Origin of the sequence: Pusillimonas caeni, from assembly GCF_003545815.1 — a bacterium.
GTDB classification, from domain to species: domain Bacteria; phylum Pseudomonadota; class Gammaproteobacteria; order Burkholderiales; family Burkholderiaceae_B; genus Pusillimonas; species Pusillimonas caeni.
Genome location: NZ_PDUW01000006.1, coordinates 55,091 through 110,871 on the forward strand (window position 1 = coordinate 55,091; position 55,781 = coordinate 110,871).

Here is a 55,781-nt window from a genome sequence, read left to right on the forward strand (position 1 = left end):
GTTGATAACCGCCCTCGCCAAAGCCGAACTCCATGTTGGCCATCGCACGTTCCATGCGCGTGGCTTGACGGTCGGAAAACACCAGCTCGCCGTTGCCATCCATGAGGTTGATGAACTCGTGGATGTTGTCGCCCAGCATCGAGGCCAGGAAGCCGTCACCGAACTTCTGCATCAGCTTCTGCGCAGTGACTTCCCCGATGGTCGGGATGCGCTTCAGGGCTTTGAGGACGGCCGAGGACTGGTCGCTGCCGGACAGGCTGCGCGGGCGGATCAGCGTCCACAGGGGCGCAGCGCAATGGCTGCACTTCCTGCGGTACTCCTCGGCTTCGAGCGCGACCGGGTTGACCGGCTCGCCGTCGAGGTCGGTGATGACCGTGCCGCAGTCCGGGCAGGCCGCCACGTCGCCGTGGCGGGTGCGCCGCTGGGTGAAGACGGGCTTCCAGTGGAAACCCATCCGCATCCTGACGCGCCCCAGGACGAAGAACTCCTGGCCCGTGGGCTGCACGCCCAACTGCTCACGCAGCTTGAGGAGCTTGACGAGCGTATCCGGCCCATTGAGCACCCATACCTTGGCGCCGGCCACCGTCTCCTGGATCTCCCGCCGCCACTTGTAAACCAAGTGCGGTGGCGACAGGACCAGAGTGCGGCGGTAGCCTTCGGCGTTGAGCACGGCGGCCGCGGCGATGCCAACGGTCGTCTTACCACAGCCCATCTCGCCATTGACGATCGCGGCGCGTTCGCCACGGTCGATCAGCAGCTCGGCGGCGGCGTGGACGACTTCGGCCTGGGCCGGGAACAGCTTGCGTTTGAGGCTGGCGACGATGAGCTGCCGGTGCGCCTGCGGTTGGCCGGTATAGACAGGCGGGTTGGCGCTGTTGAGGGCGTCGAGCAGTTCGTCGCCGAACTCGCCGACGAAATCCTGAAGGCTCAGGGTCAGAGGGGATGATTCCGCGTCGAGCAGTTCGCCCTGTACGGGCGCGGCGTCAGCGGCAGTGGTTTCGAGATCGAAGGACATTGTGATGCTCCAATGAAAAATGGGGCATGCACCACCCCCAGCGGGGCAATGGCATGCCCCGTGGTGGGAAGGAAATCGGCGCGCGGCCGAAGGTGGTTGAAGATGCTGGCCTGAGTGGCCTGCGGGTGAACCGTGCTCAGTCTTCGGACGGCAGCACGATGGCAGTGACGCTGCGCCCCGCATCGGTGATGATGCGAATGGCGAGTCCCGGGTGGATCACATAGTGCGATTCCAGCGACGCGCCCGATTGAAGTGCAACGCCGTTGGCGTGCCATTGGCAGACGTTGACGTCACCCCAGTCGCCACGGGTGTGGCGCCTGAAGTACGGAATCGGGTCCAGGCGACCCGCGCGGACAAGGCGATCAATGCCTCGGCTGAAGATGAGCGCCCCGATGGGGAACGCCAGCCTCTGGCAGTAGGTTTCGATGCGATGCGATGCCATGGGCTCCTCCTTGAAAGGCTATTGAGCCACGACACCCCTGGCGGAGTGAAGTGGCTCCGTCAAGTGGATGGGATGACGAGGCGGCGCCTTCAGATCAGGTCGCGCTCTTCGGGAAGCTGGACCACCGTGGTCTGGTGGTCTTCGCTGGTCTTCACGAGCAACACCAGTTCCGGCGTGATCCGGTACTGGGAGATCATCAGGTTGTCCTGTTGGATTGCGACGTCGTTGGCTTGGCGGGTGGCCTCATCGATCTCGCCCCAGTCCCCGCGCACATGGCGCTGGACATAGGCCAAGGGGTCGATCAGGCCTCGCCGAGCCAGCCAATGCACCTTCTCGCTCAACTTCAACGTACTCGGTGCGAACAAGGGTTGCTTGCGCGGCGCAGGCCGCTTGAACGGATTGGGGAACATGGTGTTTCTCCTTCGATGTGGTACAGCAGGACGGCAGCGCGTCCGGTGGATCAGCGAATGGTCAGCACCTCGCCCCTTGTCGGGGAGCCAGGCGTCATGTCCCACGCGCGGATAACGGGCACAAACTTGTCGGTGAGGATGCGTGTCTCGGCGATGGAGCCGTCTTCGCGTTCGGTGAATTCCCGCTGGAGCGTCTTGTCCTTGTGGGTGTCACCTTTGACGACGAGCACGCGCCCCGTCTGGGAGCGCACGACGCCGGAGATCGCGCCCGCGGCCAGAGCCAGGGCGAGATGCCAGTGGGACAAGGCCCGCGCCGGTGGACGCAGCGACTGCTGCGCGGTCCCCAAGTGCGTGTCCAGCGACGGCCAAAGGCCTTGCAGCCGGCCAACCTCGTCGGCGAACTGTTCGGGCTCCATCGTCACGCGGAAGAAATGCTCCGGCTCGGCCGGACTGGCGGGGACGATGTACGGCAGGAACGGCCATTCGCTCGGCAGTTCCTCGGCTTCGACTTCGCCAAGCCCAACCTGCAGCAGCAGATTGCGCACGGCCTTGACGCCATCGGGTGCCAGCTCCCGCTGACGGACCCGGCGGCCGAAGATCACCACCTGCTTGAACTGCGTTTCCACCGCTCGGTAGATACGCAGATCGGTGTAGTGGCGCGTCAACCAGCCGACCAGCTCCGCGTCGAGCACGTAGCCGGGGACGATGAAGACCAGCACGCCGCTGTATTGCAACAGCGACAGCGAACGCTGATAGAACAGCTTTTCGAGGCGGGCACGGCCCTGGCCCTGATAGCCGATGTTGCCGTTGACGTCCTTGGACAGGTCGCCATACGGTGGATTCAGCCACAGTAGTCCGAAGGACTGCTTGGAGATCATCGTGTCCATCAGGTCCGCGTGCAGGCAGTGATCGACCAGGCCGCGGGCATGGCGCGCCCGCTCGGCGTCGAATTCGACGGCGAACGCCTTGGCCTGTTCGCGCCCGAGGGCATGAGAGGCTTCGGCGATTGCCACGCCTTCACCGGCGCAGGGATCGAGGATGCACATCGGCCCGTCGCTGGGCATCAGTGCGTTGAGGGCTCTTTCGAGCGTGGGTTCGTCGGTCGGGTAGTACCCATTTTTGGCGAAATTGCGGGCGAGCCGCGGGAACATGAGAGCCATGGAAGTCTCCTGGTTGGCGGGGATGAATGACGGAAGCACGCCAAGGCGTGCCTCCGAGGGTGGGTCAAGCCGCCACCGCTTCCGGCGTCCAAATCTTGGCCGGATAGGGATAGGCGGTGAGCGCGTCACTGCGGATCAGGGAGCCCAGCGCCAAGCTCAGCGCCGGCACGTCGATGGCGAGCCGATGGCCTTCCAGCGGCCCGAGGGCGGACGGAAGGCGGGCCAGCATCTCGCGGCTTTGCAGCAGTTCCAGCACGGTCTCGCGCCAGTGGTCGAGCAGCGGCAACGGGCAGGTGTCCCGCACCAGCATCCACAGGCGGTCAAGCCGGTGGGCGCTGTCACGTGGCAGCAGTGCCAATGCGCTGGCGTTGGCCTTGTCGGGCTTGACGCAGCGCCGGTCGAACAGCCACACGTTGGACAGCGAACCGAACAGCGTTCGCCGGTAGGCGCGCGTGATGCGCTTTTCCAGGCGATCGACGTTGCCGATGAATACCGGGACGCTGCCGCCCTGGTCGGTGATGACGTGGAACTGGTCCAGTCCCTGCTCGTCGCGCCCGAGGGTCAGGCGTGCAAGGAACTGCTGGACGGCGGTGTCGCGCGCCCAGATGGACAGGAAGATCAGGTTGCCCTGGTCATCGCCGACGCAAGCGTCGGCCATAACGTCCGGGCATTCGTCGATGTGGAACAGCGTGGTGGATGGAGTGTGTGCGTGCATGGTGGTGTCCTCGATGAAATGAGGGGCAGCACCGCCCGCAGGGGCAGCGAATGCCCCGTTAGGGATGAAGGAATGCGGATAAGGTGTTCGATCCGCTTGGGCGTTCAGAACGTCTGTTCGGTGAACGAGCCGTCGGCCTGATGCTTGACTACACGGTTGCCAACGTTGCCCTCGCAGTCCTGTTGGACTTCGGTGAACATGCTTTCGGGCACGTCGATGTGGAAATGGCGCAGGACCACTCGGTAGTAGTCCAGGTAGTGGTTGAACGGGTCGCTCTCGTGCAGGTTGCTGTACAAGAAGTCGTCGCTCTCGACCTTCGCGGTATCGTCGATCAGCTCGGCCGGCTTTTCGATGAATAGGAAGAAGTAATTTGCCGGCCGGTCCCAGCCCAGTACGACGGTGATGGGAAAGCCCTTGTGAACGGTGTCGAAGTAGTGCCGACTCATGGTGATGTCCTCGGTGAATCGGAAACAGCACCGCCCCTGAGGCAGGTGCTGCCCCAAGGGGTGGAGAAAAGCCGCGCAAGCGGCGATGACGTGTGCCGGACCTCAGTAGTCCGAATCGCAACCGGACGGGCAATAACCCAGTTCGATTCCGTGCGAGCAGTAGCCGTTTTCGGCGTTCCAGTCCTGGGTTTCCTGCCTTTCGGCCGGTGTGGCGTAGCCCCATTCCTGTGCGATCTGCAGCGCCTGTGCGCGTTGCTCTTCCGGCAATCGACTGGCTTGCGCGTCGATCTCCGAACTGAAAAGCGTGACCCAGTGGTCCCAGGACAGGCCACAACCACGCTGGGCGTGCTCGGCGGCTGTCTTGCAAACAGCTCGCCACGCGGGTTCACCCAGCGAAGAACGGGGTGTATCGCAATCGATGGTGGACATGATGGAGACCTCCAGAAGAAAGCCGGGGGCCTCCCCGCATAGGGAAAGAGCCCCGGCGGGTGGATGAAGAACACCGCGCATGCGGTGTCTGCGATCACGCAGGTTGCAGTTCGGCCTGGCGGCTCCACTCCTGCGTTTTGAAGTCCAGCGCGTAGCCCAGATCGCCCAGGCGGGCGATCTGCGCGCGCAGGGCGCGGCGGTCGATGGTCGAATCCAATTTCACGGAATCGCCCAGCGGCCAGAGCAAGCCGAACAAAGCAACGTCGCCCTCTTCGGTGCTGCCAGGGGCAGCCGCCGCAGCGGGCGTCGGTGCATCCACACCGAAGGGCGTGGTATCGACCAGCGGGTCCGCCGAGGCCTGCACGGGTGCGGGCTTGGCGGGTCTGGAGGCCTTGGCGGGCTTGGCCGGCGTTTCCGCAGGCTGCGTCCCCAGCTCTTCATCGAGTGGATCGACTTCCTGGGTGGCGAAGCTGCGGGCCTCATCACGACTCAGTTTGTCGATGCCGTTGAGCGTCATGCCGTCGAGGTTTGCGCGCACTTCAAACCGCGCGCCGCCCGCGACCGGATAGGACTTCGCGAAGATGTAGCGAATGACGAAATCCCCGTCGTACTTTCCTTCGGGGTACTGCTCCAACTCCGCGTCTTTAACCGCGAACTCGCCGATGGGGGTAGAAAGGCGCCCAACCGTGAACGGGCCGTTCTTGCCCCGGATGGTCCGCAACGTGAGCTGGCCCGGGACGACGATGGGTAGGGCTGATCTCGTAGGTGCCGATGTGGCTGCCATGATGGTTCTCCTTGGACGAATAGGAAAAAGGCAAGGCCCCGTGAGGGGCCGTGCCGGATCAGAACGAAGCAGCCAATGCCGGCTCCTGCTCCTCGACTGCACATTCGGGCTCGCGCTCGGCGGGCTCGGCAGATTGGTAGGAAACGGCGTCGGCGGCAGTGTCGATGGCGTTGGCGGCTTCGGACGCGGGTGCGTCCTCCGCTGGCGCTGCCTCGGCATGCGCCTGGCTCGTCGGATAGACCTGGGTGCCGTCGATCTTGATCAGACCGATGTGGACCAGCGTCGATTCCAGGCTTGCGGCCGGTTCCCCAGCGTGCTCGCCCTTGGTGCGGATGTACGGATCGATCTTCATGTCGTTCAGACGAAAGGCGATCAGCACCTTGCGATCCCCTTCGATGGCCTGCACGCATCGGCGAACCAGATGCTCGGCTTCAGGGGTGGCGACGATCGTGTCGAAGTACCGATATTCCGGTTCATCGACAGGTCCGGCCAGCGCGGCGATGGAGCACGACAGGAACGGGTCACCATCCTTGGGGGTGACGTCCTTCGGACGGTTGAGGTAGCCGATGCCACGGGTGATCAACTCGTGCTGCTCGATCGAAGCCAGTTCGGCCCGCTCGATCAGCTCGGCCTTGAGCAGTCGCGCCTTGAGGGATGCGGCGGCCTGGCCTTTCTGTTCGCCCTTGTCGCGGATGTAGGCATCGCCCCAGAGGTCGCCGAGGCGAAAGCGCACCAGCGGTCGCTGCTTGGAATCGTCAACGCCGATGTAGCGCTGAACGAGCTTCTTGGCCTCGGCACCCGAGACCTTGACGTCGAAGTAGCGGTAGCTCGGGTCCCTGGCGGGGCCGACCAGCGCGGCGATGGTGCAGGCCAGGAAGGGCTGCGCACGGCGGCCGCCCCTGACGGGCACCTCACGGACACGCTGGAGGTAGCCGATGCCCGAGGTGTGGAGGTCGAAATACGATTTCTCGTTGGAAGTGGTGTTCATGGTGAATCTCCATAGGGAAAAGCGGAGACACACCGAGCCCACGCATGCGGGGAAAGGTGCGTAACCCCGCGGTGGGTTGATAAGGCGAAAGCATCCGCCACCAGGGACTGGTGGCCGCTCGCGGATGGATGCGGTGCGAGCTGGCTCGGTCACGCAGTGGAAACTGCGCCGCAACCTCGAAGACCGATGGTTGCCTGGCATGTCGCTGACAGCGTCAGCAGGCATGGGGTCAGCATGGCCGGGCCTCGCGCGCGCGACAGCAATCAATTGGCATCCGCGCGTTTCCCTTTGTCCACGCAGCCCGGCTCAGCGCAAAAGAAAGCCCCCGGTGTGGGGGGCTGCGAGAGTCGAGTGGCGGTTGCCGCGCTATGCGGGAGGCACCACCTCCAGCGACAGATGTGTGGCGGTGGCCGACAGCATCAGGTCGTCTTCGGTGTGCAGGATGCGCGTGAATACGCCGTCCTTCGGGTCGAAGTACTCCCCGAAGTCGTCGCCGCCCAGTTCGGCGCGCGCCAGTTCCCACCAGTCGTCGAACGGGTCGGTATCCGGGTTGCAGCCGACGGCATAGGCCAGCAGCTTCACACGCCCATCCGGGCGGCGCTCTCCCTGCTCGGCGAGGAAGTACACGCCCTGGTCCTTGACCAGGATGACGCGGCATTGGCTGGCGATGGCCTCGGTCAGCACGGGGCGCAGGTCGGAGCCTTTGAATCGCAGTGACATGGTTGAAATCTCCTATGTGGAATAGAGAAAAGGCCCTCCATCCGCATGGATGGAGGGCCTGTGGGCACATGGCCCATGGGCGAAACTTCGTGGCGGGACCCACGGGTCAGCCGTAGAACCGGCAGGATTCAGTTTCCGGCGTCATGCCGGCACCGCCTGGCGCTGCCGGGTAGCCTTGGCGTCGATCACGCTCACATCGATCAGGCGCCAACGTCCGTCGTCGATGAGTCGCTCCAGCACTTCGCCGAGCATGTCGAAATACACCTCGTCATGCCGATCGACCAATTCGCCGTCGCGATGCAGCTCCACCACGTAGGTGTCGCCGCCTCGGTCGTACAGCACCGTCACCCGGCCCTCGAACTTCGCGGTCGAGACCGTGAAGCTGATCGCCGGAGGCGTCTCGATGATCTTGGACGGCGTCGGATCGACCCAGGTGAAATCCCGGGCACCCGCATCGACCAGCATGTGGGTGATGCGCCGGAAGCCATCGGGCGCCGGCATTTCCTCCAACTGCTGGATGAGCTGACCCAGCTCCATGCACTGCGGCTCGGGAATGGGCAGCTTGGCCGGCGCGGAGCCGAGGATGTGCGTCTTGACGGTGTAGGGAATGCCGTCGGACGTCATCTCGGTGCGCTCTTCCGGCGTGTCCGCCCGCAGCCCATCGAAACGGCGCCGTGCGTAGGGTTGGACATGCACCTTGGCGCCTTCGTCGGGGACGGTGGTCACCAGCTTGGAATCGAGCACAGCGAACTCGCTCGGCTTGAGCTTGACGACGATGGCATCGTCGGTGATGGCGACTACCTTCCCGTCGAAGGGCTGGGGGTCGACGGCGAAGCCCAATGTCGAAGATTGCGGCTGATCGTCGAACACGCGGTACTTGAACGACCGCACGTTGCGGGGCACGTGGCCTGCGACTAGCGAAGGCATCATGGATTTGATGAGGGAACGGTCCATGGGAATCTCCTTGAGGAAGAAACAAGGGATTCCCCGCCCGCAAGGGAGAGGTCCCTTGTGGGTGGTGTGGATGGACGCGGTACGTCCGTGGAAAACATCGACCAGCACGGCTTCCCGTGCTTGCAGCCTTGAAGGTCTTGGCTGCCTGGGCATGTGTCGGCAACGCCGACGAACATGGGGCAAGAATGGCCCGGGAGTAAGCGGCCCGCTTGCAGGAAACGGCACCCCATCGCACCCGCTTTCCAGCGCTGCGGGCGAGAAAAAGCCCCTCGAAAGGGGCTTGGGGGTCAGGCTTCGTACACGAAGTAGTGTTCTCGCTGACGCGGGAAGAACACGTGCTTCCACGTGTCGCCGCTTGTGTTGCCACCGTCGAATACGACCATTTCGTAGTCGTCAATGTCGGTGTCCACCAGATCGGCGCTGTCGATATGGCGCATGTGCAGCGTACCGCTCATGCGCTCGAACACCAGGATCTGGCCGATGGCGTCGTCCTGGCTCATGGCGTTGACGCAGGCTCCAAGCTGATTCTCGAAGTCGGGCGTGGGCAAGATGAGATCGGGGAACATGAGATTGCTCCTATGGAATTGAACCAGCCCGGCTCCTGGTGGGAGGCGGGCTGGCATATGGGGGATAAAGGGGAAGGCTTGCGCGTCGCGTGTCTGCTAGGTCTCGGCCAGTGGCAAGCCCAGTAGCGCGGGTGCGTCGGCATCGAGGATGAGGATGCGCACATCTGCCTGGCCGGCCAGTTCAAGGATGTTCGCCAGGTCGTCAGGCATGCCCTTGTCGCGGTGCTCCTGTCGAAGCTGCTCAGCACTGATGCCCTCGGCATATTCCAGGTTCTTGTCTGTCCAGGGCGTGGAGATCAGCTTGACGCCAATCGCCGGGCTGTACGGAACCCGAAAGGCGATGAACAGAAAAGCCTCCGGCGTGGCGAGGTCTGCCAGGTTGGCGAGGTACTGGCCGGTTTCCTGGCAGATGTGCGCGCTGCTGACTTCCCAGCACCGGCTGTAATAGCCGGTCTCGAAACTCAACCGCTGCACCACGTCTCGCGCGGCTTCGGCCGAATAGGTATCACCGACATGGACCGGGCGGCCGTCGAGGTCGTCGCCATGGATGGCATAGACCACGGCGCCCACCACGCCTTCGCCGTTGATGCCTTCAACAGCATCACATTCAGCAATCAGCTCGTCGCTGATGGCGTCAGTGCCGCTTTTGATCAACGCGAAGTCGCTGGTGACGATGCAAGGCGATGAGATCAGGTCGTTGTCGGAAAGATGCGCTTGGCTCGTGTGGATGGATCGCCAGACATGCGGGCTTCCGTCCCCGTAGCAGATGCACAGCGTTCGGACGACTCTCAGATTCCAGTAGCCGCGTACAAAGGGATTGGGATTCTGGGTCATGGAATTTCTCCAGATTGAATAATGGAGCCAATTCCCGCCACCGGGAATTGAACCCCGGTGGGTTGAAAGTGGAAAAAGCGTCAGGCGGCACTGATCGAGGGCTTTGGGCCAATCGGCGCAGGCTGACGGAAGAAAAATCGAGGGACATGGCCGCGTGGACGCATGTCCCTCATGGGCAGTGAACAAAAAGACGGTGGTATGCCGCAGACCGGCTCACCAACCGCTGTAGTTCACCAACAGATCGGCGATGACCTTGCGGCGTTGCAGATCGAGACCATCGAAGTCCGACAGTCCTTGGAAGTGGCAGCGCTTGAGCATGGCACCGCCCTCGCGCGCGTTGTAGAAGCTGAACATGGCGGACAGGAACATGCGTTCCCCGCTGCTCAGGACGCCGAGTGCGTCGTTGGCACGCAGCATGTCGGGACGCAGATCCCACTTGCTCTTTGCCTGGTTCAGGCCTTCGCGCGTGCCGTCGCCAAACCATTGCGGGCCTGCGATCTCGACGCCGCGCTTCCAGACCTCGAAGAAGGCTTGGGGCGCGGCGGCGAAATGCTGCTCTTCCCGCATGATCTGATCGACGACTTCCTGGGGCAAAAGCTGGTTCATGACGTGGTTCCTCCAGTTGGATCAGGGTGTGGCGAGCTGGGACCAGCCGCCTCTTTCGAGGGCACGTTGAGCCGCGGCATAGCTGCGGAAGTACTGGCAGGATTCCCGCGAAACGGGACCTTCTGTATCGCGCGTGCCGATGTAGTGGCCGGCGGCGCTATGCAGGATTTCGAGCGGCAGGAACTTGCCGCAATGGATCAAGGCCAACTGGCCGAAAGAGGCTTGCTGGGACATGGACGGGCTCCTTGGAAAAAGCGGGGCCTCGTCCCTCACGGGATGGCAGCTCCCGCACGCGGTTGAGAAAAAAGCATCGGCGTCACGGGTGACGCGCGTCCGCAGACTCGATGCGATGGCGGACTGGCGGGTAGCGCGGAAAGAATCCGCGGCAGCCTGGAAACTCTGGCTGCTGGCATGGTGCTGACGAATCAGCGACACATGCGGGCAGCTTCATGCGCGAGGCGAGCCGCGTCAGCCGGAAATCGGCATTTGCAACAGCCCCGATTGGCGAACGCGGAAAAAAGAAAGCCCCGCAATAAGTGCGGGGCTGTCAGGAGGATGAGGCGAAACTGGGTCAGCGAGGCCTGTCGCCCAGTACATGCTGCTTCCACAGGGCGAATGCCTCGTCCGGTCCCAGCTCTGCGAGGATGACGATGGGCTGGCCCCGACGGGCACGCAGCGATGCGAAATACGCTGGCCGGTCGGCGATGGCGTTGAGCTTGATGCCCTTTAGGAACAGCAACTGGCGGGGGCGAACTTTGGTGGTAACGCAGGCATGATTGCGCTTGTTTGGGGCAAAAGGGCCAGCGAAGCGGGCGGACACGGCCAGAAAACCGCGACGAACTACTTGTACTTGCCAGGCGAGGCGAACGGGTGACATCAGCATATCGCTATGCGGTAAAGAAGACCGTCCTAAAGCTTGCAGGATCCCGGCATAGCTTCATCATCACCTCTCCGTGACGGCTCATTGGAACGAAAAAGGCCAGCATCGCCGTGATGGACTTTCATAATTGCCAGGTCAACTGGCTTGCGTGCTGTTTATTCACAGCAAGGCATTGCGACGTCGTTGCAGCAATCGCCGCCATCGCAACAGGGCGTTGCAGCAAAAGCGGCGGTGGGCGCTAGCATGAGGGCCAAGCCGCGGCCGCTCATGCTGGGGGCCGTTCTCTTCAGATTGGTGTCCTGCACCGTGTGCATTGCGAATTTCCGGATCGTCCCAATGTCACTGGGACTCCTTTGTGGCGGCCGGGTTCTCCACGCTCATGAACGACTGGGCCACCAGCGCGATCGCCCCGCCCACGATGGCCATGTCAGCGATGTTGAAGGCGGGCCAGTGCCAGCCGTGCAGGTGAAAGTCGATGTAGTCGATAACGTGCCCGCGCGTGGCGCGGTCGAACGCGTTGCCCAATGCGCCGCCCAGAATGAGGCTGTACGAAAGGCCTTCCGTTTTGCGCAGCGGCCGGGAGAGCAGCCATGCGAGCCATGCCGATATTGCGAACGCGATCGCCAGAAAAAACCACCGCTGCCAGCCGCCCGCGCCAGCAAGGAAGCTGAACGCCGCGCCGGGATTGAGAGCGTGAACTAGGTTGAAGAATGACGCCACCTCGTGCGACCAACCCAAGGGAGTTGTCGCGTCAATGTAGCTCTTAGCTGCCTGATCGCCGGCGAATATAACGATCGCGAGTGAGTACCACTGCGTCTTGCGAAGAGATGGTTCATCCATTGTTCATGCCGCCTTGAACTTCAGGAGGCGCAGCCCATTGACGACAACCAAAAGACTTGCCCCCATGTCAGCGAACACAGCCATCCACATGGTGGCATGCCCTGTGAACGTCAACGCAAGGAACACCGCCTTGATGCCAAGGGCCAGAACGATGTTCTGCGTGAGGATCGCCGCAGTGCTACGCGACAGCCGGATGAAGGCGGGGATCTTGCGCAGGTCGTCGTCCATCAGGGCGACGTCGGCTGTTTCGATCGCGGTGTCGGTGCCGGCCGCGCCCATGGCGAAGCCGATGTCGGCACGGGCGAGCGCGGGCGAATCGTTGATGCCGTCGCCCACCATGCCCACCTGGCCCTCGCCGCCGACCAGGCTTTCGATGGTCTTGAGCTTGTCTTCGGGCAGTTGGTCACCACGGGCTTCAGAGATTCCGACCTGGGCAGCGATGGCCGCGGCCGTGTGCTGGTTGTCCCCCGTCAGCATCAGCGTGCGCACACCCAGCGCCTGCAGGTCGGCCACCGCCTCACGGCTGGTTTCCTTCACGGTGTCGGCCACTGCAAAAATGCCGAGCACGGTCGCATCGTCCATCAGCAGGATCGCTGTCTTGCCTTGGCGCTCCAGGGTCTCCAGCCGAGCCTGGAGCGTCGCTTCGCTCAGGCCCAGCTCCTGGGCGAGCCTGTGGTTGCCCATGTGCAACATGCGCCCGGCGACGCGGCCGCGCACGCCGCGGCCAGGCAGCGCCGCGAAGTCGTCGACCTCGTGCAGCGCGATGCCGTCACGGTTCGCCTTGCGGGCGATGGCCTGAGACACAGGATGGTCCGAGCGTGCCGCGAGGCTTGCGGCCCAGGCGGCAACTTCCTGCGCCTCGCCGATCAGCGGCACGAAGTCGGTCTGCTCGGGCTTGCCATGTGTGAGTGTGCCGGTCTTGTCCAGGGCCAACGCCTTGAGCTTGCGCCCGCCCTCCAGGTAGACGCCACCCTTGATCAGGATGCCGCGTCGGGCGGCAGCGGCCAAGCCGCTGACGATGGTGACCGGCGTGGAGATGACCAGAGCGCAGGGGCAGGCGATCACCAGCAGTACCAGGGCCTTGTAGACCCAGTCAAACCATGCGCCGCCGAAGGCGAGCGGCGGCACGACGGCAACCAGCACGGACACCGCGAACACCGCCGGCGTGTAGACGCGGGCGAACTGGTCGACGAAGCGCTGCGTGGGCGCACGGCTGCCCTGCGCGGACTCCACGGCATGGATGATGCGCGCGAGCGTCGAGTCGCTGGCGCCTGCGGTCACCTTGTATTCGAAAGAGCCGGTCTCATTGATGGTTCCGGCGAAGACCTGGTCACCTTCGGCCTTCTCGACGGGCAGGCTCTCGCCGGTGATGGGCGCCTGGTTGATGGCCGATCGACCCGAGGTGGTCAGGCCGTCCAGTGCGATGCGCTCGCCAGGACGCACGCGGACCACCGCGCCCTTTGCGACCTCCTTGGCCGGCAGCTCTGTCCATGAGCCATCGGCCTGCCGCACGGTCGCGGTCTCGGGCGCCAAGTCCATCAGCCCCCGAATGGCGTTGCGGGCGCGGTCCAGCGACTTCGCCTCGATCACTTCCGCCAACGCGAACAGGAACATGACCATGGCGGCCTCCGGCCAGTGGCCGATCGCCATGCCGCCGGTGACCGCGATGGCCATCAGGGCGTTCATGTTCAGGTTGAGGTTCTTCAGCGCGATCCAGCCCTTCTTGTAGGTGCTGAGGCCGCCGGTGAAGATCGAAACCAGTGCCAGCACGATCACGGCCCAATGATTGCCGTCGTTGACCCAGTACACGCCTTCGGCGGCCACCGCCGCAACGCCCGAAACCGCCATCGGCCACCAATTGGTCTTGTGCGCGGCCACCGGGGCATCGCGCGGCTCATCAGTCCTCTGGACCTCGGCTTCCATGCCCAGCGATTCGATGGCTTCGACTGCCGGCTTGATCGCGTCGGGTGTGTGCCGAACCGTGAGCGTGCGCTGCATCAGGTTGAAATCCATTCCCTGCACGCCCGGCATGCCTTGCAGCTTGCCGCGGATCAGACTTTCCTCGGTCGGACAGTCCATCTTCGCGATGCGAAGTACCGTGGTGGCTGTCTGCATGTCCTGCCGCGCAGCCTGCATTCCAATGGAAGCAAGCGCCTTCTCGATCGGCGCTGAGGTCGCCAGCGTGTGCTGGACTCCCAGCACACGCTGCATCAGATTGAAGTCGAGCGCGGTCACACCCGGCAGCTTGCCCAGCCGGTCGCGGATCAGCGCTTCTTCCGTCGGGCAATCCATGTTCTCGATCCGGTACGTCACCCGCTCGCCGATCGGCGGCGCGGAAACGGCAGCGGTTGGTTGCTGCTGCAGGGCCGAGGATGGGATCACAGCCGCGGCTTCGATCGGCCCCGTGTGGCCGAAGGTCTGCTCCTTGGCGCGCATGCCGATCGAGGCCAGGACCTGCTCCATCTGCGCGCGTGCCTGAGCGAGGTGTTTCACCGACAGGGTGCGCTCAGCGAGGTCGAAGTCGAGGTCCTGAATTCCCTCGACTGCCCCGAGGTGCGAGCGGATGAGTTTCTCCTCGCTCGGGCAGTCCATGTTCTCGATGCGGTAGGTGGTCGACACGGCGGCGTCTCGGACAGCCTGAGCCTTCATGCCCACCGAATTCAGCGCTTGCTCCAAGGCATCGGCCGAGACTTCGCGGTGCGAAATGGTCAACAAACGCTGCGGAAGATCGAACAGGAGCCGCTCGACACCGGGCATGCCCTCCAGCGTTCGCCGCACCAGTGCTTCCTCATTGCGGCAATCCATGTTGCTCACGTGGAAAACGGTGGTTTCAGTGCTGGCCTGCTCACTGGCGCACGCCGTCTGTTGGCCATTGCCGCCGGAGCAGGCGCATGGGCTGGAAGGTTCTTTGTTCATAGATCGCTCTTCATTGACAAGGTTTTCCCCGGATGCCATCATTAGAAAACCTCTAGTAGATATAGAGTCAAGTTTTTTATAGGAAGCAACCATGATGCGGATCGGTGAACTGGGCAAGAAGGCAGATTGCTTGGTGCAGACCGTGCGCTTTTACGAGTCAGAAGGCTTGCTGCCCGAGCCTGCACGTAGCGAGGGCAACTTCAGGCTCTATGACGAAGTCCATTTGCAGCGCTTGCTGTTCATCCGCCGCTGCCGGGCGAAGGACATGACGCTGGATGAGATCCGTCAACTGCTGAACTTACGGGATCGGCCAGAGTTGGGCTGCGGCGAGGTGAACGCGCTGGTCGACGCTCATATCGCGCAAGTGCGGACCAAGATGAAGGAATTGCGCGCCTTGGAGCGCGAGTTAATGGATCTGCGACGCTCCTGCGATAGCGCCCGAACCTCGCGCGAGTGCGGCATTCTCAACAGCTTGGCCGAGCCCGCCTGAAGCTCGAGCGTGTCATCGGTGCTGGAAGTGATCGGGTCCAGTTCTGAGAGCCACGTGCCGCGCTCCATCATGCGAAAGCGCGCGGTTCTGACGTTTTGAGACGGCGTGCGACCGAGGGCGTGGCCCACAGGAGCCAGCGCGAGCCGGACGACCTGCGCGCCGCAATCTCCGCCACCTTACGGGTTCTCCAGGCCAGACCGAGCATCGCGGCGTGGCTGCGCAGGTGCAGGTGCAGGCCAAGGTAGCAGTGCGCCACGACGCGGCCCGACTCATGGGCACGCCACGCAACTCGCGATCGCTTCGCAAGAAGCCGCAAGGCCCGACTCGCGCAAGAATGCGACGTGGGCAAGATCGTATAGCCAGCAGCGCAAGCGTTTGCCGCTGCTGGCCGGCTCCGGAAGGGATAGACAAGCTGCGGGCCGTAGTCCATTGGAAAGTCCATCTTTCTTGAGTGTCACTCTTTGGCGCCCAGCGTGTGCTTTTGCGACCGGAAAGCGCTGAACAAGTGGCCCCCGGGCATCCAGAAATCGCCGTAGTTGACTTGGGCGTCTTCGTGCTCACGCTTGTGATGCCAGCGATGGGCTTCAGCCACCCCGATCAACAATCCCAACGGCCCGACCCGGTATCCCAGATTGGAGTGCTGGAAGGCCAGATGCACGACCAAGAAGCCGAGCCATGCGCCGACGGCCAACCACAGCTTGGAACGCCGCTACTGGCTCAACGGGGAGTGGAAAGGCCGCCCGCCCTCTAGCAAGGCGGCACAAGCGAGCGCGACGATCACTGTGAGTAGCTCCGTCGGAAAAGACGGCCGGCCGGTCGCGAGCTCGCCGAAGAGCACAACCGCAGTGGCGCCACGGATCAGTGGATAGCAGCCATACCGGATGACAGTCGCAATGAAGGGGGCGCATTGGTGCTCATCTGTTCTGTCCTAAAGCTCTGACTGGATTGGAAAACCTTCTAGCTACGGTAGAGTCAAGGGCGTCCGGGAAGACCCTGTGGCAAGTTCGTTGCATCTGCGCCTTGACTCTCCAGCCGCTACAGGCTTCAGCATCCATCGATTTGGAAGGAACAATGCATGGCTGAAAACCACAGAAATCACGAAAACGACGAGTTGGGCCGCCTAGATGCGAGCGATGCGAAGGACCGAAAGATTCTTCTGACTGTGTTGCTGATCAACCTGACGCAGTCCGCCGCCGGCATTGCCCTTGGCATCTGGGCTGGCTCTACGGCGCTGATGGGCGCCGGGTTGGACAACCTCGCCGATGCGTCGGTCTATGCGGTTAGCCTGTATGCCGTCGGTCGTGCGGCAACGGTCAAGGTGGGCGCGGCCCGCTTGTCGGGTTTCTTGCTAATCGGCCTGGCCGCGCTGCTGCTGTTGGAAGTCCTACGCCGCTTCGCTGGAGGGGAAGAGCCTGTCGGCCCAGCCATGATGGCCATGGCCGCGCTGAACGCGGCTTTGAACCTAGTGTGCCTCAGACTACTGCGCCGCCATCGCGGGGAAGATGTGAACTTCAAGGCGTCAGCGATCTTTACCAGCAACGACTCCATCGTCAATGGTGCGATTGTGCTGTCCGGGGTGCTGGTGATGGGGTTCGGGTCGAACATCCCGGATCTGGTGCTGGGCGTCATCGTGGCCGCAATCGCAGCGAATGGGGGGCGGGAAATCCTGCGCGAAGCATCGGAAACAGCTCGCCGTAAGGCGGGCACATAAGGCATGTTTTCGCCCAGTTCATCCCGAGGTTTACCTCTGCAAAAGAGGTAGTCCAGCCTTTGGGCTACGGCCTCGGCTGCAGCCGAGCGTACCATTGGCGATGGCCGCGCGATAGGCGGGCATGCCGTTCTCGACCTCCGTCTGCCGTACAGCAGCGGTGCGCAAGGTTGAGGGTGCATGTCGTCTCTCCTGTTCGTGTGGCCCAGGCCAATGGCCGGGCCGGGACGTTGATGGGCAGGAGAATGGCGCCGAAGGCCCAACGGCCTTCGGCTCGGGAGAAAAGAGGAACCACCCGTGGGCTGATTGGCAGGCCCGGTCGTCGCTAGAACCGTCTGCTCATCAAGCAATCACACCCGGCCCATGTCGTGGCTGGGGCCGGCATCGTCTGGCGCACATCCGCGCACAAAGGGAGCCCGTTTTTGCACCGGCGGGCACCGGCACCGATTACCGCTGACCACGAAGGGTCTCCCGGTGGCTCGTGCAGCCTGGCAAGCCACCGGGAGACCCTTCGCAGAGGGCGGAAGAAACGCAGATCAACAGAACGCGCGTGGTGCGGCTCGCAGAGAAGCTACCTTCAGGTCCCGCGGCCGGGGACGGCTGGGCGGGACGCGCACACGGATCAAGAAGGCGTTGCGCGCTGGGCGTCCCGCAGGGCATGCGGCGGAGTGCGGGACAGGGGCCACGCCGCCGAAGGCGGGCACGGCTCACGGGGAACGGGGGCGGTCAGGAGCCTTTGCGGCCGCTACGGCGCGGGCGCGAGGCGCCGCGCTTGGAGCTGCCGGATTCGACTGGCAGCGTGCCTTTGCAGTCCGGGTAGCGGCTGCACGACCAGAACGGGCCGCTCTTGCCGCTGCGCTGGCGCGTGGGTGCGCCGCACTGCGGGCATGCCGGCCCTTGGGGAACCTTGATGGACAGGGAGGCGCTGCCGTACTGCGCAATCAACTGCGAAATCCACGCGGCCTGCTTGCCGATGAACACGTCCAGCGTGAGCTGACCGGCTTCGATCATGTCGAGTGCTTGTTCCCAGACGGCAGTGGTGCCGGCGTCGGCAATCGCCGTAGGCACGGCATCGATCAAAGTGAAAGCCGCATCCGAGGCGCGGATGGCACGCCCCTTCTTGACGAGGTAGCCGCGGGCGATCAGGCCGCCGATGATGTTGGCCCGCGTCGCTTCGGTGCCGATGCCGACCGTATCCTTGAGCTTCTGCTTCAGGCGGGGATCGGACACCAGCTTGGCGACGCCTTTCATGGACTTGACCAACTCGCCTTGCGTGTACGGTTTGGGCGGCAGCGTCTTGAGCGCTTTCAGATCGACGTCGGCCACCTGACATGCCAGGCCACCGCGCAGCGCAGGTAGCACCTGGGCGCGGGCCGCAGTATCGCCATCGCCATCGCCGTCTTCGGACTGCGGCTCGGCCAGCACCTGGCGCCAGCCCGGGGTGACAACCTGCTTGCCCGTGGCCGCCAGGTTCTGTCCCCCGCACGAGAGCTTGGCCACGGTGCGGTCGAACTCGTGGTGCAGGAGGAACTGCGCCAGATAATGCGCCCGGATGAGCCTGTACACGGCCAGTTCCTTCTCGCTCATGGCGGAGAGGTTCACCGGTTCGAGTGTCGGGATGATGCCGTGGTGGGCCGTGACCTTGCCATCGTTCCAGGCGCGCGAGCGCTGCGAACGGTCGAGCTGGCCCATGATTGAGCGCAGCGAGGGATCGGTCTTGAGCAGGCTGTCGAGAACGGTGGGCACTTCGGCAAACATGCTCTCGGGCAGGTAGCCAGAATCGGAGCGGGGGTATGTCGTGGCCTTGTGCGTCTCGTACAGGGCTTGGGCGATCTCCAAGGTTTCCTGCACGTCCAGCCCAAGCTGCTTGGAACACACTTCCTGCAAGGTGCCCAGGTCGAACGGCAGCGGCGGGCCTTCGCGGACACGCTCAGTCTCCACCGACACTACGTGGGCACTTCCCGCAGCGCGGATCTGCTGCATGGCCTGCTGTGCGACCGGCTGCTGCAGGCAGCGGCCGGCGTCGTCGGTGCAGGCATCGGGTGGAACCCATTGCGCGGCGAAAGTCGAACCGCCTGCGAACAGGGACACGGCGATTGCCCAGTACGGTACGGACACGAAGCGCGCGATCTCGCGGTCGCGGTCTACAACGAGCTTGAGCGTCGGGGTCTGTACGCGGCCGACCGACAGCACGCCGTCGTAACCCGCCTGTCGCCCTAGCACCGTGAACAGCCGACTCAGGTTCATGCCCACGAGCCAATCCGCACGGGAGCGCGCCAGCGCCGAGTGGTACATCGGAAGCGTCTCGGCCGATGACCGCAGCTTGCCGAGGGCGGCGCGGATCGACGCATCGTTAAGCGCTGACAACCACAGCCGCTCGATAGGCCCGCGATAGCCGCACAGGTCGATGATTTCGCGAGCGATCAACTCGCCCTCGCGGTCGGCATCGGTGGCGATGACAAGCTGGGTCGCCTTCGCCAGGAGCGCTTTGACGACCTTGAATTGCGTGGCGGTCTTCGGTTTGATCTCGACCCGCCAATGCTGGGGAATGATGGGCAACTGCTCGATGGACCAGCGCTTGAGCTGCTCGTCGTAGGCTTCCGGTGCTGCCGCCTCTACGAGATGGCCGATGCACCAGGTGACCGTGACGCCGGAACCGTTGAGGCAGCCATCACCGCGTAGCGTGGCGCCGAGAATCCGGCCGATGTCTTTGCCCTGGGAGGGCTTCTCGCAAAGAAACAGCCGCATGTCCGTCCATCCCGATTCCTGTTGTTCATGGAGTTGCTGGGATCGAGGATGCCGAGCACCACTGAGGGCAGCAGCAAACAAGCCGCATGCGGTGGCGACCGCTTTTACGCCGATGAAATGGCGGGCGCGGAGGAAGGCGCGTGGCCGGAAGTGTGCGGGCCGAGAGGCGCGATTTCCGGGAGCGCGTGGAACTCGGTGGACGTTGGTGGAGCTATCCCCTGGGGATAGCTCGCAGCGCATGGAGGGCGGCGAAGCACTGCGGCAGCCGCCCTCCATGTCGGGTCACTTCCGGCGCTTCGTCTCTTTCGGCGCGGTCGATTCCTGGTTGGCCTGCGGCTTCGGTTCTGCCTCCTGTGGCTTCGGGCTGAGGACTACAGACTCGATGCGGTACGGCAGGATGCCGACACTGCGCGCGTTGACCTGCCAGGTCTCGCGGGGCTGATCTTCGTTGTCCGTCCAGGGGTCGCGCTCCATGCGGCCGACGACCAGCACGCGCATGCCCTTCTGGTAGAGCTGCTGCCAGCGGTCGGCGTCGTGGTGCCAGAGTTCCACCGGCGCCCAGAAGCCGCCGCGGTCCTCGAACTCGCCGCCTTTGGTGGGGACGGGGTTGTCAAAGTACACGTTCAGCCGGAGCAACCGGCGAGGATCGTCGTTGCCGTTGGGGAATTCGCGGTACTCGGGAGGCGAGCCGATGTTGCCCTCGCCGATGAATTGTGTGCTCATGGTGCAATCTCCGTGGTGGTTGAAATACCCGTGCCTCGTTGGGCACGGGTGCGTGCTCGGATGCCTGATGCAATCACCGATCGCGCACTGCGGCAGGAACGGACGCGAGCCGACGCAGGTAGGCGTCGTCCGCCTTGGCGGCCTTGCTGGCGCATTCCTGCGCCTGCCTGCCCAGGGTGTGCAGCAGGCTGATCTGCATGTTCAGCGTGATGCGCTGCAGTTCGATCGCGTGCAGGTCCTGCAGCAGGTTGACCGGCGTGCTGGTCGTGGCGATTAGCTCCTGCCACAGGGCCACGCCCATGGCCGATCGGTCGTGCTTGCGCCAGCGTAGAAAGGTCGTGCCTGCGCCAGTGGTCTGCTGGGCCAGCTCGACGGGAAGCAGGTGGAAGGGATGCCCGCACGCCTGTGGCAGCACCTGTCGCTGCGCCAGAGCAATCAACTCGTCGCGCATGGCGAAGCACTGGCTGGCCCAGGCCTCGAAGTCCCCTTTACCTTTAAAAGGCTTTAAAAGGCCTTTTAGAGAGGCCGCGTGTTCCAGCCTCATGAAGGCTGGCTGTTCCAGACGACGGAAATAGCGCGGTTCGCGGTTCGGGTCGCTCATGCCGGTTCGTCCTCGCCGGCGGCTGTGGACTTGGCCTCGGCCGGATCGGCGGCAGTGCCTTCGTCGCTGGGAGGGGCGGCTGCGGCAGAACTCTCACCGCGCTGTTGCAGACCACGGCGCACGACGGGCGGCGCAAACTTCGAGCGGCGCGTGCCTTCGAGCACCTCCTGCGGCAGTTCACCGAACTTCTCCAGCGCCGCCCGCGCTGCGGCGTTCTTCGCCGCGAAGTCGTCGCGGGTGCAGCCCGAGTAGCGGTATTGCTGGGCCAGGCTGAACAGGCTGCGCAGCGCGTGGGCACCTTCGTTGAGCCAGCGCTCCAACGTCGAGCGATCGATCAGCGCGGTGTGATGGGCGAGGATGAGCTTGCGGGCGATGTCGTCGTAATCGGCCAGGAGATAGACGGCGGCAAAGCCCAACTGCGCATTGACGAACAGCGGAAGCTTGACGGGCTGCACGTTGAGGTTCTCGCCCAGGGTCAACGCGGCGGGCACGCCGGCCAGGGCCTGGTCCACCTGGTCGCGCAGCGTCTGCAGCGTGGTCCTGGTCTGGTCGAGCTTGTCTTCGATGCGAAGCATCCACCAGTCGCTGTATGGGTCGTCCTGCTCCGAGCCGCGCTTCATCTTGTTCATGACGGCGATGTAGCCGTTCAGGCCGACGATGCCCGGTCGCCCCTCGGCGGCGGCGCGGCCATGCCAGATGCGCGAGGCGTGGTGGGTGTGCAGCGTCAGCGACATCGCGCTGCGCAGGGAGCCGAGGTTGAGTTGCAATGGTTCGTTGCTGGTTGCCATGGTGATCGCTCGCTGGTGGACAGGGAGCCGCCAGCATCCGCATGCAGCGGAAGGCAGTCAGTCAACAAACCGAAATGAGCCGACCCCCGGTTCTGTGCGCGCTGGCGGCGCAGCGCGCAACGGTCCCCTGGGGACCGCTCCGCAGATGGGCACTCACATCGGCGTTCCCGTCCTCGGTTGTTGACGGTATGCGTGCTGCACCGCACGTCGCGCTGCCGTTCGACACGATCCTTCGCCGCGCAGCCGTCCCCAGGGGACCGTTCCGTTGAGCGCCATGGAGGTCTGCTTCATGGTCTTGCATGCGCTCTACTCAGGTTTTGCGCAGCATGTCGCGCCGTCGCCCGGCGCTTCACCGCACAGCCGTCCCCAGGGGACCGTTTCTGCCGACCGCCATGGAGATCTACTTCACGGCTTTGACAAGCCCTGTGCTCAGGATTTGCGCAGCAGATCGCGCAGGCGCTCGATGTGCTGCCGGGCCACCTCGGGCGGCACGACGTTGCGCGGCGGCTCGGTTGGTGGCGCTCGCGCCGCCGATGGTGTTGGCGGTGCCGGGCCGGTCTGCTTGGCCCAGGCATTGAACTCGCCGCGCATGGCGCGCTGGATGATGCCGAACAGATAACCGGCGGGGTTGCGGATGCCATGCTTGCCGCACCGTGCGGCCCATTCGTCCAGCACGGCCTGCCGCAGGGCAGCGTCCACCTGCTGCAACGCCATCTTGGCTCCGGCCTGCTGTTCCGCCTTCAGTTCCGCGAAGCGCTTGGGCCATTGCAGGTCGCCCAGCGCACGCGCCTGCGCGGTAGTACGTACTTCATCAATACGACTACTACGTACTGTACGGTCCTGCTTCGAATTCCGAAGAGCGCCGTCTGGCGCGGGTTTCGGCCCTGCTTCGGATTCCGAAGATGGGCGATCGCCATTCCGAAGAAGGCTCGCGGGCCCTTCTTCGGAATCGTGGACCGCATCCTCCTGTGGATAACTTTCGGAGGCGGTGATGCCCTGGTCGGCCAGGCGCTCGGCGAGCACTTGCAGCCGCGACGGCAAGGTGCGTCCGGACAGCATCGGGTCGTCCGCGATCTCCTGGAGGGTGTTGAGTCCCACCACCTGGACGGCCTTGGCCGAATGCCCCAGCGACTGGCTGACCAGGGCCAGGTAGTCGGCGTCGAGTTGCATCGCCTCGAACGGCGTCAGCGGTTCGTCGTGCAGGACGTAGAGGTTGCCGAGGATGCGACCGGTCTTGGGGTCGCGCCGTCGTCGCACGAGGCTCAGCCAGCGCGTCAGGCGCAGCAGCGTCAGCGCCCGCGCCACGGTCTCATGGGAGGCCTGGCCTGCGCAGGGCATCGACGCCAGCCAGGGGCGCAACTGCTCATAGGTGGGAAATGCCGTGACGCCATCGTCGTTGAGCATCAATCGGAACACCTGCCAGGCGTTGCGCTCCAGCGGTGTCAGGCGGCGGTCGAGGAACAGCCGCCGCGGCACGCTCTCGTGCCGATTGCCACTGAACAGGAAGGCGTCGCCGGACGTAGGAGGCGTGGGCGTTGGAGCAGGCAGGGACGCGGGAGCGCCAGAGCTGGACTTGGGCGCGAGGTCCTTCAGCGCAGCGTCGAACAGGTCGGCGAGTGCGATGGGGCCAGGGCGCTGGGCTCGTGGGGCGGTGTCGTCCACGGCCATGGCCTAGCCCAATCCCTGATCGACCCAGTTCCTGATCGCGGCCCAGACCACCGAGAGCGGCAGCGACATGCCCTCGGCCAGGTCCATGGCCGCATCGAGAATCGAGGTCTCGTCCTCCAGATCGACGTTCCTGCTGCTGGTCACGGCTTTCCATTGCCGCCACAGTTCGGTGTCCTGGGTCTCGTCCAGGACGGGGTGGCGCCCCTTGCGCTTGGGCAGGCCGAGGATCTCCCGCCGCAGGGCGACTTCCTGATGGGTCAGGCCATAGAAGCGGCTGACCATCTCCGTGCTGGCCCCCAGCCGCAGCATGCGATCGACCGTGGCGATTTCCTTCTCCACGTCCTGTGCCTGGTTGAGCAGGCGCTGCAGCACTTCGCGGTTGACCGTGACCGAGCACCACGAGACGCTGGCGTTGGCCAGCACGCTGATCAGCGCGGGGTGCTTGAGCGCATCCAGCTCGGCCTCGCCGAAGCCCATGGCCTTGCAGCGGCGCAGTTGGCCGTTGCGAAGGTCATACAGCGCCTGGGCAATCACGGCCTGGTTGAGCGGATGCGATGTGGACATGCGGCCTCCCTCGCTCACGTCCCGGGCGCCGTGGTGCCGGCTTCCAGGTCCAGCAGACGCCGGGCGAGGCGCAGCAGCCGAAAGAGCTTGACCAACGCCGTGTCGCTCAAGCGCCTTGCGCCGCTGCCATGGCCTTGGCTCTGGCCGTGCAACAGGGTCGGCAGGTCGGCGGCGAGCTGCGCGCCGTCCAGGCCCGCTTCGGCGACGGGCTGACCCGTCAGGGAAGTGAGCAGCGTCAGCACCGCGCGGCCGAGCGGCGACGGGGCTTGGCCGCGGGCGCGGCACGCAAACCCGATGCCATCGGCGCGATCCTCGATGCACTCGTCCAGGCCTGCCTCCCCGGCGATCTCGCGCGCGAACTGCGCGATGTGGATGCGCAGCCGATCGGGCGTGTCCAGGCCGGCGTCGATGTACCAGACGTCGGAGATCGGATAGAGCCCGCCGGCTTGCACCGGGATGGACTGCAGCACGCTCGCCGAGAAGTCGGGCGGCAGCGCATCGCCCAACTGGTCGGCGACCATGCGCTGGATCGATTGGAGCCGTTCTGTCGTCGGTGCTGGCGAGACGATGTGCTCGCGAAGCAGATCGCCCGGTGCGGCCGGCTGGCTTCCCGTGGCCGCTTCGCCAACCGCCGTGTCGTCGTGGCGCAAGGTGGGCTCGGACGCCGGAGGGCTGGCGGGTGGAGGACCGGCCGCCGCTGCAGGCGTGGCGATGGACGATGCTGCGCCCGGCGGAGTCGGCGTGCCGGCGGTGGGCGAAGGCAACGCCGGCTGCGCCGCAGGTGGCGTCGGGTCACTGACCAGCGCCCGGTGGCGGCTTTCCGATTCGGTCAGGTCCAGCGCCAGCACGTCGTAGCCGATGCCCAGCAGCTCGGACATCTGGCCGATCAGCTCGTCTTGCACGCGCTGCGGCGCGAACTCGTCGCCCTGCGTGTCGAACTGCGCCAGCACCTCCTGAAAGAAACTGTCGAAGTCCAGCGGCAGCGAACGGTCCTTGGCGTAGTGCTCCCAGGTGCGTTTGCAGGCCGTGCGCATGACCGACAGCCGCTCGACCTGGTGGCGCCCCAGGCCGCCATAGAGCACAGTGGGAATGGCGGGCAGCAGGTAGCGCACCGCGTCGGCCATGCGGGTGATGTGCGACCGCTGGACGGGGAAGCCATCGGCCGCCAGGCGGCGGGCCAGTTCCGACTGGCTCAGGGCGGCGCCGCTCTCCTGCTCGTAGAACTCCCGTGCTTTCTCGACGCCGAGCGCGCGCTCGATGAACGTGAGGCCGCCGCGCAGTTCGTTCTCGGCAAGATGCCCGGTCAGCGCGACGATTTCACCGCGCTCCGGCCATGGTCGGAACAGGCACGATATGCGGAAGAAGCGTTCTTCCTTGGTCTCCGACCAGAGTTCGCGCAGGATCGCCAGTCGCGTGTTGCCGCCGTTGCGGATGATGTAGTGGTCCTCGCCGGGCCTGCGCGTGATGGCCGGCGCCGCGTCCAGGCCGCGCTCGCGGATGGATGCCTTGATTTCCTCGTAAGCCGGGTTGCGCTTCATGCGCGGGTCATGGTCGTAGGGCCGCAACTGGTCCAGCGTCACGACCATGGGCGTGTCCGCGATCGGGTCGCTCAAGGCCGTAGCCGCTGGGCCGCTGCGCTCGAAGCCGGCCGCGAGCAGCTTGCCTGCCATGTCCTGCGAGGTCATGTCAGCCATGGCCGCACCCCTCGCAGTCCCCACGACCGCCGGCCGGCGCCATGCGGGCCTCTCGCTCGGCGCGGCGGATCTGCGCACGGGCGTTCAATTCGGCCCGGTGGTCACTCGCTGTCGAACTCGTGTAGATCGCCGCGCAGCCGGCCTTGGTGAACTTGAGGTGCCCGCCCGGCGTGCGCTTGACGTGCCAGCCCTCACCGACCGCGAACTCGATCAGGGCGCGCAGCCGCTTGTGGCCGCGGGCCAGCTCATGTGCGTTCGCCATGGGGCCTCCCAGGATCAAGAGGTCGCTGCGGGCGGCCGGATACTTGAGCCAGTCGGTCCTGCCATTGCGGGAACAACTCGCTGGCGAGCGCGCGCATCGTGTCGAGCGCGGCAGGGGCGACTCTGCCGGGCGGCTGGCGGTGCTCGACCCGATGCACCGGCAGGCCGCGCGTTGCGGCACGTGGATACGCTTCTATGGCCGGCACGTCGGTGGCGAGCACGCGGATGCCGGCGCTGTCCTGGAACAGGTCGCGCAAGGCCTGCTGGATCAGCCGTGCGTTGGCGGACACCGGGTGGACGCGGTTGATGAGCAAGTGCAGCGGCGGCGGTTCGATGCCCAGGTGCCGGTACGGCGCAATGTCTTCGAGCAACTGCATGGTGCCGCGCCGCAGCTCGCGTGCCGCGAGGATCTCCGGCGTGACGGGCGACAGCGCGAGATCGGAGGCGAGCACCGCCATCTCCAGCAGCACGGAACGCGCGCCCTGGGTGTCGATCAGCACCAGGTCGTAGAGGGGAGCAAGTGCTGGCAGCAGATGCCGCAACCGCAGGCGGCCATCCGGCGCATGCAGCAACAACGTGTTCAGCTCGCCCCGGTGGTCGTCGGACAGCACCAGGTCCAGGCCCGCGATGATCGTGCGGGACACGAGCTGGCCAAGGTCGCGCTCGTTGAAGGCCAACAGCTCATAGATGCCGCCCGGCGCGCGCTGGGTCAGTTCGTAGTAGGAGGACAAGGTGGGCTGCACGTCGAGATCGAGCAGCAGCACGCGCAGGCCCGCGTCCGCGGCGAGCCCGCCCAGGTTGGCGGCCGTCGTGGTCTTGCCGACGCCGCCCTTCGTTGAAATGATGGACACGACCTGCATGGCGCTCTCCGGCTGGGAATGGGAAGTCCGCGGGAGAGCGGGTCAGGTCCGGTGGTTGAGGCGCTCGGCGATCCACTGGTCGATTTCGATCGAATCCCAGCCGACAGCGCGCACGCCCAGGCGCAGCGCCTGAGGGAACTGGCGCTTCTTCATCAGGTTGTAGATGTGGGCGCGTTTGAAGCCGGACTTCGCTTCGACTTCATCGAGCCGCAGGATGCGGCGCTCGTTCGGCGGGAGTACAGGGGTCTGCGACATGGCGGTCACTCCTGAACGCTCGGTGGCGTTTGTTGGCGTGACCTCTATTCAATAGACCTGGCTGCGGAAAGACATTGCAAATGCAATCTCCGCGATTGCACATACAAGCTGGATAACCTCATGCGCTTGCGCTACGAACGTACCTCTTAGCGTTGGCGAACTTTCCGTTTAAGGTGCGCTCAGTGATGCCCATGGTGCCGCCGTAGTGGGCGACCAATGCAGAGACAAGGGCCTCCTGCGTTTTGAAGCTGGAATAGGGCACGCCTGAAGGCGACTGGCTCAGCATCAGCGTCAACATCCCTCCAATGATGTTGAGATAGGTCGTTTCCGCCCGTTCGCTGATCTCGCATTGCTTGGATGCCAACAGCACCGAGGATTGCTTGAGTAGCGTGTCGTGCTGCTCCTGCAGTTCTCGCATCTCACGTCGGGCTTGTTCAAGCGCGGCCTGAAGGGCCAGCCGCTCCACGAGGATCGCCTGTCCTGTTTCCATGGTGATGAAAGGATGCGCCATGCGTTCGCCACGGCTGAACAGAAATCCTGGCCGGTGCTCGGGATAGTGGGTGCGCATCCAGCGTTTTAGATCGACATGGCGAACAGTCAGATCCAGAGAATTGAGCAGGTTCGGATCATTGAGCGTGATCCCGTTCTTGCCGTAGGGCAGCTCTCCGTTGAGGATGCCGTCATAGATACGTTCCGAGTGCAGCCGGCACTCATTCCATCGAGGGCAGTTCAGCGACCGAGGCAGGACACGCGGTGACGCGATCGTGGCCAGGATCATCGGGAGATACCGCAGCAACCCAGCCCATCGGATGGCCGCCTCGATGGGACGATAGAACACCTTTGATGTTGAAATGTCCTTGTGCATGTCTTCGTCTCCTTTCGGGTGCGCTACATCACCGGCTCCTTTCTTGCCCAAGGGCTGTTGTGTCGTTATGGCCTGCGACGGACGCTTGAGGCGATGCCCTAAGCGAAGGCGGAGGAGGCCATTGGCGTCCGCCGCAGGTGGCCTTGTCTTGCTTGATATGCAAGAATCGATCAGTTGCCGGCCCATCGAGCGATGAGGACGCAAGCTCGATATTGGCGCTCACGGTACCAGCGTCATAGGTGGCGCAAAGCCCATCAAGACCGATTTGGTATGGTCTGATATCCAGACGGTTCAAGACCAGCGAGTTGAAGCGTTCGACGCCCCTACGTCCAGTTGGGGACTGGAAATCAGCGGTTAGTGATGCATCGCTCCACATGCTGATATATCGACAAAGTATCTGCCGCAGTACCAGTGACCCTGCCAGGTTGCCCCAGCACATAGGAGACGGAGATGGCTGAACATTCCCATGAACATCAACATCACACATCCGGTCAGATGGGTAAGCACGGCCGACCATACGCCAAGTTCTGGGTGAACATGGTGTTGGGCCTCGTCGTCATGTACTTCGTAATGTTCAGCATGATCGACGGCGCCAGGGACTTCAGAAACAATCTCAACATGCTCTACATGGCGGTCACTATGTGGGCGCCAATGGGCATCTTCATGCTAGCGACAATGCCCGGCATGTTTCCAAACCGGCGGCTCAATCTCGTGCTGTACGGCTTGTTTGCCGTTCTCACACTCGGTTCTTTTGCCGCTACCCGTGCTCAAACCGGAATCGGCGATCGACAGTTCATCGCGTCTATGGTCCCGCACCATTCGGGAGCGATCCTCATGTGCCGCGAGGCGCAGCTCTCAGATCCGGAACTCGTCAACCTATGCCAAGCGATTTCCGATGGCCAGCGCGCGGAGATCGAGCAGATGAACCGGATTGCTGCACGCCTTCGTTGAGGCTGGCTGCCACTACACTGGCGCCGCGTTGCGCTCCGGCGAAGTTAGCCGCAGCGATGTAAAGATGAGTACTTGCGGTGTTCCGATGCCGGCGGTTGTGTCCTACAGCCGTCCAGGTGCCAGGTAGTCCACGCGACACCACCCCGCGCTGCCTGCGGAGCGAGCGCAAGTCATGATCGTCGCAAGTTGGAGTTCGATAGCGAACCCGCTCAGCAGCTGGACGCATCAGGCGTAACGACGGGTGGATGGATCATCCTTGGACGCTGGTGGAAGTGGTTGGATGAACTTTGTTGCCGAGGGCGAAAAACAAGGCTATAATTGAGTTCTTCGCTGATCACCACAGTGGAGAAAGTGATTGGGAAACAGAGACTTAGCGCTCTAGTGCATGACTCGTTTCCCGCTCCAGATTTTAAAAAAAGCCCAGACTTCGGTTTGGGCTTTTTTGCGTTTGGTGGACGTCTATAGAAATCCATGGAACACAGAAAAAAGGAGCTTCAGCTCCTTTTTTTGTTTCTGGAGCGTCCATCAACATCCCGGGACGTCCACCTACAGCAGTGCAAGGCACGAGCTTGCTGCTGATACCTAACAGATCATTTGACGCAGGCGCTTCTTGGAAAAATTGTTCGAACCCCAGGGGCGCGTCGACTAAATCATGCGCAAGCGGGCTCTCTCCAATCAGTTAAATCTTCGTTGCACAGGCATGCAACGCCGCAATATCGCCTGACACGATGATCGGTAAGTGGCGCGAAATCTTTTCCACCGGCCAGTCCCACCAAGCGATGGCCTCCAGCATCTTGATGGCCTCGTCTGAGAATCGCTGCTTGATTAGTTTGGCCGGATTGCCGCCGACTACGGTGTAGGGAGCTACATCGCTGGTTACGACTGCGCGCGAGGACACGATAGCGCCGTTGCCTATGGTTACGCCCGGCATAATCAAAGCCTCGTAGCCAATCCAGACATCACTTCCTATAACCGTGTCCCCCTTATAGGGCAGCTCGTCCAAGCTCGGCATGACACTTTCCCAGCCATTGCCAAAAATCTGGAAGGGGTACGTGGAGATGCCGGATAGTTTGTGATTGGCTCCATTCATGATGAACTTCGCCCCTCGAGCAATTGCGCAGAATTTGCCGATGATTAGCCTGTCACCGATAAACGGAAAGTGATAAAGGACATTGCGCTCGAAATTCTCTGAGTCTTCCGGGTCATCGTAATAGGTGTAATCGCCAATGATGATATTTGGATTCTGCACCGTATTCTTGACAAAGCACACTTGTGGAAAGCCGTCCATCGGGTGCTTATTTGCTGGACTCGGTCCGTTCATCCTATTCCCTCATATGTGACTTGTTAAACGCCACGATCTCCACCGCACTCAACCAGATCGGCCTGCCTCATGACAAGGTGTGCTCGAGGAAAAACCGCAGCATTTCGCGGGAGGCGTCCGGGCCCGACGGGTCGGTGTATGAGCCTTTAGCGCTACCGCCCGACCACGCATGCCCCGCTTCGTGAATGACCCAGTGTTCGGAGCTTGCCCTACCGTCGGCGGCACGGCGTATCGTCGTTGTGTAGGCCCGGCCGTGCGCGGTTCGGCCTTGGTTGACGGTTACGGTGGCGTCGCGTGGCGCGCCGGAGCCGCCCTGGCGATCGCCAGCGCCTTGTTCGATGGCGTACTTGCCGTTGGACGGATGGACGGTGGCATCCCGGTCGCCATGAAAGACGATGATGGGCGTTGCGTCCGGACGGGCTCGAAAGGTTTTGGAACCGCTTTTCATGGCCGCAAATGCGGCCTGCACATTAGTGGCCGCGCCGGCAGGCAGGCCCGAATGGACGCCGGCGGCCGCATAGATATCTGGATAAGCGGCGCTCATGATGGCGGCCATGGCTCCGCCTGCGGATAGTCCCGCGACATAGCAACGCTTTTCGTCAATGCCATATTTGCTGATTACCTCACGCGTTATATCGGCAATGATGGACGGCTCGCCGTCGCCGCGTTGCTGGTCGCGGGCCAGAAACCAGTTCCAGCAGTTTGAGCCGTTAGCGTTGGCGGCCTGAGCGGGATAGACCACGAAACAGTTGTTTTCTTCGGCATGTTGGTTCATGGCCGTGCCGGCGGCGAAGTCGTCTGGATTCTGCTTGCAGCCATGCAGCATGACGACGAGCGGCAGCGGCTGGCCGGAATACCCGCTGGGAATATAAAGCTTGTAGGCGCGCGTACCGGCATGATTGCTGCAAGAGCCGCTGAGGAATTGACCTGTGTCGAAGCGGGCGTTGCTTGTGGGAGCTTCGGCCTGTCCGGTCGAGGTCGCGCTGGGCGGCGCCGGCGCGTCGACTTCATTCAATGAAATGTCGGTGATGTCTTGCATGCTTTCGCTCAGGGCCCTTTTTTTGCGCAGGGGAGCCGTGCTTGGTTGGGCGAAAGGCGTGTTCCGTTGCGGTGCCGCGGACGGTGGCGGCGTGCCGCCGCGCAGGGCGCTTTGTATGGTCTGCGTGGCGGCCATGGGGCCGTGGCTCTGCAGGACTTTGACCGCATCCTGCATGCGTGCGATAAAACCTTCATTGAGTTTCATGGTGCTGGTCTTTGCGGAATTTAGTGGATTCGCCCGGCCAATACGGCCTTGACGGCGGGTGTGGCGTGTAAGGCGCCCAGTACGACGATGGACTCTATCGTGGCGAGCGCCAGTTCGGGCGTGACATCGGCATCAATGCTTGCCAGGCCCAATACGTGAATCTGAAGCATTTGGCCTTCCGCCTGGGCGGCCTCGAGGTCGACGCGGCTAAAGCGGTGCAATCCCAGTACCAGGCGCCTGCGCGCGACGGTCTGGTTGATGGCGTCGGCATGGATCGATAACTGGTTGCGTATAGCGGTGCGGATGAGGTCGGTTCGGTTGGAATAGAAGCCCTCCTTGACCAGCAGATCGATTTGACCCAGGTCTACGGGCCCGAGATTGATGGTGATCTTTTCGGAATCGGCGGGCTTGCCTTTGATTTCCGGTATTGCATCACCGAGCTTGTTTCGCGTGGACACTTGGGCCTCCTGGTTTTCCATCCAATTGCCATCCATTCACCATCCATATGGATGGTTTATTTTAATCTCTTGCTATCAGATGTCAAACGAACATACGGCCGGCGAAGCTCGAGTAGCTGAAGTGTGACGGGCGCGTGGCGGATACGTATGTGATCCCAGCAAGGTCAGCGCTGCGTCCACCGCGCACCGCCTCATCTTCAATATCCTATAAGATGCTGCCTGGCGGGTTTGCCGCTGGCGGACTACAACACCGAGCCCTTCATGAAGAAAACCGATCTCGAAAAGCAGAAAGCCCTGAAACTCATGGGCAAGCTCAACGCTGCCGCCCCGCTGGGCCGCTATGCCGGCGCCGCGCCCGCCGTGGATCGCCGCGAACAGCGCCGCCTGGACCAAGCTGCCGGCCTGGTGCCCTTCCCCGTCAAGCTGCGCCAGCCATTGATTTCAGCCTTGAACGCTAAGGCGCAGGCGGATGGCGTCAGCGTCAACGAGCTGGTGAACGTGCTGCTGGCCGAGGCGCTGAAGGGCTAGTCCATGAATATATGGGTCGATGCCGACGCCTGTCCCGCCGTCATCAAGGACATCCTGTATCGGGCGGCGCAGCGATCGCAGCGGCCGCTCACCCTAGTGGCCAATCAAATGCTGCGCACGCCGCCGTCGCCTTTGATCCGGGCCGTCCAGGTGCCGCGAGGATTCGACGTGGCGGATGACTATATCGTTGAACGCGCATCCACGGGCGATCTGGTCATTACTGCAGACATTCCCCTGGCAAGCGAGGTGCTGCGCAAGGGGGCGCTGGTGCTCAGCCCTCGCGGCGAGCGTTACACCGCCGACAGCATAAGCGAGCGCCTGTCGATGCGGGACATGATGGAAGAACTGCGTAGCGCCGGCGTCGATACAGGCGGGCCAGCGGCTTTCAGCCAAGCGGACAGGCGTGCATTTGCCAATGCCCTGGACCAACTGTTGCAGAAGGCGCTACGCGAAGACACCGCCGGGCGCGTCCGATAGACAGTGTGTGCGGCGGCGGCCCGGGAACCGTCCGCCCCGCTTCCCGTCGAACAGTTCATGCAATCCTCTTCCTGGCTTCGCCCTGCCCGCCGCCTGCTCTGGCTGATCTTTCTGGCCGTGCTGGCCGTTTGGGCCTGGCCGCGCCTGCCCGACGCCGTCCACGCGCCCTGGCATATGCTCCGTCTGTCGCTGCAGCCTGCCCCCACTCACCTGCCCGTGCCGGTCCAGGGCATTGCGCCCCGGCAATTGACCGATACCTGGGGAGCCGCTCGCAGCCAGGGCCGCAGACATGAGGGCATCGATATTTTCGCCGTGCGCGGCACGCCGGTGCTTTCAGCCACCGAAGGCGTCGTGACGCAGGTCGGCACCAACAACCTGGGCGGGAAAGTGGTATGGGTGCTGGGGCCGGGGCGGCAGATGCACTACTACGCCCACTTGGACGACTACGCGGATATTTCTCGCGGCCAACGGGTGGCGGCAGGCGATGTTCTCGGCTACGTCGGCAACACCGGTAATGCGCGCGGCACGCCGCCACATTTGCACTACGGCATTTATAAGGGCGGCGCGCTCAACCCCTATCCCTTTCTCAAGGCATCGCCGACACCGTGAATGGAACATTCACATTCCCTACGTCATTAAAGTCGGGTTAACCCTAATAACAATTCGTTGGGGTACAGAGTAAATTCGTTGGTGTACTAACTATTTCAGTCATTTCCGCCCTTACACTCCTGGAGATTCGCCCCATGCAGTTTTATCTGAACGGTTACCAGATCGGCGACCCGGAAATTCATGCACCCGCCGCGGGCTTCGAACGCCCGGCCAATGACCTGCCCGAGGCCGTCGACGTGCTGATCGTCGGCACGGGCCCGGCCGGGCTGGTCCTGGCGGCCCAGCTCTCCACCTGCCCCGGCTTCACCACCCGCGTCGTCGAGCGCCGCGCCGGTCCGCTCGAGCTCGGCCACGCAGACGGCGTCGCCTGCCGCACAGTAGAAATGTTCGAAGCGTTCGGGCTCTCTTCGCGCCTGCTGCGCGAGGCCTGCTGGATCAGTGAGACGGTCTTCTGGCGCCCCGACGAGCAGGACCGCTCGCGCATCCGGCGCACCGGCCGCATCGATGACGCCGCCGGGGAGCTTTCCGAGATGCCGCACGTCATCGTCAACCAGGCGCGCTTGCAGCAGTATCTTCTGGAATACATGGAGAAGTCGCCGACCCGGCTCAGGCCCGACTATGGGCTGGAAGCCGTCAGCGTCCAGGTCGAGGACACCGGCGACTACCCCGTCGCCGTGACGCTGCGCCCCACCGGCGGCGGCGCCGAGCAGACGGTACGCGCGAAATACGTCGTCGGCACCGACGGTGCGCGCAGCGCCGTGCGCACCTCGATCGGCCGCGAGCTGCAGGGGGACGTCGCCAATCACGCCTGGGGCGTAATGGACATCCTGGCCGTCACCGACTTTCCCGACATTCGGATCAAATCGGCGATCCAGTCGGCCAACGAAGGCAACATCCTGCTCATCCCGCGCGAAGGCGGCTATCTGGTGCGCCTGTATGTCGACCTGGGCGTGGTCGATCCCGGCCGCCGCGACGAAATCCGAAACACGCCGGCCGAACGCCTGATCGAAGTCGCGCAGAAAGTGCTCCACCCCTACACGCTGGACGTGAAGGACATCATCTGGTGCTCGGTGTACGAGGTCGGCCAGCGCGTGACCGACAAGTTCGACGACGTGCCCGCCGACCGCGTCACCGCGCAGCTGCCGCGGGTCTTCATTGCCGGCGATGCCTGCCATACACACAGCGCCAAGGCTGGACAGGGCATGAACGTCTCCATGCAGGACACCTTCAATCTCGGTTGGAAATTGGCCGCTGTGCTGCAGGGCCGGGCGGCCCCCACGCTGCTGCATACCTACTCGGCGGAGCGCCAGCCGGTGGCAAAAGAGCTGATCGACTTCGACAAGGAATGGTCGGCCATCATGGGCTCGCCGCCGAAGGATCCGCTGCATCCCGAACGCGGCGGCGTGGATCCGGCCGAACTGCAGGAATACTTCGAGAAGTCGGGCCGCTACACCGCCGGCCTCGCCACGCGCTACCCTTCGGGGCCGCTGATCGGCACGGCGGAGCACCAGGCATTGGCCGGGGGCTTCACGATCGGCGCGCGTTTTCATTCGGCGCCGGTGATCCGCATCGCCGACGCCAAGCCGCTGCATCTGGGCCACGTGCACCGCGCCGACGGCGCCTGGCGGCTGTATGCGTTTGCCGATGCAAGCGCCGAGCGGCTGCATGCGCTGCTGGGCTGGCTGGCCGAGTCGCCCTCTTCGCCCATCCGGCGCTTCACCCCCGCCGATGCCGACCCCGACAGCGTGATCGATGTGCGCGCAATCTACCAGCAAGGCCATCGCGAGATCGAGGTCGACGCATTGCCGTCGCTGCTGCTGCCCCGCAAAGGACGCTTCGGCCTGATCGACTACGAGAAGGCGTTCAGCCCCGATCCGCGCAGCGGGATGGACATCTTCGATCAACGCGGCATCGATCGCGTCCGGGGAGCTCTCGTGGTCGTCAGGCCGGACCAGTATGTCGCCCACGTGCTGCCGCTGGACGCCCGCGATGCGCTGGAGGACTTCTTCGGCCGCTTCCTGCTGGACGCCCGCTCATGAGCGGCCTCGACGAGATCCTTCCGCACACCGGCTCGCTGATCCGGCGCGCCCAGCAGCGCCATGCGGCCGAATGGGCGCGCCTCGTGTCGAATACGATCACCAGCGTGCAATTCGCGGCGCTGGCGATCTTGGCCGACACGCCGGGGGCAAGCCAGCGCGAGCTGGGCGATGCACTGGAAGTGGACCGCTCGACGATCGCCGACCTCGCCGCCCGGCTGGAGCGCAACGGCCTGGTCGCACGGGAACAAGATGCGTCCGACCGCCGCCGCAACGTGCTGAAGCTCACCCCGGCGGGCATGCGCGAGCTCAAGCGCCTGCGCCCGCGCGTCGATGCCGTGGAGCAGGCCATGACCGGAGCCCTGTCGGCGGCCGAGGTGGCCGAGCTGCGCCGCCTGCTGCGGGGGCTGCTCGACGCCCCGGACGCATCCGCATCGACCACGGCCGGTCGAAGGCTGGCGCAGCTTGGCGTATAATGCTCCCTTGCATTTCCATGGGTTCCCTAACCCCATCCATCAAAAAGGCACTTCATGTCACCCACACCCGTCCCGCCGTCGCGGGAATCGTTCTATCTTTCCCTGCTGGTCGCGTTCCACATCCTGGTCATCATCGCCAGCAACTACCTGGTGCAGCTGCCCATCGACCTGTTCGGATTCCACAGCACCTGGGGCGCCTTCAGTTTCCCCTTCATTTTTCTGGCCACCGACCTGACTGTGCGCCTGATCGGCAAGGCCGAGGCGCGCAGCGTGATCGCGCGCGCGATGGTGCCGGCCTTGATCGCCTCGTACATCGTGTCGGTGCTGTTCCATGAAGGCCGCTTCAATGGCATGGGCGCATTGGGCGAATTCAACACGTTCGTGTTCCGCATCGCTTTTGCCAGCTTCGCCGCCTACGTGCTGGGGCAGCTGCTGGACGTGCAGGTATTCGACCGGATGCGTCGCGGCTACGTGCAATGGTGGATAGCGCCGGCAGCCTCGTCGGTGCTCGGGCAGGCGCTGGACACGGCCGCTTTCTTCAGCGTTGCCTTCTGGCGCAGCAGCAATCCCTTCATGGCCGAACATTGGGTCGAGATCGCGCTTGTGGACTATGTGATCAAGTTGTCGGTCAGCCTGCTTCTGTTCGTGCCGATGTACGGCGTGGCCCTGAACGCGATCATCCGCGTAATGAAGCGGCGCGAAGCCCTGCCGACCACGGCATGAGTTCGGCCCAATGGGTGCAGACTATCCAAGCCTTGCCGTCACGCTGGACCGGATGTAGTCCAGCAGCGCCGCCCGCTCTTGTGGAAAGGCTGCCAGGTCTGTCGCCTTTAGCCCTAGGTAGGCATCCCTTGCGGCAATAACGAGGTGCTTGTGCTCGATGGGCAGACGCTGAAGGGCCCAATCCGCGGCGGCGTCCTTGGAGGCGATATCTCCCGTCACGGCTGTGTACCAGATACGTACCAGGGCGAGAACGATGTTTCTTTCGTCTCCTTCCCAGTCCGACTCCGTCTTCCACTGCGACAACGTTTCCAGCAGCGAACGCTGGATATCGACGGCTGGAATGTCGTCGAAAAACGCCTGGGCGGCGGGACCGTACAAGGGAACGCTATGCCGCCGCACCTTTGCCAACAGGATAGCCAGGTCGTGATCCGTCATGGCCGGTTCGAGAGTTCCTGCCTCGATGTCTTCACGCAGCCATTCACCGAACTGCATTTGCCGTCTTGCCGGGTAACGCCATGGCAGTACGTCTTCTTGTGCCAGTACGGTCACTTCCAGCGCGCGGCGCCCCGCATCGGTGCCCGGAAAAGCCGATACCGACAGCAGACCGGACATCAATGCCGCCCGGGTCGTCTCGTCCAAAGGGGCGCTTACAGTGATCAACAAGTCGATATCGCTAAATGGCTTTAAGCCGCCATCAACCGCCGAACCAAATAAATGAATGGCCTGGATGGCTACACCAAGATGGTTTGCCAGCACGGCAAGCGCATCGGACACCTGGCCTGCAATCGACTCTGGAACTTTGGCGATCATGGCGTCAACTCAGGGCGAGCCGGCGGTTCGGACAACAGCCCGAACCAGGGCATGATGCGCAGCTGCTGGCGCGTGGCAATGGACAATCCGACATGGCTATGTTTCAGTGCGTGTTCAAATTCAGTATAAACAACCTTCCATCTGCTGGGACTTTGTAGTTCACAGGCATCCCCCGGGAAGCGGCGATGCTTCCTGATATTGCGACAAGAAGGAGTGTGCAATGAAATTGACGGACAAGGAATTGCTGAGCATGAAATCGAAAGCGCAGATTCCGATCCTGACGGCCTATACCACCCCTATCGCCCGTTGCGTGGAGCAGGCGGGCGTTTCCGCCATTCTTGTCGGAGACACCGTGGGAATGGTGGAAATGGGATTCAGCAGTACCCGATATGTCACCATGGAACATATGATCTATCACATCGGTGCAGTCAGGCGCGGAGCTCCGGACACTCACATCATCGGCGACATGCCTTTCAACAGCGACCTGGAACCTGACTCCGCGTTGCGCAATGCTCGCCTGCTGGTTGAAGCAGGTGCGGACAGCGTGAAACTGGAAGGGCCGAAGTATGACGTCATTCGCCATCTGGTTGCACAGGGCATACCGGTCGTGGGCCACACCGGCCTGACTCCCCAGACGGCACAGAACTTCAGGCAGGTCGGCAAAGACGCCGAGGACGCCCGCCGTCTCCTGCAAGACGCAATGGGAATCGCGGATGCAGGCGCGTTCATGGTCGTTCTTGAGCATATCCCCGACAGCCTGGCCGCCCGGATCACCGCCGGCATTCCCATTCCTACGATTGGCATAGGCGCCGGAACGGATTGCGATGGGCAGGTTCTGGTCATCAATGACGCCATCGGCATGGGCGAGGCATGGCCGCCATTTTCGCGCCAATATGCTTACGTAGGACAGACGATAATCGATGCAACCAGAAGCTACGTCGAGCAGGTGGAAGCCAGGACGTTCAAGTAGATCGGGGGGCATGCGGCAAAAGGCATGCGGCCTACGCGCGCAGGCAGACCGGAGCCGGGCGGTTCAGGCCATGTTGTTGGCGCTGTCGCCTCCCGTCACGTCATAAGCGGCGCCCGACACCAGATAGGCATCGTCGCTGGCCAGAAAGACGACCGCCGGCGCGATGGATTCTGGCGGAAGCCAGGGCAGGCCCAGGGGAGATTTGGCCGCGAGCTTTTGCTTTGCCGCGGCTTCGAGCTTGTCGAGGGGTTCGTCGTTGTTCAAGTCGTCTATCGCCTGCGCGTATCGCCGCCGGTGGCGCGTGAGCGGGGTGTCGATCAGGCCGGGAATGACCGCGTTGACCGTGATGCCGTATTGTCCGAGTTCCAGGGCGGCGGATTTCATCAGGCCGATGAGGCCCCACTTGGAAGCCGAATAGGCGGCGCCGTACTTGGTGCCGTGCTGTCCCTGCGTCGAGGAAGTGATGATGATGCGGCCGCCGCCGTTCTTGACGAGGTAAGGCGCCACGGCCCGGATGGCGTTGCAGGTGCCGTTGAGATTGACCTCGATCTGATCGTGCCAGTCCGCATCCTCCATGTCCAGAAGCGGCTTGAAGGCCTGGATGCCGGCATTCGCAAAGAGGATGTCGATCTTGCCGAAGGTCTCGGCCGTCCATGCGGCCGCCTGGCGCAAGGCGCCCATGTCGCGCTGATCGAGCCGGCGCGAATTCCATTTCCCGCCCGCCGCCACGACGAGCCTGCCGGTTTCATCCAGTTCTTCGACGGTGGCCGGCACGACCTCCAGGGTCTTGCTGACGGGCCCGGCGATATCGATTCCCACAACGGCCGCGCCTTCGCGTGCGAATGCAACGGCGGTGGCTCGCCCGATGCCGCGCGCGGCCCCTGTGACGATGGCGACTTTTCCTTCGAGGCGTTTCGATGACATGGGCTTGCTCCTTTCAAACTGGCGTTGCCTGCTTCACAGTGAAGGCAGGGCGCTGCACTCTTTATCTTACAAGTACTGCGTAATCAGCACATGCAGACGGCCCCCATGGCGGCGCTCCAGTTTCGAATGGGCGCAGGCTGACGAGCAACTTCGGTAAACTCCGATCAGAAGTAATATCGGCTGTTGAGGGCGCGGAATAGCCTTCCGGTTCGAGCTCAGGCCGGCGAATCAGTGAGCCGGGCTATTTCTAACACATGGGGAGACATTATGAAGAATATTTTGCTGCCGACTTCTCTGGTCGGTTCCTATCCGCAACCTGACTGGTTGATCGACCGCGAAAAGCTGGCCGGACGATTCCCTCCTCGCGTGCGGGCGACGGAACTGTGGCGGGTGCAACCCGAGTTCCTCGAGCAGGCGCAGGACGATGCCACGCTGCTCGCGATTCGGGATCAGGAGCGCGCCGGGCTGGACATCATCACCGACGGAGAAATGCGCCGCGAAAGCTATTCGAACCGTTTCGCGACTGCTCTGGATGGCGTGGACATCGACAATCACGGTGTGGCGCTGGACCGCAGTGGCCATCCGAATCCGGTGCCGCGCGTGGTTGGCCGCATCAGCCGCCGGCATGCGGTGGAGGCTCGCGACGTGGCGTTTTTGCGCGCGAATACGGACCGAATGATCAAGATTACTGTGCCAGGCCCGTTCACCATGTCCCAGCAGGCGCAGAATGATTTCTATGAGAGCGAAGCCGAGATGGCGCTCGACTACGCCGATGCCGTGAATGCCGAGATTCGCGACTTGTTCTCGGCCGGTGCGGACATCGTGCAGATCGACGAACCGTACATGCAGGCGCGTCCGGAAAAGGCACGTGAGTTTGGCCTTGCAGCGGTCAATCGCGCCCTCGAAGGCATTACCGGTCGTACGGCTTTGCATATCTGCTTCGGCTATGCGGCGGTGATCCATGAACGCCCATCCGGCTATTCGTTTCTGCCTGAGCTCGCAGCGTGTTGTGTGCATGAGATTTCCCTCGAGACCGCGCAGTCGTCGCTGGATACGTCGGTGCTCGAAAAGCTGCGCGGCAAGACGATTATCCTCGGCGTGCTGGATCTTTCCGATCCTACTGTCGAAACCCCGGAAGTCGTTGCCGCGCGCATCCGCCGCGCGCTTCCGCACGTAGACCCGGAAAGTGTCATCGTTGCGCCGGATTGCGGGTTGAAGTATCTGCCACGCGATGTAGCGTTCGGCAAGATGAAAGCGATGGCGGACGGAGCGGCCATTGTGCGCCGCGAAATCGGGGGCGTCTGAACGCGCGAGCCCTCCTTTGCGGCCCTCCCCGGGGGTAACACTGCGCCGTCACGAGGAAACACGGACAATGGACATTGCGTTAATCCTGTTGATGATCTTCGTGGCATGGCGAGTGGTGTGCCTGCGTTATCAGCGCACGCATATTGCTTTGCTGGGACGGCATCTGTCGAACCTGCAGCTGGAGCGCCACATGGAAACGCTGACGCAAGGCTACAGCCGCGCCATCAATGAAGAGTCGGAAACACGCCAGCTACAGGTGCTGGACACCTTCGCCCAAACCGAGCGTTCAGTGGCGGCACAGATAGGGTCGCTGGCCGATGCCATGCAAAAGGAAAGCTCGCAGGCCGCCAGCTTGAGCACGCCGCCGTTCTGCGTACCTTATGCCGAGCGCTTGCTTCCCATGCTGACGCGGGATTTTCGCGCACTGCTGCACATCCATGCGGCCGGCCTGCGTCATGTGGTGGACAATGGAGGCGGCTGGGATCCGAAAGGCCGCGCCTATCATCTTTCGGCTGAGCTGTATCTGTTCCAACACAGCTGCCACTGGTTTTGCAAGTCGCGCGCCGTGGCCGATGCGCGGCTGGCGCTGCGGCATCAGGTCACTCACCAGAAAGTGCTGGACTCTGTGTCCGCCGAGACCCGTTCGGCTTATCTGCGCTGGCTGCGAGGCGCCGACGAGCGGTAGAAGCGTGCAGCGTCATGCCGCTAGTCTTTCGCCTTGGGAGCGCTGAGGCCCTTGCTATAGTAGCCGGATTGATCGAAGCAGCAGACACGCCTCTCGCCCGAGGCAAGCATGTCGCAGGCGTTATCGATTCGTCGTTTTCGAGTCTTGGCCTGCTTTGCAGACTCGATCCAATGAATCCAGTCCAGGCGGGCGATGGTGGTCGTGTCTTCCCAAGTGGCTTTAGCTGCGGCAGACCGGGCAAGGGCCTGCTGCAGGTCATCTGGCACCTGCGGCTCCGGCTCCGGATGAGTCGGAGAAAGCTGAACTTCAACCATGTCTCCGAACGACGCGGCGGCAGCCTCTTGAAGCCCCTTGCTCACCTTGAGCCAGTGGCTAAGCCGGCCGTCCGGCTCGAGCGTGGCTTGAAACGGGCTCCCGTTGATGGTCCCTTCCACAGACGTCCTGCCACGCCTGGGCAGTTTGTCGCTGGCGGCTTTGGGCAAAACAAGAAAGCCCCATGAGCCGTCTTCGCCGGGACTTGCGGGGCGCAGCAATTTTGCCTTGAATGTAGACGCATCTTTCGCCATGTCGGGACACCTTTAGGCCTGTTGACGCTAAGCAATCAGATTGTTTTACGCAGCCTTCTCCCGCCGTACTCGGCAAAGCCGATTCCCGACAGAATCATTACCAGCGCTACGGCGTGATAAAGGTGGAATTCCTCTCCGATCAAAGTCACCGCCAGCAGCGCGCCCCACACGGGCAGCAAGTTGATGAACTGGCCGGCCCGGTTGGCGCCGATCAGCTCCACGGCCCAGATGTAGAGCACCTGGCCGATGAGGGATGGAAAGATGACGATATAGGTAATGACCATCCACCCTTGCAAGTCCGGGAAGATGAAGTTGCCCTGAGCCACCTCGAAAGCCAGCAAAGGCAATGACGCCAGGGACCCGCCCAGGCACAGAATGAACATCAGGCTGGTCCAATGCATTTGCGGCTTGCTGCGCAAGCCGGCGGTATAAATGCCGTAACCGAGGACGGCGATGAACATCAGCGCATCGCCGAAGTTGATGCTGAGGGACACCAGGTTGCCCAACTCGCCGCGCACCGCGATGACGATCACACCGATGAAAGAGCAGGCGAAGCCCACTGCCTGCGCCCAGCTTATGCGGCTGGAGAAAAGCACAAAGCTTGCCGCAAATACGAAAAGCGGCATGCTTCCCTGCAGGATGCTGGCGTTGATGGCCGTGGTATAGACCAAGGCGTAGTAAAGCGCCGCACTGAAGACGGTGAAGCCCAGGACGCCCAGCATCAACAGATAGCCCAGCCGCGGCCTGATGGCCGGCCAGTCGCCGGCGATCTGCTCGCGCTTGAACACGTAAAGCAGCGCCATCAGGCTGATCCAGCGGATGCTTACCAAAACCATGGGAGACGCATGGCCCACCGCCCATTTGCCGGCAATGGAGTTGCCGGCCCAGAAAAGCGTCGTCAGCGCCAGAAGAACGTAGGCTTTATAAATGGGAATTCCCCGAGAATGCTATGTTTGGGTTGATGCCATGAGTTGATGTCTTGAGGCCCTGCAGGCGGCCCCAGTGCACCGGCCTTTGCCGGGTTTCGATCAGGGCGATGGCATACAACCCGCTAATGTAGCACTCCGGTCGCCGGGTGTCCCGCGCCGCGTATACAGCGTTGCGGCTCGGCGATCGGCTTTCGCTCGGAGGGAGTTCGCGATTCAGAATCTGATCATCAGGTTCGCCTTCGCGCCATGGTCCCGGGCCGAGCCGGCAAGCTGTCCGGAATAAGAAAAGCCGAGCGTGGCGCCTGGGGCCAGGCTCAGATCGACTCCCGCCTCGACGACGGCGCTGTCCTTGGCGATCGGCACGCCCGCGACGACGAAGATGTCGCCCTCTGACAAACCGTGCCGCGCCGTGGGGATGGTGTCGCCAAAGGCATGCCGCCATCCTACCGCCGCGCGTAGAGTCGCTTCTATGGCGCCGGCGCTCAGGCGATGCTCGGCACGCAAGCCCAGCGTGGAAAAGGTGACATCCGTATTCTCGCTGCGGCCGGAGAGCGCCGCGGCCCCTCCCCGCTCGCTATAGCTATCCGTGTGCAGACGCACATGAGCCAGGCCGGCGTATGGCTCGACCCGTACCGGGCCCGCGTCGATGCTATACCCCACTTCGCCGAAGGCCTGCAGCGTGCCCGCATGGTAACCGGCCCCGGCGCTGTCACTAAGGCCGGGAAGGGAGATTGAACGCTTGGTGTCGACATCGTGCCAGGTATAGGCCAGGCCGGCGCGCAGCCCAAGCGCATCCCGCTGTGTACCGCCGTAGAGGCCCAGGTGATAATTGTCGCTCTTGGCCGAGGAGGCGCGGTCGCGCGCCTTGAAGTCCGAGCGGCTGTATCCGGCCAGCAGGCCGACGCGCCAAGCGCCCACGCGCCGGTCCGCGCCGATCAGCAAACCTTTGGCATCGCGGTCCAGGCGGGCGGCATTGCCGTCGCTGTCGGTCGAACCCCAGGAACCGAAAGCCTGCGACCAGACCACCGGGCCGGAATCGCTTGCGGACACCTGCGTAGGCGTTAGCGCCGACCCATAGGCCTGCACGGGCGCGGTGGACGCCCCGGGCGTCGCGAAAGCGGCGCGAACGCGGTCGTTGGCCGCATTGCGCACGAAGCGGCTGTCTTCGATCAGCGCCGTCCTGGCCGAGGCGTGGATCTCGCCCGACAACGCATCGAAGCTGGAGCGGATAAGCGCTTCATCGTCGGGCAATTGCGCGATCGCGTCATAGACGGCATGGCCGGCATTGAAACCGATGCTTTCGATGGCGTTTGCCGTGGCGCCCTGGTTTTGCGTCAACGCAGCCGAGGCGAATTCGCGATCGTTGCGTGAAAGCTCCAGATCGACCGTGCCGGCGCCATAGTCGTAAAGCAGCTCTGGCTTAAGGAATGCGAAGTCCGAGGACACTTCATCGAACCGGCCCGATAGTGCGCCGCCCGCCGACAGAATGGTGTGGCTCGAGCGCAGGTCGTAATCACCGCCGGCGCCGATATGGGCAACGGAACCGCCGTTGAGCGTGGCGCTGCCCGTCACCGCCACCTGGTCGCTTTCACCGCCTTGCGGGTCGACCTCCACTTCGAAGCGCGAGCCGGCCTCGAAGACCAGGTCGCCGTCGACGGTCAGCGTGCCGACGGAGTTGCCCGGCGCCAATGTACCGTCCGAGGCCACTGCCACCCGCGACCCGGCGCCGGCGCCTACTGTGCCCGAGCCGCCCAGCGTGGCGCCTGCCTGCACATCGAGGGAGCCGCCGAGCGAACCGTTGCCATCGGCGTCGCCAACGAGCAAAGTTCCATTGGAAAGCGTCGTAGTGCCGGCAAAGTGCGAGCTATCGCCGGTCAGCCGCACCGTACCGGCTCCATCGAGCTTGAATTGGCCGACACCCGAAATCGTCCCGCCATAAACACCATTCTTGGCGTCGGTGAAGGTCAGCCCGCCCGTTGCGCCATCAAGATGCGCATCCCCTTCAAAGCGAGATGCTTCAGTAATGAGCGCCCCGGACACAATGGACCAGTCAAGCAGGGATCGTCCCTCGAGCGTCAGGCTTCCAGCGCCGTCCTTGACCATGGTGCCGTCAGATCCTTCCAGGCCGGTGATGTCGCCTGCAAAGCGGGCGTCCTCGTCTTGAAGGAAGGCAACCACGCCCGCGTTGGCGATGTCGCCCGAGATAGAACCCGCATGGCCCAGCAGCCATCCGCCCTCTACCCGTGTGTTCCCATAGCGGTTTTCGCCCGCAAGCGTCAACGCCCCGTCGCCGCGCTTGACGAGGTCGCCCGGACCTATGATGTTCTGATCGACGTAAAAGTTATTCGCTTCATTGACAATGTCGAAGCCGCCGCCCCGAGCGCCCCAGATAATCTGACGCTCGGTGTCGTTGAAGTCGGCCCCCGCAACCTGCAGAACGCCGCCATCGAAGGTCAGCGCTCCATCCTCACGGCCGAGATTGGCATCCGATGAGACGGACACCACACCGCCGGCGAGCGTCGTGCCGCCTGCATAAGTATTGTTGCCCGACAAGACGAGTGTTCCGGCTTCGGTCTTGGTGATCCCGCCGGTGCCGGTAATCTCCGTTGCGATCTCGGCGCTGTCGGCCAGCACACGGATTTCCGAGCTGCCGGCGACCGTTTCGAGCGAACCCGCACCTTGCAGCCGGTAGCCTTCGTCGATGAACTGCAGCCCGGCAAAGCGCTGCATACCTTCAACATCGATCGTTCCGCCATTGAATCCGCCGGGCTGATTCTTGAAGGCGGCATGGTTGCCGGCCCACGCGACAGGCAATTCGCCATCCTTGTTGAGCCACTGCGGGTTGGCCGCACTCCAGAGGCCGTCTCCGCCTTGCCAGTGCTGGAGCATGTCGTTACCGGCCGCGCCAATGAAGAGATCGACACGATTGTCACCCGCTTGAATATCGTAGCCGGCATCCAAATTCAGACCATGGCCTATGGTCAGCAGATTGTCGGTCAGTTCACCGACATAAGTCATGAGGCGGTAGTAACCCAGGCCTGCCGCGCCGTCTTCGGTGTCGCTGCTCTGTGCCAGATTCAGCGTGCCGTCCAGCGTAAGATCACCCAACACTTCGATACGGTCGCTCGCGCCTGGCGATGGGACGGATAATCCCGGAGCCCCAAGCTCATATTCGAGGACCGAACCCGATGACAGCGCGAGGCCGCCGGCGACGGTGAGCGTTCCAACGGAACTGCCCGGCGCCAGGATGCCGCCATCGGCAATCGTCGTGTCGCCCACCGTGCCCGAGCCACCCAAGGCGCCGCCGGCCTTGACATCAATACTTCCACCCAGACGCCCGTCCACAGTCAATGTGCCGCCCGAGATCGTTGTGATGCCGTCGAATGTCCGGCCATTGCCCCGATACACGGTATGGCCGGCCAGATGATCGATCGAATGATCCCCGCTCGGATCAGTACTGAATGTGTCCTTTTGCAGGGCAAGCCCGAATACATAGTGCTCGTCAGTGTGGTTGAAGACCAGCTTGCCCGCGCCGGTGCTGAAGTCGACGGCACGCGCGCTGATCGTTCCCGCCGCAGTCGGCGCAGCGTCTGCCTCGGCGCCGATGACGAGAGTTCCTGATCCATCCTCATTCCTGCCCAGCGTCGCGCGGCTGGTGGCGAAATCGACCAGATCGATATATCCGCCATCGGCAAGCACGACCGTCCCTTGTCCGTTCTCACCGATGTACAGATTGCCATCCACGATCCAGGATGACCCGACTCCCTTGACGAGCGCAGTACCTTGACCATCATAGCCTCTGCCGACGGAAGCGAAGAAAGATGTCTCGACCCGGCCCCCGTCAAGAATGTTGAGCGTTCCGCTACCGGTATCGCCGACGTAAGTCGGCGCATTGCCAGTGGTCACAAATGTCGATGTCGGGCCGGAAACGGTCACAAGGCCATCACCGTTGGCGTCGCCGCCGATGACTACAAGATAGCCGCTCTCGAAGCGGCCTCCGTCTTGAACCGTAAGGCTGCCGGTCGCATTCCGCCCGATCCGAGTAGTCCCGCCATTGATGCGAAGACGTGAGTCCGCTCCCGAAATCGTCGCCTGACCATCCGCATTGCCGGAGTAGCCGATCACGAACGCGTTGGCGCTGGATAAGCCCGGCATTGTCACCCGCGCGCCACTGGTTAGATCGAATAGCCCCTTGCCACTTTGGCCGACGGTGAGCGCTATGGCTTCGACCGATGTACTCTCGCCGTCCACGGCGAGGTTCGCCTGATCGCCAGCGCCGGCGTCCACTAGGATCGTACCGTTCAAAAGATTCGCTCCGCCGGCCACTTGCAGCTCGCCATTCTGAACCCGCATCGCGCCGATACTCATCCCGCCTGCCGTGACCAGTACGCCGGCCCCATTCTTGTATAGGTCGCCAGCGCCTGCGATGGATCCATTTACTTGCAGCGTAGCGTTGTCAGCCACGTCGAAGCGGCCATCGCGATCGAGCGTCACGGCCCGATCACTGGCCAGACTGGCCGTGGCGGCCAAGCTACCGCCGGCGAACATCAACGCGCCGTCGGCTTGCCCCAAATTGGTATCGGATGAGATGGACAGCACGCCGGCGCCCAACGTGGTGCCTCCCGCATAGGAATTGTCGCCTGACAGAACGAGCGTTCCGCCTTCGGTCTTGGTGATCCCGCCCGTTCCTGTAATCTCGGTTGCAATCTCGGCCCTGTCGGCCAATACGCGTATCTCCGAGCCGCCCGCATCCGTTTCGAGCGAGCCATCCCCTTGCAGCCGATAGCCTTCGTCGACAAATTGCAGGCCTTTGAAACTGTGCGCTCCTTCGACGGCCACCACGCCGCCATCAAAGTCGCCGGGCTGGTTCTTGAACACGGCATGATTTCCCGCCCAGGCCACCGGAATATCGCCGTCGGGCGCGCCATCGCCGGCATTGAGCCAAGTCGTGCCGCCGGCGCTCCAGGTGCCGTCGCCGCCCTGCCAATGCTGGAGAGCGTCATCGCCTAGCGAGGCTGCAGCCGGCACAAATAGATCCACGCGGCCGCTATCTAAATAAAGTGCATAAAGATCTTTTCCCTCGTGGGGGATTTGTCCAAGCGACGGGTAGTCGCCGGTCAAACTGCCGCTGTATGTCATCAGCCGATAGAAGCCCAAAGACGTCACGCCGTCTGCGGGGTCGCTGCTTTGCATCAGGTTCAAGGTAACGCCGTTCAATGCGAGGTCGCCGTCCACCTCGATGCGGTCGCTGCGTCCCGAAGCGGGATCGCCCTCCGTACCCGGCGAACCGAGCTGGTAATCCAGGATCGACCCGGGCAACATCGTCAATCCTCCGGAGAACGTAAGCGTACCGATGGCGTTGCCGCCGGGAGCAAGGCGTCCGCCGTCTTCGATGGTGGTCTTGCCGACCCTGCCCGAACCGCCCAGCGTGGCGTCCTGCTGCACAGTCACCTGCGACGAGCGCTCGATCGAGCCGTCGACGATCAAGGTACCGCCCTGGACCGTGGTCTCGCCCCTGTGTCCACTTTGCCCCGCCAGCGTCAGCGTGCCACCGCCAGTCTTAACGATATTGCCGCCGATACCGGGGGTAGGGTCAGATATATTTCCGGTCAAAGTCAGGTCGTGGCTTGCATCGAGCGTAAGGGTGCCCAAAGCAATATTGAATTCAATCTCGTTGGCAAGCGTCATGTTTCTAGTGGCTCGCAGAACGCTATGATCTGAACGGATCAAAACACGGCCCACTGAAAGCGCCTGATCGTGGCCGACTTCGAGGACGGAATCACCAATAACTGTCCAGCCAGTGTAAGTGTTGGCCCCATTGAGCGCCAAGACACCGCCTTCTGCGTAAAGGCCGGCGCCCAAGCCACTTATCTGCCCGCCCAGCGTCAGCGTGCCCTCGCCCCATTTTTTGAGTCTGGCATCGGCGCCAGTGATATCACCGTCGAACGCCGTCTCGCCGCTCTGATCCACATAGACGTATGTATCGCCCATAGCCAGCGTGCCTCCGCTGCCCGCAAGTGATGACATCTCCAACGTTGCAACTCCTACTCCCGCGGGCGCACGGTAATCGCTCAAATCCAGCGTGCCGCCGTTGATGACATAGGCGTTGTTATCCACCAGGGCGCCGTAGGTATCCGCGCGCAGCGTGCCGGCTTCGACCGTGGTGGCGCCCGCGTAGCTGTTCTGGCCCGACAACGTCAGCGTCCCCTCACCGATTTTGGTCAGCCCGCCCGAGCCCTGCAAGTCGGCGCCGATGCCGACGTCGTGACCGTTGCTGTCGATGAATGCGCCGTTGTCTTCAATGATTACATCGCCCGCATTGAAATTGCGCAGGAAGTTGGACGTATCCGCAGTAGCTCGCAATATCCCACCATCGAACAAGAGCGTTCCGGCTCCCAAGCCCCTCCCTACAGAACCAGTGGCAAGAACGCCATTACTGTTCAACGCGATCTCGCCCGACCCGCTCGCCATCTCGCCAACCACTGTGTCCTGGGAGATCACAACCCCGCCGTTTTCGATAGCGAGCCTGCCCGTACCATTGAACCCAACAGCCAGGAAACCGGAGTTTGTCCATGTTGAAGCCGTGCCGTCAGCGCTCGAGCCCGATACTTTCACCTCGCCGTGCGAGTTGGACTCGTCGCCGATGAAGCCGATCTCGTTGAAGACTTGACCGCCATTTTCGATTGTGAGCACGCCGGCGCCAAGTTCGCCGACGATGAGGTCGCCGTCTATCTCCCATGGGCTTGGCCGGGTGCCGGCCATTGTTCCATCGACGGTTTCAGTCGCACCGTGGTCGATAGAAACGTCCTGCGCCGACGCAGGGGCCGCGGCGAAGATCAACGTCGAGGCGGCCGCTTGCAGCAGAGCCGCCACCCCGACGATACGCATGGTCTTGCGCCTGCCTCGCCCACGCGCATGTTCCGACGCCACCTGAAACAGGCCCAGAGCATGATTGAAAACGATTCGATGGATGCGATTCATGTGCGTCTCCGGCGGCGATGCTTTCGTCCATCGCTGCAGGAGCACTCAGAACCGTGCCTGTAAAAACGGAACGCCCCGATCAGGAGGCGCGCTGAGCCGCGGCGGACATGCAGTCAAATCGTCACTGTATAAGCAAGAGGACGAACGAAGTCATCGCAGCGTCTCAGCAGAGTCGTTGCCGCGTTTCAACACATCAATTCGAGGAACTGCCCAAGCACGCCGGCTGGTTCCGGAGTCTATCCGAGCGTGGAATTACAGCCTGGCAGCGGCTCTTGCCTCGCTGGGACTCATGCCAAACCGCTTGCGAAACATCCGGCTGACGTTGGACTCGTCGTAGAGCCCGCAACGCATCGCCAGTATCTGGATCGGCACCGCCTTGTTTTCTTTTTGCAGAAGACGCATGAACTGCTGCAGGCGCAATTCGCGGATATGGCCTTGCACCGTCAATTCCCTCTCGGCGAACAGCCGGTAAAGCGTGGCGCGCGAGCAGCCTATGGCGGCCGCCACCGCGTCGGGGGCGAGGTCCGGGTTGACCAGATGGCGCCGGATATAGCGTTGCGCGGCGGCGAAAAACCCGTCGTTCGAATGCTCCGCCTGCTTGTACATGGTTGCAAAAGCCGCTTCGATCGTGGTGACGGCAAAGGACTCCGAAGCATCGAGCAGCGCCAGCTGCTCGGTGGGTTCCAGGCCCTGCGCCATCCGGGGAAACTGCTGTAGATGATCGCGCAGCAAACCGGCCAGGCGGGAGTCGGCCAGCGCCGCATTGATCAGCGCGGGCGACGGTATCGAACGTGGAAACACAGACTCGAGCAAAGCGCGCGAAAGATCGAGCTGGATGAACTTCTGCTGCGAGAACCTTAGCGAAGCGGGCCGCAGCCCATCCAGCAGGAAAAAGCCGCCTCGGCCGACAGTGGCGGCTTCGCCACCTTCGTATACGCACTGCGCCTGGCCATCAAGCACGAGGAACAGAGCAAGTTCGTCGAGCGGCGACTTGCGAATGGTTTGCCTGGTCATATGAACGCTGAAGCCGTCCGATTCGGCGTAGTGCATTTCACCCGTCGCCGTGGCCAGCGAAACCACCCTTGCACGGAAATCCCGTCGCTGCCGGGCATTCGGCGGGTCGACCTCGACACTGCGAACGACGTCTGTGGCCCAGAACTCGAAACGCTCGGCGGGCGCCAAGTGGTCCGTAGAGAGGATCTGGAATCGATGGTCTTTGGGCCGCCCTTGCGAGAAGGAATGATGCTCCATAAATAAAGCCTCCGAATTTGTCGCGGCGACGAATCAACGCAACAGAACTCTTCCCTTTGCTCGTTGCACTTTAACACTTCGGGTAGCAGGTCGTCACCAAACCATGCCGACGCCCCCATGCCGCCTGCACCACCTCCAGGATTGAACACCACGCGATAATAATGATTCGCGCCCTTCTGATTCCGATGGAATCGCTCCGGAGCGCGTCGATTATCGGCCCTGACGTGTAAAGCATCAGTTTCACTCAATCTTTCTATCGTAGGCTCTCTGAATGCGCATCCTGCTGATCGAAGACGACTATTCACTGGGCAGCTCCCTGCAGTCATGGCTGAAGATGGACGGCTATGCGGTGGACTGGCTGCAGCGCGGCGATCAAGCCGCTACCGCGCTGGCCACCCACGCCTACCAGTGCGTACTGCTGGATCGGAGCCTGCCCGGTCTGGATGGAGACGTCGTCCTGCAGGCGTTGCGTGCCGCCGGCGCCCCCCGGGCATCGTTGCCGGTAATCATGATTACGGCGCGCGACGCATTGGCCGATCGCATCAAGGGACTGGACCTGGGCGCGGACGACTACCTGGTCAAGCCTTTCGACCTGGAAGAGCTGTCGGCCCGTGTGCGGGCGGTCCTGCGCCGTGGCGCGGCACAGCACACGCCCGAGCTGCGCCACGGCGCGGTGGCCCTCGATCCGGCCGCCAAGCGCGTGACCCTGGACGGCGCGCCGCTGTCGCTCACCGCACGCGAATTCGCCGTCTTGCAGGCCTTGATGCGCCACCCCAGCCATATCCTGAGCCGTGCCCAGCTGGAGGAGGCCCTTTACGGTTGGGGCGAAGAGGTCGAGAGCAACGCCATCGAAGCTCACATCTACAACCTGCGCAAGAAGCTGGGCAGCCGTTTCATCGTGACGGTGCGCAACCAGGGCTACGGGCTGGCGCCGGCATGAGTCTGCCCCATTGGCTGCCGGGCAGGCGCCTCCCGCAACCTGCGGCTTACCAACCGCCTCGTGGCTGGTCATTGCGGCGGCGCCTGCTGCTGGCCGTGATGGGAACCAGCATAGGCCTATGGCTGATCAGCCTTGCCATCGTCGTCGGCGTGGCGTGGTTCGCCACCAGCGACGTTTTCGATGACGCATTGGAGGAAGGCTCGCGGCTGGTATTGCAATTGGCTCCGCAGGGCGAACTGGACACCGGCCCGGATCGGGGCGCGCGCGTGGGGCGCGGCGATGCGCCGAGGCTGCGCATATACCATCAGCTCGTCGCGTCCGATGGACGGGTGCTGGTCCGGGGCGACGACACGCCGGAAACCGCCTTTGTCCCGAATGCGCGGCGCGAGGAAACGGTCACGGTCTGGGCCGGAGATGAGCTCTGGCGCGTGCACGTGCGTCCGGGTCCGGAAGGCGTCACCGCTCAGGTGGCTCAGCCGATGGAAGAGCGCCTGGAATTGCTGGAGGAGATGGCCGAGAACCTGGCCTGGCCCGCGCTGGGGCTGCTGGCGATGCTTGGCCTGCTGAGCTGGTTGCTGATCCGGCGCCTGCTGCGGCCGCTGGAGGACACGGCCATGCTCATCGACGCCAAGTCGCCGCACGACTTGACGCCGGTGCGGGCGCAGAATCCGCCGCGCGAGCTGCAGCCGATCCTGGCTGCGCTCAATGCGCTGCTGGCTCGTCTGGCCCAAGCGCTGGACAGCGAGCGGCGCTTCACGGCCGACGCCGCACACGAGTTGCGCACACCGCTGGCGGCGCTGCGCATGCGCGTACAGCTCATCGAGCGCGAGCTGAAGCTGCCCGGCGCTCACTTGAAGCAATTGCGCGCCGATCTCGATCGTTGCACCGCATTGGTGGAGAATCTGCTGGCGCTGGCACGGCTGGAGCCCCGGACTGAACCTCTGGTACGCGAAACCGTGGATCTGAATAAGCTGCTGGACAACCTCAATCTGCAGACCGCGAATATACAGTTGGAGCGGGCCTTGGCCGTGCCGATGGTGCAGGCAGCGCCCGTACTGCTGGCCAGTGCGCTGCGCAACCTGATCGACAATGCCGCGCGCTACGGGGGTGAGGGCGTTCGGGTACGCATCGAGACCATGCCGCTGCCCCAGGGCGGCGTCCGCCTGGCGGTACGTGACGACGGAGCCGGTGTTCCGCCCGGCCAGCGGGAGCGTCTGGGCGAACGGTTCTTTCGGGTGCTGGGCACCGGCCAGACCGGCAATGGCCTGGGCCTGTCCATTGTGGCGCGCATCGCAGCGCTGCACGGCGCGCGCCTGCACTTCGAAGACGGGCTGGATGGCCGCGGGCTGAGCGCCGTGCTCGATTTCCCCCCGGACTGAATCACATCAGATTGCCTTCAGGTTCAACCTTTTTAATGGCGTTGTTTCGCGATCAGCGGAACCTCTTGTACAACACGAAAAGGAATTGAACCATGCGCTATACCGTATCCGCAGCCGCCGCTGTCATGGCCTTGGGCGCCGCCACCCTGGCCTTCGCCCAGCCTTCAGGCTACACCGGCCCCAGCAACGCTTCCAAGGCGGCCGCCCAGGGCTCATACTCGGGGCCCAACAACGTGCCGCTGATGACGGTCAAGCAATTGGTCGACACCGGCCGCGACGATCAGGCGGCTCGCCTGCAGGGGCGTATCGTTTCATTCGAAGGCGACGAGCGCTATACCTTCGAGGATGCAACGGGCCGCATCACCGTCGAGATCGACAATGAAGAATTTCCCGCCGGCCAGACCGTCAGCGCCGAACAACGTGTGGAACTGACGGGCGAGTTCGACAAGGGCCTGCGCAAGACCGAGTTCGAGGTGGACCACCTGACCCTGCTGCCTTGAGCGCAAGCGCCCCCTGCCCTAGCTACTGCGTCGTATTCGGAGCCACCTCGCCTTCCTGCCCCAGGAAGCCGCCGCTCTGGTGGCTCCACAGGCGCGCATAGACGCCGTTCAGCCTCAGCAGGTCGGCGTGGCGGCCTTCTTCGATGACGCGGCCCTGATCCAGGACGATGAGCCTGTCCATGGCCGCGATGGTCGACAGGCGATGAGCGATGGCGATCACGGTCTTGCCCTCCATCATTTCGTCCAGGCTTTCCTGTATGGCCACCTCCACCTCGGAATCCAGCGCGCTGGTGGCCTCGTCCAGCAGAAGGATGGGGGCGTTCTTGAGCATGACGCGCGCAATGGCGATGCGCTGGCGCTGGCCGCCGGACAGCTTGACGCCGCGCTCGCCGACCAGAGTGTCGTAGCCGCTGCGGCCTTGCGGGTCGCTCAACTCGCGGATGAAATCGTCGGCCTGGGCATGGACGGCGGCGGCGTGTATCTCGGCGTCGGTGGCGTCCGGACGCCCATAGGCTATGTTGTCGCGGATGGACCGATGCAGCAAGGACGTATCCTGGGTGACCATGCCGATGGCGCTTCGCAAGCTGTCCTGAGTGACCTTGGAGATGTCCTGTCCGTCTATGCGTATCTGCCCGCTGTCCAGGTCGTAGAAACGAAGCAGCAGCGTGATCAGGGTGGATTTTCCGGCGCCGGAACGCCCCACCAGACCGATCTTCTCGCCCGGCCGCACTTTCAGGGTCAGGCCGTCGAATACCTGGCGCTCGCCGTTGTAGTTGAAGGAGATGCGGTCGAACTCCACTTCGCCGCGCGTCACTTCCAGCGCGGGCGCGTTGGGCGCATCCTGCACCTTGGCGACGCGTGTAAGCGTGGCGATGCCGTCCTGCACCGTGCCTATGTTTTCGAACAGCGTGGCCATCTGCCACATGATCCAGTGCGACATGCCGTTGACGCGCAAGGACATGGCCGTGACCGCCGCCACGGCGCCGATGCCGATCTGCCCGCCGTGCCACAGCCACAAGGCGTAGCCGCCCGAGGCGAAGATCAGGGCCGACACCAGCGCCTGGTTGACGATCTCGAACTGGCTGACAAGGCGCATCTGGCGAAAGCCGGTGTCCTTGAAATCTTCCATGGCGGCACGGGCGAACTGCGCCTCGCGCCGGGTGTGCGAAAACAGCTTGACGGTGGTGATATTGGAATAGGCGTCGGTGATGCGCCCCGTCATGGACGAGCGGGCATGGGCCTGCTCTTGCCCGACCTTGCCCAGGCGCGGCACGAAATACCACATGGCCAGCCCATACAGCGCCACCCAGCCTACGAAGGGCAGCATTAGCCGCGTATCGAATCCGCCCGCCAGCGCAATGATGGTTACAAAATATACGCCGATGCCCAGCACGATTTCGACGAAGGTCAGGAGCACTTCGCGCACGGCCAGCGCCGTCTGCATGACCTTGGTCGTGACGCGTCCGGCGAACTCGTCCGAGAAGAAGGCCAGGCTTTGCTTGAGCATGAGGCGATGGAAGTCCCACCGCAGCCGCAAAGGCAGGTTGATGGCCAGCACCTGGTGCTGCACCATGGTGCGCAGCGCCACCAGCACGACGCTGGCCAGCAGCACGATGCCGATGATCCATAATGCGCGCTGCTCTTGCACAGCGGCCTGTTCGCCCGACTGCCATGCGGAAAGCAGGTCCACCACCTGGCCAAGAAAGGCGAACAGCCATGCCTCGTAGATCGACACGCTGGCACTGAACACCGCCAGCGCCGCCAGGTAGCGGCGCGAGCCGTGAGTGCA

56 protein-coding genes (2 of these 56 running past the window's edge) are annotated in these 55,781 nt (G+C 63.3%); 15 read left to right on the plus strand and 41 right to left on the minus strand.

The features are described 5' to 3' along the window. From CSC67_RS13905 to CSC67_RS13995, 18 genes are all read right to left on the minus strand, one after another. Positions 1-1,015 carry the start of a helicase-related protein gene (locus tag CSC67_RS13905; RefSeq protein ID WP_003098893.1) on the minus strand. It extends 1,265 nt beyond the left edge of the window, so only the first 1,015 of its 2,280 coding nucleotides appear in the window; the start codon lies at positions 1,013-1,015; its stop codon lies off the left edge, out of view. A 136-nt stretch (positions 1,016-1,151) separates the two neighbouring features. Continuing rightward, on the minus strand, positions 1,152-1,457 hold the full coding sequence (locus CSC67_RS13910) for a hypothetical protein (RefSeq protein WP_003098895.1): 306 nt from the start codon (positions 1,455-1,457) through the stop codon (positions 1,152-1,154). 89 nt (positions 1,458-1,546) lie between these two features. After that, positions 1,547-1,867 (minus strand): hypothetical protein, encoded by a 321-nt coding sequence (locus CSC67_RS13915; RefSeq protein ID WP_003098896.1) that lies wholly within the window; start codon positions 1,865-1,867, stop codon positions 1,547-1,549. A gap of 50 nt (positions 1,868-1,917) precedes the next feature. Beyond that, positions 1,918-3,051 (minus strand): DUF6094 domain-containing protein, encoded by a 1,134-nt coding sequence (locus CSC67_RS13920; protein ID WP_254916320.1) that lies wholly within the window; start codon positions 3,049-3,051, stop codon positions 1,918-1,920. A 40-nt stretch (positions 3,052-3,091) separates the two neighbouring features. Further along, positions 3,092-3,742, minus strand: coding sequence for a hypothetical protein (locus CSC67_RS13925; protein WP_118995079.1), 651 nt, complete (start codon positions 3,740-3,742; stop codon positions 3,092-3,094). Positions 3,743-3,846: 104 nt separating this feature from the next. Then, the gene (locus tag CSC67_RS13930) at positions 3,847-4,188 is read right to left on the minus strand and encodes a hypothetical protein (RefSeq protein ID WP_006226014.1); all 342 of its coding nucleotides are present in this window, start codon (positions 4,186-4,188) and stop codon (positions 3,847-3,849) included. Positions 4,189-4,290: 102 nt separating this feature from the next. Then, entirely contained in the window at positions 4,291-4,617 is a 327-nt protein-coding gene (locus CSC67_RS13935) for a hypothetical protein (protein ID WP_006226013.1), read from the minus strand. A gap of 94 nt (positions 4,618-4,711) precedes the next feature. Beyond that, positions 4,712-5,401, minus strand: a complete 690-nt coding sequence (locus tag CSC67_RS13940) for a DUF3275 family protein (RefSeq protein WP_006226012.1) — start codon at positions 5,399-5,401, stop codon at positions 4,712-4,714. Between the two features lie 58 nt (positions 5,402-5,459). After that, positions 5,460-6,389, minus strand: a complete 930-nt coding sequence (locus CSC67_RS13945; protein WP_006226011.1) for a DUF3577 domain-containing protein — start codon at positions 6,387-6,389, stop codon at positions 5,460-5,462. A gap of 366 nt (positions 6,390-6,755) precedes the next feature. Further along, complete coding sequence (locus tag CSC67_RS13955) at positions 6,756-7,109, minus strand: DUF3085 domain-containing protein (protein ID WP_006226010.1); 354 nt, start codon at positions 7,107-7,109, stop codon at positions 6,756-6,758. Positions 7,110-7,250: 141 nt separating this feature from the next. Beyond that, positions 7,251-8,063, minus strand: a complete 813-nt coding sequence (locus CSC67_RS13960) for a hypothetical protein (RefSeq protein ID WP_006226009.1) — start codon at positions 8,061-8,063, stop codon at positions 7,251-7,253. A 287-nt stretch (positions 8,064-8,350) separates the two neighbouring features. Beyond that, complete coding sequence (locus CSC67_RS13965; protein ID WP_003108989.1) at positions 8,351-8,629, minus strand: hypothetical protein; 279 nt, start codon at positions 8,627-8,629, stop codon at positions 8,351-8,353. Positions 8,630-8,725: 96 nt separating this feature from the next. Further along, complete coding sequence (locus tag CSC67_RS13970) at positions 8,726-9,463, minus strand: DUF5983 family protein (protein ID WP_003098947.1); 738 nt, start codon at positions 9,461-9,463, stop codon at positions 8,726-8,728. Between the two features lie 213 nt (positions 9,464-9,676). Next, complete coding sequence (locus CSC67_RS13975) at positions 9,677-10,069, minus strand: hypothetical protein (RefSeq protein ID WP_003098949.1); 393 nt, start codon at positions 10,067-10,069, stop codon at positions 9,677-9,679. A gap of 21 nt (positions 10,070-10,090) precedes the next feature. Continuing rightward, positions 10,091-10,303 carry a hypothetical protein gene (locus CSC67_RS13980; RefSeq protein WP_003116833.1) on the minus strand — a complete coding sequence of 71 codons (213 nt, stop codon included), beginning with the start codon at positions 10,301-10,303 and terminating at the stop codon, positions 10,091-10,093. 337 nt (positions 10,304-10,640) lie between these two features. Then, on the minus strand, positions 10,641-10,946 hold the full coding sequence (locus CSC67_RS21775) for a hypothetical protein (protein ID WP_223656317.1): 306 nt from the start codon (positions 10,944-10,946) through the stop codon (positions 10,641-10,643). Positions 10,947-11,288: 342 nt separating this feature from the next. Further along, positions 11,289-11,789 (minus strand): signal peptidase II, encoded by a 501-nt coding sequence (lspA, locus tag CSC67_RS13990; protein WP_003098955.1) that lies wholly within the window; start codon positions 11,787-11,789, stop codon positions 11,289-11,291. Between the two features lie 3 nt (positions 11,790-11,792). Continuing rightward, entirely contained in the window at positions 11,793-14,705 is a 2,913-nt protein-coding gene (locus CSC67_RS13995; RefSeq protein WP_185975338.1) for a heavy metal translocating P-type ATPase, read from the minus strand. A gap of 91 nt (positions 14,706-14,796) precedes the next feature. Between CSC67_RS13995 and cadR the strand changes: the two genes are divergently transcribed. After that, complete coding sequence (gene cadR / locus CSC67_RS14000; RefSeq protein ID WP_003098965.1) at positions 14,797-15,195, plus strand: Cd(II)/Pb(II)-responsive transcriptional regulator; 399 nt, start codon at positions 14,797-14,799, stop codon at positions 15,193-15,195. Between the two features lie 67 nt (positions 15,196-15,262). Here the strand turns inward: cadR and CSC67_RS21580 are convergent, their stop codons facing one another. After that, on the minus strand, positions 15,263-15,637 hold the full coding sequence (locus tag CSC67_RS21580) for a DUF3703 domain-containing protein (RefSeq protein ID WP_055312603.1): 375 nt from the start codon (positions 15,635-15,637) through the stop codon (positions 15,263-15,265). 12 nt (positions 15,638-15,649) lie between these two features. Then, on the minus strand, positions 15,650-15,859 hold the full coding sequence (locus CSC67_RS21585; RefSeq protein WP_014747696.1) for a sterol desaturase family protein: 210 nt from the start codon (positions 15,857-15,859) through the stop codon (positions 15,650-15,652). A gap of 411 nt (positions 15,860-16,270) precedes the next feature. On the opposite strand from CSC67_RS21585, the gene CSC67_RS14015 reads away from it, so the two are divergent. Continuing rightward, positions 16,271-16,906, plus strand: a complete 636-nt coding sequence (locus tag CSC67_RS14015; RefSeq protein WP_003098972.1) for a cation efflux transmembrane domain-containing protein — start codon at positions 16,271-16,273, stop codon at positions 16,904-16,906. A 723-nt stretch (positions 16,907-17,629) separates the two neighbouring features. On the opposite strand, the gene CSC67_RS14020 is transcribed toward CSC67_RS14015, so the two are convergent. From CSC67_RS14020 to CSC67_RS14075, 11 genes are all read right to left on the minus strand, one after another. Further along, entirely contained in the window at positions 17,630-19,651 is a 2,022-nt protein-coding gene (locus CSC67_RS14020; protein ID WP_046803444.1) for a DNA topoisomerase III, read from the minus strand. Between the two features lie 282 nt (positions 19,652-19,933). Next, entirely contained in the window at positions 19,934-20,374 is a 441-nt protein-coding gene (locus CSC67_RS14030) for a single-stranded DNA-binding protein (protein WP_046803445.1), read from the minus strand. Positions 20,375-20,447: 73 nt separating this feature from the next. Further along, entirely contained in the window at positions 20,448-20,975 is a 528-nt protein-coding gene (locus tag CSC67_RS14035; protein ID WP_046803446.1) for a DUF3158 family protein, read from the minus strand. Beyond that, the gene (locus CSC67_RS14040; RefSeq protein ID WP_046803447.1) at positions 20,972-21,763 is read right to left on the minus strand and encodes a PFL_4669 family integrating conjugative element protein; all 792 of its coding nucleotides are present in this window, start codon (positions 21,761-21,763) and stop codon (positions 20,972-20,974) included. The genes CSC67_RS14035 and CSC67_RS14040 overlap by 4 nt, the downstream gene beginning before the upstream one ends. Before the next feature lie 429 nt (positions 21,764-22,192). Further along, positions 22,193-23,431: an STY4528 family pathogenicity island replication protein gene (locus CSC67_RS14045; RefSeq protein ID WP_003116837.1), complete on the minus strand. Its 1,239-nt coding sequence runs from the start codon at positions 23,429-23,431 to the stop codon at positions 22,193-22,195. 3 nt (positions 23,432-23,434) lie between these two features. Further along, positions 23,435-23,995, minus strand: a complete 561-nt coding sequence (locus CSC67_RS14050; RefSeq protein ID WP_003090097.1) for a DUF2857 domain-containing protein — start codon at positions 23,993-23,995, stop codon at positions 23,435-23,437. A gap of 14 nt (positions 23,996-24,009) precedes the next feature. Further along, positions 24,010-25,689, minus strand: a complete 1,680-nt coding sequence (locus tag CSC67_RS14055; RefSeq protein ID WP_004350508.1) for a ParB family protein — start codon at positions 25,687-25,689, stop codon at positions 24,010-24,012. Then, positions 25,682-25,951, minus strand: coding sequence for a hypothetical protein (locus CSC67_RS14060; RefSeq protein WP_003050422.1), 270 nt, complete (start codon positions 25,949-25,951; stop codon positions 25,682-25,684). The genes CSC67_RS14055 and CSC67_RS14060 overlap by 8 nt, the downstream gene beginning before the upstream one ends. Beyond that, on the minus strand, positions 25,935-26,810 hold the full coding sequence (locus CSC67_RS14065; protein ID WP_003098988.1) for a ParA family protein: 876 nt from the start codon (positions 26,808-26,810) through the stop codon (positions 25,935-25,937). Before CSC67_RS14065 ends, CSC67_RS14060 begins: the two co-directional genes overlap by 17 nt. Before the next feature lie 42 nt (positions 26,811-26,852). Next, entirely contained in the window at positions 26,853-27,065 is a 213-nt protein-coding gene (locus tag CSC67_RS14070) for an AlpA family transcriptional regulator (protein ID WP_003090093.1), read from the minus strand. A gap of 118 nt (positions 27,066-27,183) precedes the next feature. Continuing rightward, a complete protein-coding gene (locus CSC67_RS14075; protein WP_003098991.1) occupies positions 27,184-27,930 on the minus strand; it encodes a hypothetical protein in 747 nt (248 codons plus the stop codon). Positions 27,931-28,380: 450 nt separating this feature from the next. Between CSC67_RS14075 and CSC67_RS14080 the strand changes: the two genes are divergently transcribed. Continuing rightward, on the plus strand, positions 28,381-28,881 hold the full coding sequence (locus CSC67_RS14080) for a DUF305 domain-containing protein (protein WP_003098996.1): 501 nt from the start codon (positions 28,381-28,383) through the stop codon (positions 28,879-28,881). Between the two features lie 679 nt (positions 28,882-29,560). Here CSC67_RS14080 and CSC67_RS14085 read toward each other — a convergent pair. From CSC67_RS14085 to CSC67_RS14095, 3 genes are all read right to left on the minus strand, one after another. Further along, positions 29,561-30,202, minus strand: coding sequence for a Vat family streptogramin A O-acetyltransferase (locus tag CSC67_RS14085; protein WP_118995081.1), 642 nt, complete (start codon positions 30,200-30,202; stop codon positions 29,561-29,563). A 67-nt stretch (positions 30,203-30,269) separates the two neighbouring features. Next, positions 30,270-31,445, minus strand: coding sequence for an extracellular catalytic domain type 1 short-chain-length polyhydroxyalkanoate depolymerase (locus CSC67_RS14090; protein ID WP_118995082.1), 1,176 nt, complete (start codon positions 31,443-31,445; stop codon positions 30,270-30,272). A gap of 20 nt (positions 31,446-31,465) precedes the next feature. Further along, positions 31,466-31,924, minus strand: a complete 459-nt coding sequence (locus tag CSC67_RS14095; RefSeq protein WP_167752912.1) for a CopG family transcriptional regulator — start codon at positions 31,922-31,924, stop codon at positions 31,466-31,468. A gap of 240 nt (positions 31,925-32,164) precedes the next feature. On the opposite strand from CSC67_RS14095, the gene CSC67_RS14100 reads away from it, so the two are divergent. The 6 genes from CSC67_RS14100 to CSC67_RS14125 all read left to right on the plus strand — a co-directional run bounded on the left by CSC67_RS14100 (position 32,165) and on the right by CSC67_RS14125 (position 36,752). Beyond that, positions 32,165-32,431, plus strand: coding sequence for a hypothetical protein (locus CSC67_RS14100; protein WP_118995265.1), 267 nt, complete (start codon positions 32,165-32,167; stop codon positions 32,429-32,431). Positions 32,432-32,434: 3 nt separating this feature from the next. Beyond that, positions 32,435-32,908 (plus strand): YaiI/YqxD family protein, encoded by a 474-nt coding sequence (locus CSC67_RS14105; protein ID WP_118995083.1) that lies wholly within the window; start codon positions 32,435-32,437, stop codon positions 32,906-32,908. 57 nt (positions 32,909-32,965) lie between these two features. After that, the gene (locus tag CSC67_RS14110; RefSeq protein ID WP_118995084.1) at positions 32,966-33,517 is read left to right on the plus strand and encodes a M23 family metallopeptidase; all 552 of its coding nucleotides are present in this window, start codon (positions 32,966-32,968) and stop codon (positions 33,515-33,517) included. Positions 33,518-33,651: 134 nt separating this feature from the next. Next, complete coding sequence (locus tag CSC67_RS14115; protein WP_118995085.1) at positions 33,652-35,556, plus strand: FAD-binding monooxygenase; 1,905 nt, start codon at positions 33,652-33,654, stop codon at positions 35,554-35,556. Then, positions 35,553-36,029: a MarR family winged helix-turn-helix transcriptional regulator gene (locus CSC67_RS14120; RefSeq protein WP_118995086.1), complete on the plus strand. Its 477-nt coding sequence runs from the start codon at positions 35,553-35,555 to the stop codon at positions 36,027-36,029. Before CSC67_RS14115 ends, CSC67_RS14120 begins: the two co-directional genes overlap by 4 nt. A 54-nt stretch (positions 36,030-36,083) precedes the next feature. Continuing rightward, complete coding sequence (locus CSC67_RS14125) at positions 36,084-36,752, plus strand: 7-cyano-7-deazaguanine/7-aminomethyl-7-deazaguanine transporter (protein WP_118995087.1); 669 nt, start codon at positions 36,084-36,086, stop codon at positions 36,750-36,752. A gap of 21 nt (positions 36,753-36,773) precedes the next feature. Here CSC67_RS14125 and CSC67_RS14130 read toward each other — a convergent pair whose 3' ends face one another. Next, positions 36,774-37,562 (minus strand): AadA family aminoglycoside 3''-O-nucleotidyltransferase, encoded by a 789-nt coding sequence (locus CSC67_RS14130; protein ID WP_118995088.1) that lies wholly within the window; start codon positions 37,560-37,562, stop codon positions 36,774-36,776. A gap of 220 nt (positions 37,563-37,782) precedes the next feature. Between CSC67_RS14130 and panB the strand changes: the two genes are divergently transcribed. Then, on the plus strand, positions 37,783-38,532 hold the full coding sequence (panB, locus tag CSC67_RS14135) for a 3-methyl-2-oxobutanoate hydroxymethyltransferase (RefSeq protein ID WP_118995089.1): 750 nt from the start codon (positions 37,783-37,785) through the stop codon (positions 38,530-38,532). A 63-nt stretch (positions 38,533-38,595) separates the two neighbouring features. Here panB and CSC67_RS14140 read toward each other — a convergent pair whose 3' ends face one another. Then, positions 38,596-39,456, minus strand: a complete 861-nt coding sequence (locus CSC67_RS14140; RefSeq protein WP_118995090.1) for an SDR family NAD(P)-dependent oxidoreductase — start codon at positions 39,454-39,456, stop codon at positions 38,596-38,598. 267 nt (positions 39,457-39,723) lie between these two features. Between CSC67_RS14140 and CSC67_RS14145 the strand changes: the two genes are divergently transcribed. Both CSC67_RS14145 and CSC67_RS14150 read left to right on the plus strand, forming a co-directional pair. Continuing rightward, complete coding sequence (locus CSC67_RS14145; protein ID WP_118995091.1) at positions 39,724-40,761, plus strand: uroporphyrinogen decarboxylase family protein; 1,038 nt, start codon at positions 39,724-39,726, stop codon at positions 40,759-40,761. Positions 40,762-40,828: 67 nt separating this feature from the next. Further along, positions 40,829-41,446, plus strand: coding sequence for a hypothetical protein (locus CSC67_RS14150; RefSeq protein ID WP_118995092.1), 618 nt, complete (start codon positions 40,829-40,831; stop codon positions 41,444-41,446). 20 nt (positions 41,447-41,466) lie between these two features. Here the strand turns inward: CSC67_RS14150 and CSC67_RS14155 are convergent, their stop codons facing one another. The 4 genes from CSC67_RS14155 to CSC67_RS14170 form a co-directional block, all read right to left on the minus strand. Continuing rightward, positions 41,467-42,012, minus strand: a complete 546-nt coding sequence (locus CSC67_RS14155; protein ID WP_118995093.1) for a YdeI/OmpD-associated family protein — start codon at positions 42,010-42,012, stop codon at positions 41,467-41,469. A 35-nt stretch (positions 42,013-42,047) separates the two neighbouring features. Further along, the gene (locus tag CSC67_RS14160; protein ID WP_342447679.1) at positions 42,048-42,947 is read right to left on the minus strand and encodes a DMT family transporter; all 900 of its coding nucleotides are present in this window, start codon (positions 42,945-42,947) and stop codon (positions 42,048-42,050) included. A 207-nt stretch (positions 42,948-43,154) separates the two neighbouring features. Further along, positions 43,155-49,922, minus strand: coding sequence for an autotransporter domain-containing protein (locus CSC67_RS21675; RefSeq protein ID WP_118995095.1), 6,768 nt, complete (start codon positions 49,920-49,922; stop codon positions 43,155-43,157). Positions 49,923-50,174: 252 nt separating this feature from the next. Next, positions 50,175-51,173, minus strand: a complete 999-nt coding sequence (locus tag CSC67_RS14170; RefSeq protein WP_118995096.1) for a helix-turn-helix domain-containing protein — start codon at positions 51,171-51,173, stop codon at positions 50,175-50,177. A gap of 271 nt (positions 51,174-51,444) precedes the next feature. Between CSC67_RS14170 and CSC67_RS14175 the strand changes: the two genes are divergently transcribed. The 3 genes from CSC67_RS14175 (at position 51,445) to CSC67_RS14185 (ending at position 53,992) form a co-directional block, all read left to right on the plus strand. Beyond that, a complete protein-coding gene (locus CSC67_RS14175) occupies positions 51,445-52,113 on the plus strand; it encodes a response regulator transcription factor (RefSeq protein ID WP_118995097.1) in 669 nt (222 codons plus the stop codon). Then, a complete protein-coding gene (locus CSC67_RS14180) occupies positions 52,110-53,492 on the plus strand; it encodes a sensor histidine kinase (RefSeq protein ID WP_167752895.1) in 1,383 nt (460 codons plus the stop codon). The genes CSC67_RS14175 and CSC67_RS14180 overlap by 4 nt, the downstream gene beginning before the upstream one ends. 92 nt (positions 53,493-53,584) lie before the next feature. Beyond that, complete coding sequence (locus CSC67_RS14185; RefSeq protein ID WP_118995099.1) at positions 53,585-53,992, plus strand: YgiW/YdeI family stress tolerance OB fold protein; 408 nt, start codon at positions 53,585-53,587, stop codon at positions 53,990-53,992. 22 nt (positions 53,993-54,014) lie between these two features. Here CSC67_RS14185 and CSC67_RS14190 read toward each other — a convergent pair whose 3' ends face one another. After that, positions 54,015-55,781: the 3' portion of an ABC transporter ATP-binding protein gene (locus tag CSC67_RS14190; RefSeq protein WP_118995100.1), read on the minus strand. Its footprint extends 90 nt past the window's final position; the window shows 1,767 of its 1,857 coding nt (coding positions 91-1,857); its start codon lies beyond the right edge, outside the window — the gene reads right to left on this strand; its stop codon occupies positions 54,015-54,017.

Coding starts and splice junctions, on each gene's coding strand:
- CSC67_RS14125 (WP_118995087.1), top strand. CDS start 36,084: ATGTCACCCACACCCGTCCCGCCGTCGCGGGAATCGTTCTATCTTTCC.
- CSC67_RS14035 (WP_046803446.1), bottom strand. CDS start 20,975: ATGAGCGACCCGAACCGCGAACCGCGCTATTTCCGTCGTCTGGAACAG.
- CSC67_RS14095 (WP_167752912.1), bottom strand. CDS start 31,924: ATGGAAAACCAGGAGGCCCAAGTGTCCACGCGAAACAAGCTCGGTGAT.
- CSC67_RS14055 (WP_004350508.1), bottom strand. CDS start 25,689: ATGGCTGACATGACCTCGCAGGACATGGCAGGCAAGCTGCTCGCGGCC.
- CSC67_RS13930 (WP_006226014.1), bottom strand. CDS start 4,188: ATGAGTCGGCACTACTTCGACACCGTTCACAAGGGCTTTCCCATCACC.
- CSC67_RS14105 (WP_118995083.1), top strand. CDS start 32,435: ATGAATATATGGGTCGATGCCGACGCCTGTCCCGCCGTCATCAAGGAC.
- CSC67_RS21580 (WP_055312603.1), bottom strand. CDS start 15,637: ATGGACTTTCCAATGGACTACGGCCCGCAGCTTGTCTATCCCTTCCGG.
- CSC67_RS21675 (WP_118995095.1), bottom strand. CDS start 49,922: ATGAATCGCATCCATCGAATCGTTTTCAATCATGCTCTGGGCCTGTTT.
- CSC67_RS14180 (WP_167752895.1), top strand. CDS start 52,110: ATGAGTCTGCCCCATTGGCTGCCGGGCAGGCGCCTCCCGCAACCTGCG.
- CSC67_RS13975 (WP_003098949.1), bottom strand. CDS start 10,069: ATGAACCAGCTTTTGCCCCAGGAAGTCGTCGATCAGATCATGCGGGAA.
- CSC67_RS14155 (WP_118995093.1), bottom strand. CDS start 42,012: ATGGCGAAAGATGCGTCTACATTCAAGGCAAAATTGCTGCGCCCCGCA.
- lspA (WP_003098955.1), bottom strand. CDS start 11,789: ATGGATGAACCATCTCTTCGCAAGACGCAGTGGTACTCACTCGCGATC.
- CSC67_RS14110 (WP_118995084.1), top strand. CDS start 32,966: ATGCAATCCTCTTCCTGGCTTCGCCCTGCCCGCCGCCTGCTCTGGCTG.
- CSC67_RS14050 (WP_003090097.1), bottom strand. CDS start 23,995: ATGTCCACATCGCATCCGCTCAACCAGGCCGTGATTGCCCAGGCGCTG.
- CSC67_RS14070 (WP_003090093.1), bottom strand. CDS start 27,065: ATGTCGCAGACCCCTGTACTCCCGCCGAACGAGCGCCGCATCCTGCGG.
- CSC67_RS14175 (WP_118995097.1), top strand. CDS start 51,445: ATGCGCATCCTGCTGATCGAAGACGACTATTCACTGGGCAGCTCCCTG.
- CSC67_RS14100 (WP_118995265.1), top strand. CDS start 32,165: ATGAAGAAAACCGATCTCGAAAAGCAGAAAGCCCTGAAACTCATGGGC.
- CSC67_RS14030 (WP_046803445.1), bottom strand. CDS start 20,374: ATGAGCACACAATTCATCGGCGAGGGCAACATCGGCTCGCCTCCCGAG.
- CSC67_RS14085 (WP_118995081.1), bottom strand. CDS start 30,202: ATGAACGGACCGAGTCCAGCAAATAAGCACCCGATGGACGGCTTTCCA.
- CSC67_RS14020 (WP_046803444.1), bottom strand. CDS start 19,651: ATGCGGCTGTTTCTTTGCGAGAAGCCCTCCCAGGGCAAAGACATCGGC.
- CSC67_RS13945 (WP_006226011.1), bottom strand. CDS start 6,389: ATGAACACCACTTCCAACGAGAAATCGTATTTCGACCTCCACACCTCG.
- CSC67_RS13940 (WP_006226012.1), bottom strand. CDS start 5,401: ATGGCAGCCACATCGGCACCTACGAGATCAGCCCTACCCATCGTCGTC.
- CSC67_RS14065 (WP_003098988.1), bottom strand. CDS start 26,810: ATGCAGGTCGTGTCCATCATTTCAACGAAGGGCGGCGTCGGCAAGACC.
- CSC67_RS14015 (WP_003098972.1), top strand. CDS start 16,271: ATGGCTGAAAACCACAGAAATCACGAAAACGACGAGTTGGGCCGCCTA.
- cadR (WP_003098965.1), top strand. CDS start 14,797: ATGATGCGGATCGGTGAACTGGGCAAGAAGGCAGATTGCTTGGTGCAG.
- CSC67_RS13935 (WP_006226013.1), bottom strand. CDS start 4,617: ATGTCCACCATCGATTGCGATACACCCCGTTCTTCGCTGGGTGAACCC.
- CSC67_RS13960 (WP_006226009.1), bottom strand. CDS start 8,063: ATGGACCGTTCCCTCATCAAATCCATGATGCCTTCGCTAGTCGCAGGC.
- CSC67_RS14090 (WP_118995082.1), bottom strand. CDS start 31,445: ATGAAACTCAATGAAGGTTTTATCGCACGCATGCAGGATGCGGTCAAA.
- CSC67_RS14150 (WP_118995092.1), top strand. CDS start 40,829: ATGGACATTGCGTTAATCCTGTTGATGATCTTCGTGGCATGGCGAGTG.
- CSC67_RS13980 (WP_003116833.1), bottom strand. CDS start 10,303: ATGTCCCAGCAAGCCTCTTTCGGCCAGTTGGCCTTGATCCATTGCGGC.
- CSC67_RS14115 (WP_118995085.1), top strand. CDS start 33,652: ATGCAGTTTTATCTGAACGGTTACCAGATCGGCGACCCGGAAATTCAT.
- CSC67_RS14170 (WP_118995096.1), bottom strand. CDS start 51,173: ATGGAGCATCATTCCTTCTCGCAAGGGCGGCCCAAAGACCATCGATTC.
- CSC67_RS13955 (WP_006226010.1), bottom strand. CDS start 7,109: ATGTCACTGCGATTCAAAGGCTCCGACCTGCGCCCCGTGCTGACCGAG.
- CSC67_RS21775 (WP_223656317.1), bottom strand. CDS start 10,946: ATGTCACCCGTTCGCCTCGCCTGGCAAGTACAAGTAGTTCGTCGCGGT.
- CSC67_RS14140 (WP_118995090.1), bottom strand. CDS start 39,456: ATGTCATCGAAACGCCTCGAAGGAAAAGTCGCCATCGTCACAGGGGCC.
- CSC67_RS14045 (WP_003116837.1), bottom strand. CDS start 23,431: ATGGCCGTGGACGACACCGCCCCACGAGCCCAGCGCCCTGGCCCCATC.
- CSC67_RS14130 (WP_118995088.1), bottom strand. CDS start 37,562: ATGATCGCCAAAGTTCCAGAGTCGATTGCAGGCCAGGTGTCCGATGCG.
- CSC67_RS13995 (WP_185975338.1), bottom strand. CDS start 14,705: ATGAACAAAGAACCTTCCAGCCCATGCGCCTGCTCCGGCGGCAATGGC.
- CSC67_RS14075 (WP_003098991.1), bottom strand. CDS start 27,930: ATGCACAAGGACATTTCAACATCAAAGGTGTTCTATCGTCCCATCGAG.
- CSC67_RS13965 (WP_003108989.1), bottom strand. CDS start 8,629: ATGTTCCCCGATCTCATCTTGCCCACGCCCGACTTCGAGAATCAGCTT.
- CSC67_RS14040 (WP_046803447.1), bottom strand. CDS start 21,763: ATGGCAACCAGCAACGAACCATTGCAACTCAACCTCGGCTCCCTGCGC.
- CSC67_RS13915 (WP_003098896.1), bottom strand. CDS start 1,867: ATGTTCCCCAATCCGTTCAAGCGGCCTGCGCCGCGCAAGCAACCCTTG.
- CSC67_RS14080 (WP_003098996.1), top strand. CDS start 28,381: ATGGCTGAACATTCCCATGAACATCAACATCACACATCCGGTCAGATG.
- CSC67_RS14120 (WP_118995086.1), top strand. CDS start 35,553: ATGAGCGGCCTCGACGAGATCCTTCCGCACACCGGCTCGCTGATCCGG.
- panB (WP_118995089.1), top strand. CDS start 37,783: ATGAAATTGACGGACAAGGAATTGCTGAGCATGAAATCGAAAGCGCAG.
- CSC67_RS13970 (WP_003098947.1), bottom strand. CDS start 9,463: ATGACCCAGAATCCCAATCCCTTTGTACGCGGCTACTGGAATCTGAGA.
- CSC67_RS14060 (WP_003050422.1), bottom strand. CDS start 25,951: ATGGCGAACGCACATGAGCTGGCCCGCGGCCACAAGCGGCTGCGCGCC.
- CSC67_RS13910 (WP_003098895.1), bottom strand. CDS start 1,457: ATGGCATCGCATCGCATCGAAACCTACTGCCAGAGGCTGGCGTTCCCC.
- CSC67_RS13925 (WP_118995079.1), bottom strand. CDS start 3,742: ATGCACGCACACACTCCATCCACCACGCTGTTCCACATCGACGAATGC.
- CSC67_RS14145 (WP_118995091.1), top strand. CDS start 39,724: ATGAAGAATATTTTGCTGCCGACTTCTCTGGTCGGTTCCTATCCGCAA.
- CSC67_RS14185 (WP_118995099.1), top strand. CDS start 53,585: ATGCGCTATACCGTATCCGCAGCCGCCGCTGTCATGGCCTTGGGCGCC.